Genomic DNA, 55,567 nt, shown 5'->3' on the forward strand with positions numbered 1-55,567 from the left:
GAAGGCGCCGTCGGTGATGAGGATGCGCTCGGCGGCGGCGCGGGTCAGTTTCTGGCGGGCGTTCATGCCGCTTGTTCCTGTGCTTGGAGGCTGGGCCGGAGGCCGAGCAGGTGGCAGATCGCGTAAGCAAGCTCGGCGCGGTTGAGCGTGTAGAAGTGGAAGTGGCGGACGCCGCCCGCATAAAGCTGGCCGCACAATTCGGCGGCGACGGTCGCCGCCACCAACTGGCGCGCGGCGGGCAGGTCGTCGAGCCCCTCGAACAGGCGTTCCATCCAGCACGGGATCGTCGCGCCGCACAAAGCCGCGAACTTGCGGGTCTGGGCGACGTTGGAGACGGGCAGGATGCCGGGCACGATCTCGGCGTCGATGCCCATCGCCGCGGCCTGATCGCGGAAGCGGAGGAAGCATTCGGGCGAGAAGAAGAATTGCGTGATCGCGCGGTCGGCGCCGGCGTCGAACTTGCGCCAGAGATTGTCGAGATCGGCCGCCCGGTTGCGCGAATCGGGATGGCATTCCGGGTAGGCTGCGACCGAGATCTCGAACGGGGCCACGTCCTTGAGGCCCTTCACCAGCTCTGCCGCGTTGGCATAGCCGCCGGGATGCGCCGCGAATGCCTTGCCTTGCTCGGGCGGATCGCCGCGCAGCGCCACGATGTGACGGACGCCCGCTTCCCAGTAAGCGCGGGCGACGGCGTCGATCTCCTCACGGCTCGCCTCGACGCAGGTCAGGTGAGCGGCGGCATCGAGGCTGGTCTCGCGGGTGATGCGCTCGACGGTGGCATGGGTCCGCTCGCGGGTCGATCCGCCGGCGCCATAGGTCACCGACACGAAGCGTGGCGCGAGCGGCTCCAGCGTCTTGATCGATTCCCAGAGGGTCTGCTCCATCTTCTCGGTCTTGGGTGGGAAGAATTCGAAGCTGACGTCGATGTCTCCGGCGACGTCCGCGAAGAGCGGCGTACCGGTGCGGTCGATTGCGGGGGCGATGGGGCTCATGCGACAACTTTCAGTCTGGATTCGGTACGGACGCCTTCCCAGAGGGTGACGGTGAGCTCGCCGCCCTCGAGATGATCGACGACGCGGCCCTTCAGTCCCGCCTGGTCCATCCACTTGATGATAACCTCGTCGGCAAAACCAAGCCGGGCATGGGCGTCGCGGACGCGCAGTTCCTCGACGTCGTGCGGCGCGAAGTCGACGATCAGCAGCCGACCGCCGGGAACGAGGAGGCGCGCCGCCTCGGCGATCACCGCCGCCGGCTGCTGCGCATAATGCAGCACCTGATGGATGATGACGGTGTCGGCGGAGGCGGAAGGAAGCTGCAGCGCGTACATGTCGCCCTGGCGAAGCTCGGCGGGGCCAAGGCCGGCTTCGGCGAGCTTGACCCGGGCCAGGCGCAGCATCTCCGGCGACCGATCGATGCCGAGGACGCTGACGGCTTCGCGGCCGAACAACGCCATCATGCGGCCGGTGCCGGTGCCGATATCGACGAGCCGGCCGACCGGCGTGCCGCTCAACGCGCGGGCGACGGCGGCTTCGACCTCGCTCTCGGCGACATGGAGCGAGCGCAGCTCATCCCACTCCGAGGCGTGCTGCGCGAAGAATTGCTCGGCCGCGGCGGCGCGGTCGGCGCGGACTGCATTGAGTCGGGCCAGATCCGCGATGAGCCACGGATCCTCGCCGTCGGAACGGGACCAGGAATCGAGCAGATCGAACAGGGGATCGACCCGCTCGGGCGCGCCGACGCTGAGGAACACCCAGCTTCCTTCCTTGCGCCGCTCGGCAAGGCCCGCGTCGATCAGGATTTTCACATGGCGCGAGACTCGCGGCTGGCTCTGCCCGAGCACCTGCGCCAGCTCGCCCACGGATAGCTCCATCGCGCGCAACAGATTTACGATCCGGAGCCGCGTGGGATCGGCGAGGGAACGGAAGATGTCTACGGTGGCTGCCATGATTTAAGGATATAAAGATATCTTTATATGAGGGTCAAGGCAGTTGTGCCTTGTCGGCCCTGACCGCCTGTGGCACGCCATTCCGCGTGGGGGGCAAGAAACGAAGGTGCCTTTATGCGACTGATATTGGCTCTGATCCTTGCCCTGCCCCTCGCTGCCTGCGCCACCACTGGGGATCGTGCCTCACTCGATCCGCGCGATCCCTATGAAGGGTTCAACCGCGGCGTCTGGAGCTTCAACCAGGCGGTCGACAAGGTTGCGGTGAAGCCGGCGGCGACGATCTACCGCACGGTGACGCCGGTCCCGGCGCGGCGCGGCATCAGCCGGGTCCTCTCGAACCTCGGCGAGCCCTTCTCGTTCATCAACAACCTGCTGCAGGGGAAGCCGAAGCGCGCGTTCAATTCGCTCGGCCGCTTCCTCGTCAATTCGACGATCGGCGTCGGCGGCCTCGCCGACCATGCCACCGATCTCGGCCTGCCGCAGACGCGCGAAGATTTCGGCCAGACCCTGGCCGTTGGCGGCGCCCGCAAGAGCCCGTACCTCGTTCTCCCCATCTTCGGGCCTTCCACGGTGCGCGACGCCGTCGGCACGGCCGTGGAGTGGGTCGGCGATCCGGCCCGGATCGTGATGGGCAGCGAGCTCAGCACCACCCAGGGCTACGTCGTCACAGGAACGCGGGTCGTGGATGCGCGCTCGCGGGCGATGGAGGACGGCACCGATTCGCTGCTGGAGACGAGCGCCGATTCTTATGCCGTAGCGCGCTCGGCCTACTTCCAGCGCCGCGAGGCGCAGATCAACGACGAGGATCCGTCCAAGGCGCAGGCGACCGAGAGCGAGGAGGAAATGCTAGAGAAGGCGCTCGGGGACGACGCGGTCAAACCGCAGCCGGACGAACCGGAGATAGACCCCGATTCGGCACCGCTGGAAGAAGAGCAGCCGCAGGCTCCGGAAATCGCTGCGCCGAGCGGAGACCTTTGACTACTGAAAGAGTAGACATACCCCCCAACCTTCTCTAAATCGATGCGCTGCTGGACAGCAGGGGGGGCAGCCTCCCAGTACCTCGCCCAGCGTATATTAGTTACCCCAATTGGGAGGAAAAGCCCGTGAAGAAAATTGCTCTGACCCTCGCTGCTGTTGCGACCCTCGGCCTCACCGCTTGCGGCGGTGCTGACACCGAAGCCGCCAACGAGACCAACACCGCCGTGACCGAGCTCGACGCGACCGCCAACGAAGCCGTCGTCGACGTCAACGCTGCCGCTGCTGACTCGATCAACGCCGCCGACGCCGCTCTCGACAACGCCGGTGCGGCCGTCGAGAACGCGACCGACGCCGTTGCCAACGCTGGCGAGGCCGTCGAAGCCAACGCTCAGTAAGCGTTCCTTCGCGGAAAAGTTTGGGGCCTGGCGCGCAAGCGCCGGGCCCCTTTCTTTTGTCCGCCGTCCGTTTAGTCTCGCGCGCTTCACTGTAGCCGGGAGGGATGAATGAGAGCTTTGGCAGGAATGGCGGCGCTGGCGCTGCTGGCCGCATGCGGCGGCGGCGACGACAATGCGCTGAGCGCCGACGAGAATGCAGCGTTGAACGAGGCGGCGGAGATGCTGGACGCCTCGCCCGACAGCCTGATCGCGGCCGATGACGGCCTGGGCAACGGCGAGATGCCGGCGGAGGAAGTCCCCGCGACCGGGGAGGTTCCGGCCACCGAGGAAGAAGCGATCGACGCGCAGCAATAAGATTCGGCCGACGGCATCGCCGCGGCAGCCAAAAGAAGAAGGGCCGGGGAGTCGCCTCCCCGGCCCTTTCTCTTTGGCGATGGCTGCCGGACTTAGAAGTCCATGCCGCCCATGCCACCCATGCCGCCGGGCATGCCGCCGCCGGCCGGCTTGTCCTCGGGGAGCTCCGACACCGCCGCTTCGGTGGTGATCAGGAGGCCCGCGACCGAAGCCGCATCCTGCAGCGCGGTGCGAACGACCTTGGTCGGATCGATCACGCCGGACTGGACCAGGTTCTCGTAGACCTCGGTCTGGGCGTTGAAGCCCATGGTCTCGTCGTCGCCTTCGATCAGCTTGCCCGAGATGACGGCGCCGTCATGGCCGGCATTCTCGGCAATCTGGCGCACCGGAGCCTGCAGCGCCCGACGGACGATGTCGATGCCGCGGGTCTGGTCGTCGTTCACGCCGGTGAGGCCGTGAAGCGCCTTGGTGGCATAGAGGAGAGCGGTGCCGCCGCCGGGAACGATGCCTTCCTCGACCGCCGCGCGGGTGGCGTGGAGAGCGTCGTCGACGCGATCCTTGCGCTCCTTGACCTCGACCTCGGACGAACCGCCGACCTTGATCACGGCGACGCCGCCGGCGAGCTTGGCGAGGCGCTCCTGGAGCTTCTCGCGGTCATAGTCGCTGGTCGTGTTCTCGATCTGCTGGCGGATGGCTTCCACGCGACCCTTGATCTGGTCGGCCTGGCCGGCACCGTCGACGATCGTCGTGTTGTCCTTGTCGATGCTGACGCGCTTGGCCTGGCCGAGCATGCCGATCGTCACGGTCTCGAGCTTGATGCCAAGATCCTCGGAGATCATCTCACCGCCGGTCAGGATGGCGATGTCCTCGAGCATCGCCTTGCGGCGATCGCCGAAGCCCGGCGCCTTCACGGCTGCGACCTTGAGGCCGCCGCGGAGTTTGTTGACGACGAGGGTGGCGAGAGCCTCGCCCTCGATGTCCTCGGCGATGATCAGCAACGGACGGCCCGACTGGACGACCGCTTCCAGGATCGGAAGCATCGCCTGCAGGTTCGAAAGCTTCTTCTCGTGGATCAGGATGTACGGATCGGCGAGCTCGACCGTCATCTTCTCCGGGTTGGTGATGAAGTAGGGCGAAAGGTAGCCGCGGTCGAACTGCATGCCCTCGACGACGTCGAGCTCAAACTCGAGACCCTTGGCCTCCTCGACGGTGATCACGCCTTCCTTGCCGACCTTGTCCATCGCCTCGGCGATCTTCTCGCCGACGACGGTGTCGCCGTTGGCCGAGATGATGCCGACCTGGGCGATCTCGTTCGAGCCGGAAACCGGCTTGGAGCGGGCCTTGAGGTCCTCGACGACCTTGGTGACGGCGATGTCGATGCCGCGCTTCAGGTCCATCGGGTTCATGCCGGCCGAAACCGACTTCATGCCCTCGCGGACGATCGCCTGGGCGAGCACGGTGGCGGTGGTGGTGCCGTCGCCGGCCAGGTCGTTGGTCTTCGACGCTACCTCGCGCAGCATCTGCGCGCCCATATTCTCGAACTTGTCCTTGAGCTCGATCTCCTTGGCGACGGTGACGCCGTCCTTGGTGATGCGGGGAGCGCCGAACGACTTGTCGATGACCACGTTGCGGCCCTTGGGGCCGAGGGTCACCTTGACTGCGTCGGCGAGGATGTCGACGCCGCGCAGGATGCGCTCGCGGGCCTCACGGCCGAAGCGTACGTCTTTCGCTGCCATGTTTGTCTTTCCTTTCAAATGTTCCCCGGCAGAAGCCGGGGTCCAGTGTGTCTATGAAGCTGGGTCCCGGCTTGCGCCGGGACGCAAAGGTCAGCCGACGATCCCGAGGATGTCGGATTCCTTCATGATGAGCAGGTCTTCGCCGTTGACGCGGACCTCGGTGCCCGACCACTTGCCGAACAGGATGCGGTCGCCGGCCTTGACGTCGAGCGGGGTCACCTTTCCGTCTTCCGACTTGGCGCCGGCGCCGGCGGCGACGACTTCGCCTTCCTGCGGCTTTTCCTTCGCGGTGTCGGGGATGATGATGCCGCCGGCCGTCTTCTCTTCGGCCTCTACACGGCGCACGAGCACCCGATCATGAAGCGGACGAAAATTCATGCGCGTTCCCTTTCTGTCATTCTTGCGTCAGCCCCCCGATTCAAGGAACTGCCCGCCTGGTGGAAGCTTGTTAGCACTCTAGCTTGGTGAGTGCCAATGGCGTCGATTTAGGCTTTGTGAGTGAGGCGTCAAGGGGCGCGAGCGGGCAAATATGCCAAGCGGGCCGAAGCGCAGGGCCAAGCCCGCATTTACAGGGGCTTGCCGCTCCGATAGCGCATCGGAGGACTGGAAGGGAAAGACTGGCAATGCGGTTTATCGGCAAGGTGTGGCGATTGCTGGTCGGAGTGAAGGACGCGCTCGTCCTGCTCTTCATGCTGCTCTTCTTCGGGGCCCTCTACGCGGCCCTGTCCGCCAATCCCTATGCCGGCAGCGCCAGCGAGGGCGCCTTGCTGCTCGCCCTTTCTGGAAGCATCGTCGAGCAGCCCGCTGAGTCGGAACCGTTCGAGCTGCTCGCGGGCGGCGGGCCGCTGGTGCGCGAATATCGGCTCCGGGACGTCGTCCACGCGCTCGAAACGGCCGCGACGGACGACCGCGTGAAGGCGGTGGCGCTCGATCTCGACATCTTCACGGGCGGCGGCCAGTCGGCCTTGTCGGACGTCGGCGCGGCGATGGACGTGGTACGCAAGGCTGGCAAGCCGGTCGTCGCCTACGCCACCGGCTATAGCGACGATTCCTACCTGCTGGCCGCGCACGCCAGCGAGGTGTGGCTCGATCCGCTCGGCGGAGTGCTGATCGCCGGGCCGGGCGGCGCGAACCTCTATTACAAGGGCCTGCTCGACAAGATCGGCGTCACCGCCAACGTCTACCGCGTCGGCACCTACAAGGCCGCGGTCGAGCCCTTCACCCGCAGCGACATGTCGCCCGAATCGCGCGAGGCGAGCCAGGCGCTGGCCGGCGCCCTGTGGGAGACGTGGCAGGACGAGGTGCAGCGCTCACGGCCCAAGGCGCAGCTCGCCGCTTACGTCGCCGCACCGGCGCAGCTTATGGCCGCCGCCGGCGGCGACATGGCCAAGGCGGCGCTCGCCGCCGGGCTGGTCGACCGGATCGGCGACCGCACCGCCTTCGGCAAGCGGATGGCCGAACTGGCCGGCGTCGATGAGGAGAAGGTGCCGGGCAGCTTCAAGACGATCGCCTATGACGCCTGGATCAACGCCAACCCGGCGGTCGACAATGCGGGCCAGATCGGAATCGTCACCGTGGCCGGCGAGATCGTCGACGGCGAGGCGGGCCTCGGCACCGCCGGCGGCGAGACGGTCGCCAAGGCGATCTACAAGGGCCTCGAGAAGCGCGACCTGCGCGCGCTCGTCGTACGGGTCGATTCGCCGGGCGGGTCGGTGCTCGCCTCCGAGCGCATCCGCCAGGCGGTGCTCGACGCCAAGTCGAAGGGGCTGCCGGTGGTGGTCTCGATGGGATCGGTCGCCGCCTCGGGCGGATACTGGATCGCCACGGCCGGCGACCGCATCTTCGCAGAGCCGGAGACGATCACCGGCTCGATCGGCGTGTTCGGCATCCTGCCGAGCTTCGAAGGCACGCTCGACAAGCTCGGGGTCGGCGCCGACGGCGTCAAGACGACGCCCTTGTCGGGCGAGCCCGACATGCTGCGCGGGCCGTCCCCGGAGGCCGACCAGCTCATCCAGCTCGGCGTCGAGGGCACCTACCGCCGCTTCGTCGGCCTCGTCGCGGCGGCGCGAAAAATGCCGCCGCAACGAGTCGATCGGATCGCCCAAGGCCGCGTCTGGGACGGCGGCACCGCGCGCCAGCTCGGTCTCGTCGACCAGTTCGGTTCGCTCGACGCCGCCATCGCCGAGGCGGCGCGCCGCGCCAAGCTCGACCCCGAGACGGCCAAGGCGGTGTGGCTCGAGAAGGAGCCGAGCTGGTTCGACGCGCTGTTCGCCAGCGCGGCAGGCAGCGGCACCGAGGAGCAGGCGCGCGACGTGTTCAGCCGCGTCGCTGCCAAGCCCGAGCGGATGCTGCTGCGCGGGCTGCACGACGCGCGGCGCATCCTGTCGGGTCCGGCCATCCAGGCGCGCTGCCTCGACTGCCCGTCCGGAACGACGCCGTTGCGCCGGCGCGATCGTCAGTCGCTCGGCGCCTGGCTCACCCAGTTGCTGCCGGGCTGAATCGCCTCAGCGCGGATAAGTGGGTAGGTGCCAGCCGTAGCGGATCGCGCCCGCGCGCAAGGTGAAGCCGGCCAGTGCTGCGATCGCACCGGCGATGGTCCCGGGCAGGCCGAGCAGGAGCAGCCCGACCATCATTGCGGCGGAGAGAGCAGCAGCAGTGACGTAGAGTTCGGGGCGCATCAGGATCGACGGCTCGCCGGTCAGGACGTCGCGCAGGATCCCACCAACGCAGCCGGTCATCACGCCCATCGCGATCGCCGGCAGGGGGGCGATGCCGAACGCCAGGCCCTTGGCCGCGCCGAACGTGCCGTAGGCGGCGAGCCCGAAAGCGTCGAGCCAGAGGAGGGCATTGCGCTCCCACCAGCGGCGCGGGGTCGACCAGACGATCAAGGCCGCGGCGATGCAGATGAGAAGAATGCTGTCGCGGCCGACCCAGAAAACCGGCGCCCCGATCAGCAGGTCGCGGATCGTGCCGCCGCCGACGCCCGTGATCACTGCGAAGAAGACGAAGGTCACCAGCGTCTGGCTCTTCTGGGCCGCGACCAGCGCGCCCGACAAAGCGAACACGGCGATGCCTGCCAGATCGAGATAGGCGAGCAGAGGAGCGACGGCAGGGTGGAGCGGATCCGGCGTCATCGATTCACTATCTTTTCCCTGGAGGGCGGCGCCGGATGGTCATCGGCAGCATGACGAGGGCCATCAGCACGGCCGCGAAGGAGAGGGCGCTGAAGGCGACCAGCAACGGCGTGTTGAAATCGTCGCGCGTCTTGAGGTTCAGGATGTGGAGGCCCCAGAGAAAATCGTAGACCCGCCATAAATCGGTCCGCCGGGCGATGATGTCGCCGGTCGCCGCATCGACGTAGAAACGGGTGCCGTCGTCGAAGCTGACCCGCCACGCCTCGACCGGCCGGCGCAGCTCGACCGGCGGCGCCTCGGCCGATGTCCGGTCGACGGCGGTGATGCGCGCGTCGCCGGTATAGCGTGCCTCCACCGCCTGCATCGCCTCGCGCGCGTTGAGCCCCGGCAGGAGGCGTCCGGTGGCGGGATCGGCGAGCCTCGTGCCCCCGTCGGCGTAGCGGATCACCCATTTGGGGCCGCTCCAGCGCGGCTCGAGCGCAAGCGAGGCGACGGGGCGGGGGCCGATTGCCGGCGCGACCGGCGGCGCCGACAGGGCCAGCGGCCGAGCTTTTGCGACCAGATCCTCGCCGCGCACTCTTTCGATCGGCTGCGCCGCCATGAACAGGCCGCTGCCTGTCCAGATCAGCAGCGGGATGATGAGAATCCACCCCAGCCAGATGTGGACACGCCTCAGCGATGCTCGGACCTTCACGACAACTGCCCCCTACCCGGCAAGTGGAACGCGCAGTTTGTCAGCCCTTCGGCCCGAAAAGGAAAGCCCTCAGTCGAAGCGTTCGAGGCAACGCTGCATCACCGCCATGGGCGGGCCGCCCTTCGCCGCGACGGCCAGGGCTTCGCGACGCGCCCGCTGCTGCGCCGCCAGGTCCGGTCCGGCGCGGGCGCGCAGGCCCGGCCCAAGCCGCTGGTTCAGGCTCCGCGCGAGGCGATGATAATCGCCGAGCTGGCTGCCATAGTCGCCATCCTGGCGGGCGAGGGCGGTGGTGAGGAAGTCGCCGAGTTCGTCGCAGGCGAGCTGGGCGGCAAAGGCGTCGGGGGGCAAGGCGACCATCGCGATCTGCGTCGCCGGAAACGCTTCGCGGCATTCGGGGACCAAGTCCTGCCATTGGCCCGAGGTGATCTCGCCCTCCAGTTCGGGCATGCGCTTCAGCACGGCGTTGGCCGCCTCCGCGTCGAACTCCTCGTCTGCGGCACCGGCGAGCAAGGCAAAATGGAGGATCTGGCCCTGCGCGGAGAAAGGCAGTGCGGCCTTGATGTCGCCGGTCGCGGCGCGCGCTTCGGCCGCTGAGACCACGCCGCAGGTGGCGGCGCGATCGACCGGCGCTTCGGGCAGCGTCAGCGCCTTGGGCCCGCAGGAAGCCAGCACCAGAAGGGCGCCGGCAAAAAGGGAAAGCCGCATCCTCGCCTCGTTGAGAAACCGTAACGGTCTCCCAACGGGCGATCGGTGCGGCTGTTCCGCCTAGATGTGGATCGGCTTGCCGGTGACCGCCATCGCCGCTTCCTTGAACGCCTCGGAGTGCGTCGGATGGGCGTGGCAGGTGTAGGCGATGTCTTCGGACGTCGCGCCGAATTCCATCGCCTGCGCGGCCTGGGCGATCATCGTGCCGGCGACCGAGGCGACCATCCACACGCCGAGCACGCGGTCGGTCTTGGCGTCGGCGATGACCTTCACGAAGCCGTCGGGCTCGCGGTTGGTCTTGGCGCGGCTGTTGGCCATCATCGGGAACTTGCCGACCTTCACGTCGGCGCGCGACTTGGCTTCTTCCTCGGTGAGGCCGACGCCGGCGATCTCGGGCATGGTGTAGACCACGCTCGGGATGACGTCGTGGTTCACGATTCCGGTCAGGCCGGCAATGTTCTCGGCCACGGCGATGCCTTCGTCCTCGGCCTTGTGGGCGAGCATCGGACCCGGGGCCACGTCGCCGATCGCCCAGATGCCCGGCACCTTGGTGCTGAAATCATGGTCGATTTCGACTTGGCCGCGCTGGTTGGTGGTAAGACCGGCCTTGTCGAGCGCGAGGCCTTCGGTGTTCGGGCGGCGGCCGATCGAGACGAGGACGGTGTCGGCCTCGATCGTCGTCGCCTCGCCGCCGGCCGCCGGCTCGACCGTCAGCACCACGCCTTCGCCCTTGCGCTCGGCCTTGGTGACCTTGGTGCCGGTCTTGATGTCGAAGCCCTGCTTCTTGAAGATCTTGGCGGCTTCCTTGCGGACCTCGCCGTCCATGCCGGGCAGGATCTGGTCGAGAAACTCGACGACGGTAACCTTGGCGCCCAGGCGCCGCCACACCGAACCCAATTCGAGGCCGATCACGCCGCCGCCGATCACGACCATGTGGCCGGGGACTTTCTTCAGCTCGAGCGCGCTGGTCGAATCGACGATTGCCTCATGATCGATCTCGACGCCGGGTAGCGGAGTGACGCTGGAGCCGGTGGCGATGACGATGTTCTTGGCGCGGACCTCGCGGTCGCCGACCTTGACGCTATTGGTGCCGGTAAAGGCGGCGCGGCCTTTCAGCCACTCGACCTTGTTCTTCTTGAACAGGAACTCGATGCCGCCGGTTAGGCCCTTGATCGCCTCGAGGCGGGTGCCGTGCATGGCGTCGAGGTCGAGCTCGACCGGGCCGGTCTTGACGCCCCATTTGGCGAGTGTGCCGTGGCTCGCTTCCTCGAACAGCTCGGACGCGTGGAGCAAGGCCTTGGACGGAATGCAACCGACGTTGAGACAGGTGCCGCCGAGCGTCTCGCGGCTCTCCGCGCACGCCGTCTTGAGGCCGAGCTGGGCGGCGCGGATCGCCGCGACATAGCCGCCGGGGCCGGCGCCGATCACCAGAACGTCAAAGTCGAATTCAGCCATTTTCACCTCGTTCCCCGGCGAAGGCCGGGGTCCAGCAAGACAGGAAGCCTGCGCCCCGGCTTTCGCCGGGGAACAGCCGTTTACAGATCGATCAGCAGGCGCGTCGGATCCTCGATCGCTTCCTTCATGCGGACGAGGAAGGTCACCGCCTCGCGGCCGTCGACCAGGCGGTGGTCGTAGGACAAAGCAAGATACATCATCGGGCGGGCGACGATCTGGCCGTCGAGGACGACCGGACGCTGCTCGATGCGGTGCATGCCGAGCACGGCCGACTGCGGCGGGTTGATGATCGGGGTGGACAGCAGGGAGCCGAACACCCCGCCGTTGGAGATGGTGAAGGTGCCACCCTGCATCTCGGCCATGGTCAGCGTGCCTTCCTTGGCGCGCTTGCCGAAATCGGCGATGGTCTTCTCGATCTCGGCGAAGCTCATGGCGTGGGCGTCGCGGATCACCGGAACGACCAGGCCGTTGGGCGCCGACACTGCGACCGAGACGTCGAGATAATCGCGATAGACGATCTCCTCGCCCTCGATCGACGCGTTGACCGCCGGAACGTCGCGGGCGGCGAGCGCGGCCGCCTTCACGAAGAAGCCCATGAAGCCGAGGCGGATCTGGTGCTTCTTCTCGAACAGGTCCTTATACTTGGCCCGCGCCTCCATCACCGCCGTCATGTCGACGTCGTTGAAGGTGGTCAGCATCGCCGCCGTGTTCTGCGCTTCCTTGAGGCGCCGTGCGACCGTCTGGCGGAGGCGGGTCATGCGGACGCGCTCCTCGCGGCGTTCGCCGGCGGCGGCCGGCGTCTTCGCCTGCGGAGCGGCAGGCGCTGCCGGTGCTGCCGCAGCGGGCGCCGACTGCGTCTTGGCGGCGGCGAGCACGTCGTCCTTGGTCAGGCGCCCATCCTTGCCGGTGCCCTTGATCTTCGACGGGTCGAGATGATGTTCGAGCACGACGCGGCGCACCGCCGGCGACAAGGTGAGGTCGCCGCCGTCGGCGTGGGGCGCGTTCGGATCGCTCTTCAGCGCCGGAGTCTCGCCTGGGCCGGCGGGGTTGACCGCGGTCTCGGCCGGCTCGGCGGCGGGCGCGGCGGCGCCTGCGCCGGCGTCGATGCGCGCGATCACCGCGCCCACATTGACGGTGTCGCCTTCGGCCACGACATGCTCGCCCATCGTGCCGGCGACCGGCGAGGGCACCTCCACGGCGACCTTGTCGGTCTCCAGGCTGGCGATCGGCTCGTCGAGCGCGACGGGATCGCCCGGCTGCTTCAGCCATTGGCCAAGAGTTGCCTCGGTGATCGATTCACCCAGCGTCGGTACGGTAACGTCGGTTGCCATTCTTTTCCCTCTTAACCCGCTTTGCGCTGTGCCAGCGCATCATCCGTGTGGCCGAGCGCGTCGGCGATCAGCGCCGTCTGCTCGGCGGCATGCCGCTTGGCCAGGCCGGTGGCCGGCGAAGCCGCCGCGGCGCGGCCGGCATAGCGTGCGCGCTGCGGCTTGATGCCGGCCTCGGCCAGGCATTGTTCGATGAACGGCTCGACGAAGAACCAGTAACCGTTGTTACGCGGCTCCTCCTGCGCCCAGACCACCTCTTCGAGGTTGGTCATGCGCTTCAGGCGCTCCACCAGCGGCTCCGACGGGAACGGATAGATCTGCTCCACGCGGACGATCGCGGTATTCTTGTCGCCGGCCTTGTCGCGCGCGTCGATCAGGTCGTAGGCGACCTTGCCGGTGCAGAGGACAAGGCGCTTCACCTCCGTGTCGGCCGGGGCCGACGGGTCGGAGAGGATGCGGCGGAAGTGGCTGTCGCCGCTGAAGTCGGCGAGGCTGGAGACCGCCATCTTGTGGCGCAGCAGCGACTTCGGCGTCATGATCACCAGCGGCTTGCGGAAATCGCGGTGCATCTGGCGGCGGAGAACGTGGAAATAGTTCGCCGGCGTCGTGATGTTGGCGACCTGCATATTGTCCTCGGCGCAAAGCTGGAGGAAGCGCTCTGGGCGCGCCGAGCTGTGCTCGGGCCCCTGGCCCTCATAGCCGTGCGGCAGCAGCATCACGAGGCCCGAGGCGCGCAGCCACTTGGCCTCGCCGGCGGCGATGAACTGGTCGATCATCGTCTGGGCGCCGTTGACGAAGTCGCCGAACTGGGCCTCCCACAGCACGAGCGTCTTCGGGTCGGCGATCGAATAGCCATATTCGAAGCCAAGCACGCCATATTCGCTGAGCGGGGAATCGCGCACCTCGAACCGGGCCGGGCCGATCTTGGTCAGCGGGATACATTTGTGGCCGTCCTTCTGGTCGACCCAGACGGCGTGGCGGTGGCTGAACGTGCCGCGGCCGCTGTCCTGGCCGGACAGGCGAACGTCGTAATCGTCGCGCAGAAGCGTGCCGAAGGCGAGGGCTTCGCCGGTCGCCCAGTCGAAATTCTCGCCGGTGGCGAACATCTCGCGCTTGGCGTCGAGAATGCGCAGCAGCGTCTTGTGCGGCTCGAGGTCGCCGGGGACTGTGGTCAGCGTCTCGCCGATTTCGCGGAGCACCTCTTCCGGCACGCTGGTCGCGACGTTGCGGCGGCCGGTCTCGGGCGTATCGGGCTTGCCGAGGCCGGTCCAGCGGCCTTCGAACCAGTCGGCCTTGTTGGGCAGATAGGTCTTTGCGGCGTCGAACTCGCCTTCGAGCATCTCGGTGAATTCGTTGACCCGCTGGTCGATCCAGGCCTGGTCCACGACGCCTTCCTCGATCAGGCGCTTGCCGTAGATCTCGGAGACGGGCGGATGCTTGCGGATCGCGGCATACATGAGCGGCTGCGTGAAGCTCGGCTCGTCGCCCTCATTGTGGCCGAAGCGGCGATAGCACCACATGTCGATCACGATGTCGCGGTTGAACTGCTGGCGATATTCGATCGCGAGCTTGCAGGCGAAGGTCACCGCCTCGGGATCGTCGCCGTTGACGTGCAGGATCGGCGCCTGGACCGACTTGGCAATGTCGGATGGGTAGGGCGACGAGCGCGCGAATTGCGGCGATGTGGTGAAGCCCACCTGGTTGTTGATCACGAAGTGCAGGGTGCCGCCGGTGCCGTAACCCGGCAGGCCGGAGAAGCCGAAGCATTCCGCGACGATGCCCTGGCCCGCAAAGGCGGCGTCGCCGTGCAGGAGTACCGGCAGGACCTGGTCGCCCTCGATGTCGCCCTTGTGGGTCTGGGTCGCCCGCACCTTGCCGAGCACGACCGGATTGACCGCCTCGAGGTGGCTGGGGTTGGGAACCAGCGACATGTGCACCTTGATGCCGTCGAACTCGCGGTCCGACGAGGTGCCGAGATGGTATTTGACGTCGCCCGAACCGCCGACATCCTCAGGGTTGGCCGAACCGCCGGCGAACTCGCTGAAAATCGCGCGATAGGGCTTGGCCATCACGTTGGCGAGGACGTTCAGGCGGCCGCGATGGGCCATGCCGAACACGATCTCGTTGACGCCCATCTGGCCGCCATATTTGATCACGCTCTCGAGCGCCGGGATCATCGACTCACCGCCGTCCAGGCCGAAGCGCTTGGTGCCGACATATTTCTTGGCGAGGAAGCGCTCCCACTGCTCGCCCTGGATCACCTTGGCGAGGATCGACTGCTTGCCCTCGGGGGTGAAGCTGATCGTGGCGTCCTTGCCCTCCATCCGCTCCTGCAGGAAGCGGCGTTCCTCCAGGTCGTTGATGTGCATGTAATCGAGGCCGACATTGCCGCAATAATTGGCGCGCAGCACGGCGACGATCTGGCGGACGGTCGCGAATTCGAAGCCGAGCGTGCCGCCGAGATAGACCGGGCGGTCGAGCGCATCGCTTGCGAAGCCGTGGAATTCGGGGGTGAGGTCGGCGGGCAGGTCGCGCTGGGCGAGGCCGAGCGGATCGAGATTGGCGGCGAGGTGGCCGCGCACCCGGTAGGTGCGGATCAGCATCATCGCGCGGATCGAATCGTCCGCCGCCTGCTTGATGTCGGCGTCGGACTTGCCGGCCGAAACCGCCGCGGTCTTGGCCTTGTCGCGCACCGCCTCGATGGCCATGCGAGTGGGATCGAGGCCGGCATTGAGCTCGTCGAGCTCGCTGATCGGCCAATTGTTGCGGGCCCAGCTAGGGCCCTGTTCCTGTTCGCTCTCGCCGAACATATCCACGGTCATACGCCTTCTTGTCGTCGCGCGATCCCACAAACGCGCCGTCCTAACTGTTCCCTCAGCCCTTCAAAACTTCGGCGAGGGTGGTCCCGAGCTCAGATGGGCTCGGCGACACGCGAATTCCAGCCGCTTCCATCGCAGCGATCTTATCCTCCGCGCCGCCCTTGCCGCCGGCGACGATCGCCCCGGCATGGCCCATGCGACGGCCCGGAGGCGCAGTGCGGCCGGCGATGAAGCCCACCATCGGCTTCTTGCGGCCGCGGCGGGCCTCGTCTTGGAGGAACTGGGCCGCTTCCTCCTCGGCCGATCCGCCGATCTCGCCGATCATGATGATCGATTGGGTCGCCTCGTCGGCGAGGAACAGCTCGAGCACGTCGATGAAGTTGGTGCCGTTGACCGGGTCGCCGCCGATGCCGACCGCAGTGGTCTGGCCGAGGCCCTGCTGGGTGGTCTGGAACACCGCCTCATAGGTGAGCGTGCCGGAACGGCTGACGACGCCGACCGAGCCCTTGGAGAAGATCGAGCCCGGCATGATGCCGATCTTGCACTCGTTGGGGGTCAACACGCCCGGGCAGTTCGGGCCGATCAGCCGCGACTTGGAGCCGGACAAAGCGCGCTTGACGCGGACCATGTCGAGCACCGGAATGCCTTCCGTGATCGCGACGATCAGCGGGACCTCGGCGTCGATCGCCTCGAGGATCGAATCGGCCGCGAAGGGCGGCGGAACGTAGATCACGCTCGCATCCGCGCCGGTCACGTCGACCGCCTCCTGGACGGTGTTGAAGACGGGCAGGCCGATATGGGTCTGGCCGCCCTTGCCCGGGGTCACGCCGCCGACCATCTTGGTGCCGTACGTAAGCGCCTGCTCGGTGTGGAAGGTGCCGGTTTCACCGGTCATCCCCTGGGTGATGACCTTGGTATTGGCGTTGACGAGAATGCTCATTCGTTTTCCTTTAGCACCCTGGCGAATGCCGGGCCCAGTTTCCGGAATGGTGTGAGGTCAGTGCTCAGGCGAGGCTGCCGTCGATCGCCTTGCAGGCGACCAGCAGCTCCTTCACCGCTTCGACCGACACCTGGAAGTTGGCCTTGGCCTCTTCGTTGAGCTCGATCTCGACGATGCGCTCGACGCCGCCGGCGCCGATCACGATCGGCACGCCGACATAGAGATCGTTGACGCCATACTGTCCGGTGAGGTTCGCGGCGGCCGGAAGGACGCGCTTCTTGTCCTTCAGGTAGCTCTCGGCCATCGCGATCGCGCTCGTCGCCGGCGCGTAATAAGCCGAGCCGGTCTTCAGCAGCTGGACGATCTCGCCGCCGCCGGAGCGGGTACGCTGGACGATCGCGTCGATCTTCTCCTGCGTCGACCAGCCCATCTTGATGAGGTCGGGGACGGGGATGCCCGCGACGGTCGAATATTCGATCACCGGGACCATCGTGTCGCCGTGGCCGCCGAGCACGAAGGCGGTGACGTCCTCGACCGAGACCTTGAACTCCTCGGCGAGGAAGTGGCGGAAGCGCGCGCTGTCGAGCACGCCGGCCATGCCGACGACTTTCTCGGCCGGGAGGCCGGAGAATTCGCGCAGCGCCCACACCATCGCGTCGAGCGGGTTGGTGATGCAGATCACGAACGCGTCGGGGGCATGCGCCTTGATGCCTTCGCCGACGGCCTTCATGACCTTGAGGTTGATGCCGAGCAGGTCGTCGCGGCTCATGCCCGGCTTGCGCGGCACGCCGGCGGTGACGATGCAGACGTCGGCGCCGGCAATGTCGGCATAATCGTTGGTGCCCTTGAGCTCGACGTCGAAGCCGTCGACCGGGCCGGCCTGGGCGAGATCGAGCGCCTTGCCCTGCGGAAAGCCCTCGGCGATGTCGAACAGGACGATGTCGCCCATTTCACGAACCGCCGCGAGGTGGGCGAGCGTTCCGCCGATCATGCCGGCACCGATAAGCGCGATTTTCTTGCGAGCCATGCGACTCCCCAGCCTTTCTTATTCAAGCGAGACCGGCTGCGGGCGCAGCCGAGGGATTTTGGGGCTCGCTTAGACCCTCGGGACGTAGGGGGCAACCGCCTCGCGGGACAATTTGTATCCCGTATTTTCCCTTGCAGCCATGCGCTGTGTCTATTCCGCGCCGTGGCCCGCGGCGAGATAGTCCTCGGACTGCATCTCGAGCAGGCGCGAGACGGTGCGCTCGAATTCGAACGTGCCCGTGCCCTGGGTGTAGAGTTCGGCCGGCTCGGCGTCAGCGGCGGCGAGCAGCTTCACCTTGTTCTCGTAGAGCGCGTCGATCAGGGTCACGAAGCGCGCCGCCTCGTTGCGCTTCTCCGGCCCCAGTTTCGGGATGCCGACGATCACCACGCTGTGATAGCGCCGGGCGATGGCGAGATAATCGGGCGCGCCGCGCGGCTCGCCGCACAGGCGCTTGAACGAGAAGACGGCAACGCCCTTCAACGCCTTGGGCACGTGCATGGTGCGCCCGCCCGGCACTGCGATGTCCTCGGACGGGACGTGGGCGCGGTCCTCGGGCGGGTAATCGGTGAGGCGGAAGAAGGCGTCGCGCAGCGCCACCGTGGCGACCGGGCCGTTGGGCACGTACCAGGTCGGCATCCCGCCCAGGCGGTCGAGCCGATAGTCGGTCGGGCCATTCAACGGCACCACGTCCAGCTCCCGCTCGATCAGGTCGATGAAGGGCAGGAACAGCTCGCGGTTGAGCCCGTCCTTGTAGAGGTCGCGCGGCGGGCGGTTCGATGTGGTGACGACGGTCACCCCCTGCTCGAGCAGCCGCGAAAAGAGCCGCGACAGGATCATCGCGTCGGCGCTGTTGTTGATCACCATCTCGTCGAAGGCGAGCAGGCGCGCCTCCGCGGCGATCGCCTCGGCCACCGGCGCGATCGGGTCGCCATTCTCGCGCTGGCGCTCGACCCGCAGCCGGTCATGCACTTCGAGCATGAATTCGTGGAAATGGACGCGGCGCTTGGGCTCGACCGCGATCGTCTCGAAAGCGAGGTCCATCAGCATCGATTTGCCGCGGCCGACACCGCCCCACATATAGACCCCGCGCGCCTTAGGCGGCGCCTTTCCGGTGAGCCGCGCCCACAGGCCCGGGCTGGCCGTTGCGGTAAGGTCATTCGCCAGCCGGTCGAGCACGGCAACCGCGCGCTGCTGGTCGGGATCGGGGCGCAATTCGCCCGCGGCCAGCAGTTCCCCATAGCGCTGCGAAACAGCGGTCACGCCTGGCCGACCTTGCGCAAAGTGCCCGAGAACGCGGCGACGGTGCGCCCCTCCTGCTCGATCATACCGCGGTAGAAGACCAAGCGGCCGCTTTCGCGCAGCAGCTCCACGCTCGCGTCGAGCGGCCGCCCGATCTCGCCGGCGGAGATGAACTGCACGGCGCAGTCGAGCGTCACGGCCCCGGTGTCGCTCATGCCCGCCATATGGCCGCCGGCGAACAGGGCCATGTCGATGAAGGTCAGGATGGCGCCGCCATGGACGGCGTCGCCGATATTGCCGTGGCGCTCTTCCGGAAACATGCGGCAGCGCGCCTTGCCCGGTCCTTCGGCGCGCACCAGCAACTTGCCGATCGTAGCGTTGAAGCGCGATTCGTCGGGCAGGGCCCACGTCCACCAGCCCGGATAATCCGGATCGGGCTGGTGGCGGATGAGCGGGTGCATGCCGGCCTTAGACGGCCCGTTCGACGAGCAGCTTCTTGGTCTCGGCGATGGCCTTGGCCGGGTTGAGGCCCTTCGGGCACACGTTCGCGCAGTTCATGATCGTGTGGCAGCGGTAGAGGCGGAACGGATCCTCGAGCTCGTCGAGGCGCTCGCCGGTCATTTCGTCGCGGCTGTCGGCGAGCCAGCGATAGGCCTGGAGCAGGATGGCCGGGCCGAGGAAGCGGTCAGAGTTCCACCAATAGCTCGGGCAGGAGGTCGAGCAGCAGGCGCACAGGATGCACTCGTAGAGGCCGTCCAATTTGGCGCGATCCTCGGGCGACTGCAGCCGCTCCTTGCCCGAAGGCTCCGGCGTCTTGGTCTTCAGCCACGGCTCGATCGAGGCATATTGCGCGTAGAAATGGGTGAAATCGGGGACCAGGTCCTTCACCACATCCATGTGCGGCAGCGGCGTGATCCGCACGTCGCCCTTGATGTCCTCGATCGCGGTGGTGCAGGCGAGACCGTTGCGACCGTCCATGTTCATCGAGCACGAGCCGCAAATGCCCTCGCGGCACGAACGGCGGAAGGTCAGAGACGAATCCTGCTCGCTCTTCATCTTGATGAGCGCGTCGAGCACCATCGGCCCGCACGTGTCGAGATCCACCTCGAACGTGTCGTAGCGCGGATTTTCGCCCGTATCGGGGTCGTAGCGATAGACCTTGAACTTCTTGATCCGGGTTGCGCCGGGAGCGGCCTTATGCTCCCGGCCCTTGCCCTTGATCTTGCTGTTCTTCGGCAGGCTGAACTCGGCCATGATCTTTGGATCCTTAGTAAACCCGCGCCTTGGGCTTGATGTAGTCGATCTCGTCGGTGAGCGTATATTCGTGCACCGGACGGTAATCGATGGAGACGGTGCCGCGGTCGAACCAGGCGACCGTGTGCTTCATCCAGTTGGGGTCGTCACGCTGCGGGTAATCCTCGTGCATGTGCGCGCCGCGGCTTTCCTTGCGGTTGGCGGCGGAGTGCATGGTGACGACGGCCTGCGGCAGCATGTTGTCGAGCTCGAGCGTCTCGACCAGGTCAGTGTTCCAGATCAGCGAGCGGTCGGTGACGCTGACGTCGGCCAGGCGCTGGTAGATGGCGTCGATCTTGGCCTTGCCTTCCTCCAGCGTCGCTTCGGTGCGGAAGACGGCGCAGTCGGCCTGCATGGTCTTCTGCATCGCGGCGCGGATCTCGGCGGTCGTGCTGCCGCCCTTGGCGTGGCGGAAACGGTCGAGCCGGCCGATCGCGAGCTCTTCCGAGCCCTTGGGCAGCGGGCGCTGCGCGGCGCCCGGCTTGATGATGTCGCCGAGACGGTGACCGGCGGCGCGGCCGAACACGACCAGATCGATCAGGCTGTTGGAGCCGAGCCGGTTGGCGCCGTGGACCGAGACGCAGGCGGCCTCGCCGACCGCAAACAGGCCGGGAACGACGCTGTCGGGGTTGCCGTCCTTCAGCGTCACGACCTCGCCGTGGAAGTTGGTCGGAATGCCGCCCATATTGTAATGGACGGTCGGCACCACCGGTAGCGGCTGGCGGGTCAGGTCGACGCCGGCGAAGACCTTGCCGGTCTCGGTAATGCCTGGCAGCCGCTCGGCCAGCACCTCGGGCGCGATATGGTCGAGGTGCAGGTAGATATGGTCCTTGTCCTTGCCGACGCCGCGGCCCTCGCGGATCTCCATCGCCATCGAACGCGAGACGACGTCGCGGCTGGCCAGGTCCTTCGCCGACGGGGCATAGCGCTCCATGAAGCGCTCGCCCTCGGAGTTGGTGAGGTAGCCGCCCTCGCCGCGCGCGCCCTCGGTGATGAGCACGCCGGCGCCGTAGATGCCGGTCGGATGGAACTGGACGAATTCCATGTCCTGGAGCGGCAGGCCCGCGCGCAGCACCATGGCGTTGCCGTCGCCGGTGCAGGTGTGCGCCGACGTCGCCGAGAAATAGGTGCGGCCATAGCCGCCGGTGGCGAGGACGACGGCCTGGCTGCGGAAGCGGTGGAGGGTGCCGTCTTCCATGCACAGCGCGATCACGCCGCGGCACTCGCCGCCTTCCATGATCAGGTCGAGCGCGAAATATTCGATGAAGAAGTCGGATTCGTACTTCAGGCTCTGCTGGTAGAGCGCGTGCAGCATGGCGTGGCCGGTGCGGTCGGCGGCGGCGCAGGTGCGCTGCGCCGGCGGGCCCTCGCCCATATTCTGCATCATTCCGCCGAACGGGCGCTGGTAGATCTTGCCCTCGGTGGTGCGGCTGAAGGGGACGCCGGCATGTTCGAGCTCGTAGACGGCGGCCGGAGCCTCGCGGCACAGATATTCGATCGCGTCCTGGTCGCCGAGCCAGTCGGAGCCCTTGACCGTGTCGTACATGTGCCAGGTCCAGTGATCCGGGCCCATGTTGCCGAGGCTGGCGGCGATGCCGCCCTGCGCCGCGACGGTGTGGCTGCGGGTCGGGAAAACCTTGGTGATGCAGGCCGTCTTCAGGCCCTTTTCGGCCGCGCCCATCGTGGCGCGCAGGCCGGCGCCGCCGGCGCCGACGACGACGACGTCATAGACATGGTCGATGATCTTGTAGGCGGCGTTGGTCGAACTGCTTGGCATCAGGCTGCCCCTCCGCCGAAGGCGATCTTGAGAACGGAATAAAAAGCGAGCGCGCCGAGCGCGATCACGAAGAAATTGAGCAGGGTGATCGTGAAGAGCTTGAGGCCGCCCTCGTGGACATAATCCTCGATGAACACCTGCAGGCCGAGCTTCAAATGCCAGAAGGTCGACACGATCAGCAGCAGCATCGGCACGGCGACGATCGGCGATTCCAGCCACTCGACGACGGCCTTATGGTCCAGCGTCGGCAGGCGGAAGATCGAGACGAGGAACCAGACGAACAGGACCAGGGTGGAAATCGAGGTCAGCCGCTCGAGCCACCAATGATGCGCGCCCGATTTCGCGGAGCCGAGCCCGCGGACGCGCCCGATCGGCGTTTCCATCCTCATCACTTCACTCCCAGAATGGCGAACCAGGTGAGCGCCGTCAGCAGCACGGAGGCGACGAGCGTCATGTTGGCCCAGAATTTGTTGGTCGAAAGCTCGTAGCCGGCGCCAAGGTCGAGCACGAAATGGCGCAGGCCCGAGGCGGTATGCTGCCAGAAGGCCCAGGTGAGGCCGATGCCGACGATCACGCCGTACCAATTGTCGGCATGGTCGACGAAGGTCGCATAGGCTTCCGGTCCGCTCGCCGCGGCCGCAAGCCACCAGACGAAGGCGATCGCGCCGACGGTGGCGAGGCCGGTGCCGGTGACGCGGTGCAGGATCGACACGAGCATGTGAGGGCCCCAGCGCCAGATCGTGAGATGCGGCGAGAGCGGGCGCGAGGCGTTACGGTGCATGGAGCGACTTTCTCTGTCTTTTCGGGCCCTGTGGATGCGCAGCCGCTTTTAGAACGCGCGCCGGACTTTGCAACGCCAAGCGACGCTGCGGGAATCCGCAATGGCTGCAGCGATAACTAACGCGATTTTAACGCGCGCTGCCTAGCAACCGACAGGAAGAGCACGATTCCGATGGAAGGTATATTGCGTGACGACGGACAAGAGCGAACGGGTGGCGATCGAAGACCGTATCGGGCTGTTCGATCCGGATGGTGTCCTCGCGGACTGCGGGCGCGAGATCTGGACCGTGATCGAGGCGGAATGCGAGGGGATCGCCCGCGCCTTCGCCCGCCAGTATGTCCAGTCGGCCAGCCCCGGCCAGGCGATTGATCCGGCGCGCGAGCGGGAATTGGTGGCGACGGCCGTGCCTTATATGGCGCTGAAATTCCCCGATCTGCACAGCCAGAAGTGGGTCGATTATGCCGGCAACCTCGCCACGGCCGCGTCCGCCTTCGGTCCGCTCACCGCGGTCATCGCCGGCATTTCGGCGGCGGCGACCTCGATCCAGGACGCGCTGACCCGGCATTTTGCGGACGACCATGAGAATCTGGCGCGCCTCAGTCGCGCGCTGACCCAGGCGACCCTGCTCGAGGCCGATATCTTCTCGGCCCATTATGACCGTATCCGCGCCAAGGCAGAGCGCGAGCGTCGCAGCGCACGCGGCGCCGAGTTCAACGACGAGATGCTCGGCGTGGTCGAGCGCACCGCCAGCGACAGCCGCAAGCTCCGCTCCCAGGCGTCCGACGCGTCGAGCGCCGCTCGCGGCATGCTCGGCAAGACTTCGGAAGTGGCCGCCGCCGCCGAACAGTCCGCCATCGCGATGCGCGAGGCCGCGCAGACCGCCGCCGGCCTGATTCGCGCGATCGAAGACGCCCGCACCGAAGTCGAGGTCGCCGCCGGGGTGGCGACTCGTGCCGGCAGCCAGGCCTCCGATGCGGTCCATGTCAGCCAGGCTTTGTCGGGCCATGTCGAGGCGATCGAATCGATCCTCGGCCTCATTCGCGACATTGCCGGCCAGACCAACCTGCTCGCATTGAACGCCACGATCGAGGCGGCTCGTGCGGGCGATGCCGGCCGCGGTTTCGCGGTCGTCGCCCAGGAAGTGAAATCGCTCGCCTCGCAGACCGCGCGCGCGACCGACGACATCACCGCCAAGATCACCGCCATCCAGCAGGCGACCCGCCAGACCGTCGAGGCCAACGGCTCGATCCGCGAGACGGTCGAGGAGGTCCAGACCTCCGCCGACCGCATCCGCCGCGCGATGGAGACCCAGGCGCAGACGGTGACGATGATCACCGCCGCAGTCGACGAGACCGCGCTGGCCGCCGATTCCATGTCCTCCACGATCGCCGCGATCCGCGCCGATACCGAGACCGTGGTGAGCGAGATCGACGCGGTCGAGCGCAATTTCGGCCAGGTCGACGAGCAGATGGCGCAGTTCAAGTCGACCACCGACCGCTTCGTGAAGAGCTACGCGGCCTAATCATTCGTTTACGCGCCCATGCTAGCGCCATTCCGAGTCGTTGAACTTGGGGTGGCGCGCATGGCCGACTTCCACGTGCATGAGGACGGGTCCCGGTTGCAGAAACTGACCGAACAGCAGGTCGCGAACCGGCTTGCCATCTACAATGCCGACGGCGCCTTCGAGCGCGATCTGCGCGCGTTGTGGGAGGAAGCGGGGGACATTCTCGACGCCGCGATCCGCGCCGTGCAGGACGAGGCCGCTGCCGACCATTTCCGCGAGCGCTGCACGAGCCCGGTCGATGCTGAGTGGATCCACGCGGTCGCAGCTTATGGGCTCGAGCTCTACATCCGCAATTTCTCCGTCCCGCTCGCGATCGCGAAGCGCGCGGAGCTGACCACCGCCATGGCCGAGGCGCTCGATGCCCATTACGCGGAGGACCGCGCCCGGCTCTGGAAGCATGTCGGTACGCTCGAGCGCCTGGTCTCTTTCGGCAACGACATCATCCTCGCCCAGGTCGGGCTGCTCGAGGCCAACGAAGCCGCCGAAGCGCGCGGCCGGCAGAGCGAGCATTTCCAACAGACCGTATCCGACCTCGTCTCCGCGACCGCGCGCGAATCCGATGCGCTGCGCGACCGCACCGTCTCCACCTCGACCGCCGCCCGCGGCATGCTCGGCAAGACCTCCGAAGTGGCCTCCTCGGCGGAGCAGTCTGCCGTCGCGATGCGCGAGGCGGCCCACACCGCCGCCGGCCTGATCCGCGCGATCGAGGACGCCCGCACCGAGGTCGAGGCCGCCGCCGCCGTCGCCACCCGCGCCGGCAGCCAAGCATCCGAGGCTGTCCATGTCAGCCAGGCCTTGTCGACCCATGTCGAGGCGATCGAATCGATCCTCGGCCTCATTCGCGACATTGCCGGCCAGACGAACCTGCTCGCATTGAACGCGACGATCGAGGCGGCCCGCGCCGGCGATGCCGGCCGCGGCTTCGCGGTCGTCGCGCAGGAAGTGAAATCGCTCGCATCGCAGACATCGCGCGCCACCGACGACATCACCGCCAAGATCATGGCGATCCAACAGGCCACTCGGCAGACGGTCGACGCCAACGGCTCGATCCGCGAGACGGTCGAGGAGGTGCAGGCCTCCGCCGACCGCATCAGCAAGGCGATGGAAACGCAAGCGCAGACGGTGACGATGATCACGGCCGCGGTCGACGAGACCGCGCTTGCCGCCGACTCGATGTCCTCGGTGATTGCGGCGATCCGCGCCGACACCGATCAAGTGGTGAGCGAGATCGGCGAAGTCGAAAATGGCTTCGTCCGGGTCAGCGAGCATCTCACCCGCTTCCGCACCACCACCGCCGAGTTCGTCACCACCATCGCCGTCTGAGGCCTTCCCACGCGGGCCGCGCTTCCCTAATCGGGCGGCCATGGCACTCAACATTCTCGTCACCGGCTCGAGCCGGGGCATCGGCAAGGCGATCGTCGACGCGCTGGGCGCGCACCGGGTGATCGGCCATTCCAGCAGCAATGGCGACGCCGCGCGCATCGCCTCCGACCTGTCGCAGCCCGGCGCCGCGGCGGCCCTGTGGACGGAGGCCCTCGATCGCTTCGGCGGGCGGATCGACGTGCTCGTCAACAATGCCGGCGTCTTCGAAGCGTCGCCGATCGATCAGGCGCACGACGACTGGCTCGGCGGCTGGGAGCGGACGATGCGGATCAACCTCACCGCCTCGGCCGAGCTCTGCCGCCTCGCCGTGCTCCATTTCCGCGAGCGCGGCGAGGGCGGCCGCATCGTCAACGTCGCCAGCCGCGCCGCTTACCGCGGCGATAGCCCGAACCACTGGCATTATGCCGCGTCCAAAGCGGGCATGATCGGCATGACCAAGACGATCGCCCGCGGCTATGCCGGCGAAGGGATCCTCGCTTTCGCCGTCTGCCCCGGCTTCACCATGACCGGCATGGCCGACGATTATCTCGCCAGCCGCGGTGGCGACAAATTGCTCGCCGATATCCCGCTCGGCCGCGTCGCCGCGCCGGAAGAAGTGGCCGAGACGGTGCGCTGGCTGGCGGCCGACGCCCCGCCGTCGGCGACCGGGGCGGTGATCGACGTCAACGGCGCCTCCTATGTCCGATAGCTGGAAGGTCACTCTGCCCTGCACCAAGGCGGAGGCCGAGGCGGTCGCGGAGGACGTCCCGCAGCTCGCTTTGCTGGACGAGCCGCCGGTGCTGATGACCAGCGAGCCCGATCCGGCGCGCCCGGAGCAATGGCGGCTCGACGCCTATTTCGAGCACGAGCCCGACGCCGCGATGCTGGCCATGCTGCGCGAGTTCGCGCCGAGCGCCGCCGGGGTCGAGCCGATGGTGACGAGGGTCGCCGAGGAGGATTGGGTCACGCTCAGCCAGCAGGGGCTGGAGCCGATCCGCGCCGGCCGCTTCTACGTTCACACCCCGGCCTATCGCGACAGCGTGCCGGCGGGGGCGGTGGCGCTGGAGATCGACGCCGGCCGCGCCTTCGGCACCGGCCAGCACGAGACCACCACCGGCTGCCTGATGGCGCTAGACCGGCTGAAGGAGACCGGCGCTTCCTTCTCCAACCTGCTCGATCTTGGTACCGGCACCGGCCTGCTCGCCTTCGCGGCGATGCGGCTCTGGCCGTTGGCCAAGGCGGCGGCGTCGGACATCGATCCGATCTCGATCGAGGTCACCGAGGAGAATGCGGTGATCAACGCGATGAAGCTCGGCCGCGCCCGCGGCCAGCTCGAACTGATGGTGGCGACGGGCATGGAGCATCCCCGGCTGCAGGCGCGCGCGCCCTACGACCTGATCATCGCCAACATTCTCGCCGGCCCGCTAATCGATCTCGCGCCGTCGGTATCCAAGGCGCTCGCGCCGGGCGGGCGGCTGATCCTCGCCGGCCTACTCGACCACCAGGCCGACAAGGTCGCCGCTGCCTACCGCCGCCAGGGCCTGATGCTCGGCTCGCGCATCGTCCGCGGCGACTGGCCCACCCTGGTGATGCGCAAGCGCCGGGCCTTAGGCTGGCAGTAGAACCGTCATCCCGGCGCAGGCCGGGATCTCAGGAAGAAAAGGTGCGAACCGACCCGGAGGCCCCGGCCTCCGCCGGGGCGACGATCAGGCCGAAGCCCCGCCGAAGATCGCGTTCCACGCCGCCTCGTCGATCACTTCGATCCCCAGTTCGGCTGCCTTCTTGAGCTTGGAGCCCGCGCCCGGGCCGGCGATGACGAGGTCGGTCTTGGCCGACACCGACCCGGCCACCTTCGCGCCCAGCGCCTCAGCCTGCGCCTTGGCCTCGTCGCGCGACAGCGTCTCGAGGCTGCCGGTGAAGACCAGGGTCTTGCCGCTGACCGAGGATTCGCGCGTCTCGTGGATCACGTCCTGCGGCGCGACTCCCGCGGCGAGGATGGCGTCCACCACTTCCCGGTTGTGCGGCTCCTCGAAGAAATCGAGCAGGGCGTTGGCGACCTCCGGCCCGACGCCCGGCGTCTCGATCGCCGCGACCACCGCCTTGTTGCGCCTCAGCAGGTACTTGCGCTCAGGCTCGGCCGGCGTCGGCTGGATCGCGGCGCGTGCGGCCACTGCCGCCTCGATCACGGCGCGGAAATTGTCCCACGAGCGATAGCGACGGGCGAGGTCGCGCGCGGTCACCTCGCCGATGTGGCGGATGCCGAGCGCGAACAGGAACCGGTCGAGCGGCGGGTTTCGCCGCGCGTCGATGGCCTTGATGAGATTGTTGGCGGAGGTTTCCGCCCAGCGTTCGCGGCCGAGCAGGGTCTCGCGGGTCAGCAGGAAGATGTCGGCCGGCGACTGGATGATGCCGTCGGCAAAGAAGCTCTCGATATGGGTGAGGCCCAGCCCCTCGATGTCGAGCGCGTGGCGGCTGGCGAAATGCCTGAGCCGCTCGACCCGCTGGGCCGGGCAGATCAGGCCGCCGGTGCAGCGTATGTCGACCTCGCCTTCCTCGCGCACCGCTTCCGATCCGCATTCGGGGCAATGGTCCGGGAAGACGTAAGGCGGGCGGTCGTCGCTGCGCGTCAGGCTTTCGAGCACCTGCGGGATCACGTCGCCGGCGCGCTGGATCACGACGCGATCGCCGATCCGCACCCCAAGACGCGCGATCTCGTCGGCATTGTGCAAAGTCGCGTTGGTGACGGTGACGCCGCCGACATTGACCGGCTCCAGCCGCGCAACCGGGGTCAGCTTGCCGGTGCGGCCGACCTGGATGTCGATCGCCTTCAAGGTCGTCTCGGCCCGCTCGGCCGGGAATTTGTGCGCGATCGCCCAGCGCGGGGCCTTGGCGACGTGGCCGAGCCGGCGCTGCCAGTCCAGGCGATCGACCTTGTAGACGACGCCGTCGATGTCGAACGGCAGGTCGGCGCGCCTGGCCTCGATGCTCCGGTAATGGGCGAGCGAGGTCTCGAGATCGGTGAAACGCTGGAAATCGTCGGAGACCGGCAGGCCCCAGGCCGCGATGGCCTGCATCACCGCGCACTGGGTCTCGCCCGGCAGCGCCGAGGCTTCGCCCCAGCCATGAGCGAGGAAGCGCAGCGGCCGCGCCGCCGTCACCTTCCAATCCTTCTGGCGCAGCGAGCCGGCGGCGGCGTTGCGCGGATTGGCGAACTGACGCGCTTTCTCGGGGTCGTCTGCCTCGGCGAGGAGCCGCGTGTTGAGCGCAGCGAAATCGGCCTTGGCCATATAGACCTCGCCGCGCACCTCGAACACGTCGGGCGCGTCGCCGTGCAGGCGCTGCGGGATGTCCTTGATCGTCGCCGCATTGGCGGTCACGTCCTCGCCGGTCGCGCCGTCGCCGCGCGTCGCCGCCTGGACGAGCACGCCCTTCTCGTAGCGCAGCGAGCAGGACAGGCCGTCGATCTTGGGCTCGGCGGTCAGCGCCACCTCCGCGTCGGCGGGCAGGGCAAGGAAGCGCCGCACCCGGCCGATGAAGTCCGTCACCTCCGCGTCGGCAAAGGCGTTGTCGAGGCTGAGCATCGGCAGTGCGTGGGCCACTTTCGCAAGGTGCCCGGCGGGCGCCGCGCCGACCTGGCGCGACGGGCTGTCGGTGCGCACTAGATGCGGGAAGGCTGCCTCCAGCGCGGCGTTGCGCCGCACCAGCGCATCATAGTCCGCGTCGGAAATCTCCGGCGCGTCGTCGGTATGGTAGAGCCGGTTGTGGCGGGCGATTTCTTTGGCGAGCCGGCCGAGTTCGGCGGCCGCTTCGATGTCGGTAAGATGTTCGGGCGCGGTCATCGTCGCGAGCGATAACCCGCTAGGCCGCCTCCAGCAATCGGGTCGCCTGGGCGCGGGCCTCGTCGGTGACTTGGGCGCCCGAGAGCATGCGCGCGATTTCCTCGCGGCGGCGCGCTTCGTCGAGCGCCTGTACGCTGGTGCGCGTGACCAGCCCCTGGTGGCTCTTCTCGATCAGCAAATGCTGGTTGCCGCGCGCCGCCACCTGCGGGCTGTGGGTCACGACCAGCAATTGCGCGCGCCCGGCGAGCCGGTGCAGCCGCTCGCCGATCGCGCTCGCCACCGCGCCGCCGACGCCGCGGTCGATCTCGTCGAACACCATCGTCGTCGCGCCGCCGCGCTCGGCCAGCGCGACCTTCAACGCCAGGATGAAGCGCGACAATTCGCCGCCGCTGGCGATCTTGATCAAAGGCGCGAACGGCGATCCGGGATTGGTCGAGATTTCGAACTCGACCCGGTCGCGGCCGCGCGCGCCCCATTGCGCCTCGTCGAGCGGCTCGATCACCGTCTTGAACTTCGCGGCGTCCAGCTTGAGCGGCGCCAGCTCCTGCGCCACCGCCGTGTCGAGCCGGGCGGCGGCCTCTTCGCGCGCCGCGGTCAGCGTTTCGGCCGCCGCCAGATAGGCGGCGCGGCTATCCTGCACCGCGCGCTCCAGCGCGGCGAGGCTTTCGTCGCCGGTCTCGATCGCCTCCAGCTTCGCGGCCAACTCCCCGGCCAGCGCCGCCAAAGCGTCCGGCTCCACGCGGTGCTTGCGGGCGACCGCTCGGATCTCGAATAGCCGTGTCTCAGCCTCCTCGAGCCGGGCCGGATCATAGGCCATAGCCTCGGCCGCTTCGGCGAGCCGGTCCTCGGCCTCGGACGCCTCGACCACTGCGCGGTCGATGGCGGCCAGCGCTTCGCCCAGCTTGTCGTCCTCGTCGGCGAACCGGTCGAGGCGGCGGGCGGCCTGGCGGAGGAGGGCGAGCGCCCCCTCCGATCCCTCGACCAACTGGGCCACCGCTCCGATATCCTCGGCCAGCCGCGCGCCTTTCTGCATGTTGGCGCGCAGCCCGGCCAGTTCCTCGTCCTCGCCCGGCTGCGGCGCCAGCGCGGTCAGCTCGGCGACGGCATGTTCCAGATATTCGCGGTCGCGCGCGGCGACGTCGATCATGTCGCGGGTCGCGGCGAGCTTCGCCTCGGCGCCGCGCCAGACCTGGAACGTGGTCTCGCAGGTGCGCGTGTCGATGCGACCGTAAGCGTCGAGCAGGGCGCGGTGGCCGCGCGCGTTCAGCAGCCCGCGGTCGTCATGCTGGCCGTGTATCTCGACCAGCAGGGCGCCGAGATCGCGGAGCAAAGCGACCGAGGCCGACTGGTCGTTGACGAAGGCGCGGCTGCCGCCGTCCGACTTTACGATGCGGCGAATGACGATCGGCTCGCCGGCCTCGCCATCCAGCCCGTTCTCGGCGAGCAGCGCACGCGCGGCGTGGCTTTCCGGCACCTCGAAGCTGACGCTGACCACGGCCTGGGCCTGCCCGCTACGTACGAGGCCGCTATCGGCGCGGGCGCCGAGCGCGAGGCCGAGGGAATCGAGCAGAATCGACTTGCCGGCGCCGGTCTCGCCGGTGAGCACGCCGAGACCCGGACCGAATTCGAGGTCCAGCGTCTCGATCAGCACGACGTCGCGGATCGAAAGGGCGGTCAGCATGACGGCCCCGCCACGTCAGGCGGCAGGGGCGTGCTTCTGGACCAGCTCGTAGGCGCGCTCATACCATTTGGTGCCCGGATAATTGGCTCCGAGCACGGCGGCGGCCTTCTTCGCTTCCGCCGGAATGCCGAGCGCCAGATAGGATTCGGTGAGGCGCATCAGCGCCTCGGGCGTGTGCGTCGTCGTCTGATATTCGTCGATGACGGTGCGGAAGCGGACCACCGAGGCGAGCCATTGCTGGCGGCGCTGGTAGAAGCGGCCGATCTCCATCTCCTTGCCGGCGAGATGGTCGCGGACAAGGTCGATCTTCAGGCGTGCGTCGGCGGCGAAGCGAGTCTCGGGATAACGGCGGACGAGTTCGCCGAGCGCGTCGAGCGCCTGCTTGGAGATGCTCTGGTCGCGGTTCACGTCCTCGATCTGCTCGTAATGATTGAGCGCGATCAGATAGAGGGCGTAGGGCGCGTCCTTGTTGCCGGGATGGATCGCCAGGAAGCGGCGGGCCGATTCGATCGACTTGGTGTGGTCCTTGGCGAGATAATAGCTGAACGCGCTCATCAGCTGCGCGCGGCGTGCCCAGATCGAATAGGGATGTTGGCGCTCGACCTCGTCGAACAGTGCCGCCGCGATGACGTACTGGCCGCGGTCGAGCCGGTATTTGGCCGCATTGTAGAGCGTGTTGACGTCGCGCGCGACGTAGGAAGTGTCGGCGCGCGTGCGCTTGTTGCCGCTGGCGCATCCCGCCAAAGGAGTGATCGCGGCAAGAATGGCGAGACCGATAAGCGGACGGGGGATGTTGCGCAGCATGTTCGGCTTCTTAGCGAAGGCTTGGGCGGAGGCCAAGCAGGATAGGAGGCAAAGAGCCCAGCGGCGATGAATGACGGTTTAATGCCCTGAAAAGGGCCGCGCTGCTAAGGATAAGACGATGCTGCGCGTGCTAACCCTTGCTACTCTGTTCCCGAACGCGGCCCAGCCGACGCTCGGCGTGTTCGTCGAGCGCCAGACGCTGGGCCTCGCCGCTTTGCCCGATGTCGAGGTGCGGGTGGTCTCGCCGGTCGGGCTGCCCCCCTGGCCGCTGTCGCGTCACCCGCATTACGCTCCGCGCTCCACGCTTGCGGGGCGCGAGGATTGGAAAGGTCTGCCGGTCTGGCGTCCCGCCTATCGCGTCTGGGGCCCGCTCGGCCAGGCGGGCAATGCACGGCGCATGGCGGCGGCTTTGCTTCCAAGCCTGCGGCGGATGCGCGTGGAATTTCCGTTCGACATCATCGACGCCGAATTCTTCTGGCCCGACGGCCCTGCGGCCATGCATCTGGCGCGCGCGCTTGGGCTCCCCTTCTCGATCAAGGCGCGCGGGGCCGATATTCACCATTGGGGCCGCCGTCCCCGCATAAGCGGCCAGATCGTGGAGGCCGCAGCCGCCGCCAGCGGCCTGCTGGCAGTGAGCGACGCGCTGGCCAACGACATGGCCGCGTTGGGCATGCGGCGCGACAGGATCCGGACCCACCGCACCGGCGTCGATCTCGATCGCTTCGTGCCGGTCGACCGGCAGGCGGCAAAGGCGAAGCTCGGCGTGAGCGGTCCCCTGTTGGCGACGGCCGGGGCTTTGATCCCGCGCAAGGGCCAGGCGATGGTGCTGGAGGCGCTGAGCGCCATCCCCGGTGCCACCCTGTTCCTGATCGGGGACGGGCCCGACCGTCGTGCGCTCGAGCGCCAGGTCCGCGCCGCCGGGATCGGCGCCCGGGCGCGGTTCCTCGGCAATCGGCCGCATGCCGACCTGCCGGGTCTGCTCGCGGCCGCCGATGCGCTCGTGCTGCCCTCGTCGTCGGAGGGTCTGGCCAATGTGTGGGTGGAGGCGCTTGCCTGCGGCACGCCGATCGTGATCAGCGATGTCGGCGGCGCCCGCGAGGTGGTGGATCGGCCCGAAGCCGGGCGGCTCGTCCCGCGCGATCCGGCCGCGATCGCCGCCGCCGTCCGTGCCCTGATCGCCGCGCCGCCGTCGCAATCGGCCGCGCGTGCGGCGGCCGAACGCTTCAGCTGGGACAGGAATGCGCGCGAACTGCGCGATCACCTGGCGGATATGGTCGAAAGGAACGGCGCCGTCAGAGCGGCATGAGCGCGGCGGCGATCCAGCGTTCCTCGCTGCGCAGCATGCCCCAGGCGCGGGCGGCGGCGCGGCTGTCCATCGCCTCGACGCCGATGTCGCGTTCCTCGAGCGCCCGGATCAGCGCGCGCGGCGGGAAGGCCATTTTCGGGCCGGTGCCGATGATCACGAATTCCGGCTGAGGATCGAGGCCCAGCAGAGGCGCGAGATGGTCGAGGCTGAGCTCGGCCAGCGGCGGTGCGTCCCAACCATCGGCGCGCAGCGGGGTGAGCAGCAGCGCCATGTAGATGCCGCCGTCGACTTTGAAGCCGCCGCCGCTGAAGCCCTGGACAACCGGGCCGTTCGCCGATGCGTCCCGGTCCCAGCGCGACGCCATGTCAGTAGCCTTCGCTCGGCACCTGCTCCGCGCCGCCGGGTGCCGCCTTGGGCACGAAGCTGCTCGATTCCACCTTCAGCCAGATCAGGAAGGGAGTGGCGATATAGATGGTCGAATAGGTGCCGACGACGACGCTGAACAAAAGGGCGATCGTGAAGCTCTGGATCACGTCGGGGCCGAGCAAAGTCAGCGAGCCGAGCGCGAGCAGCATGGCGAGGTTGGTAGCGATGGTGCGCGCGAGCGTCTCGTTCATCGACATGTTGAGCAGCGACGTGATGTCCATTTTGCGGAACTTGCGCAGATTCTCGCGAATCCGGTCATAAATCACGATCGTGTCGTTGAGCGAATAGCCGATCAGCGTCAGCAGGGCGGCGATCACGTTGAGATCGAACTCCATCTGCGTCAGCGCGAACAGACCCAGCGTCAGCGTGACGTCGTGGAACAGCGAGAACAGGCCGCCGACGCCGAACTGCCATTCGAACCGGATCCAGATGTAGATCGCGATCCCGATCATCGACAGCAGCAAGGCGAGACCGCCCGAGCGGACAAGCTCGCCCGAAACCTTGCCCGACACCGTTTCGACGGCGTCGATGCGCGCCCCAGGATATTGCTTGACCAGCGCGTCGCGGACGCGCGAGGCGGCGGCGTTGGCGCCTTCCTCGCCGCCCTCGGGCAGCGGCAGCCGGATCGAGACTTCGCGCGGCGAGCCGAATTCCTGGATGCTCGGATCGCCGACGCCGATCGCGGCGACGTCGTTGCGCAGGTCGTCGATCGATACCGGTTGGGCAAAGGTGACGCGGATCATTTGGCCGCCGGCGAAGTCGACGCCGAAATTGAGGCCCTTGACCGCGACCAAAGTGATTGAGGCGACCATCATCAGGATCGAGAAGGCGATGGCCCACCCGCGCCAGCGCAGGAAGTCGATATTGGTGTTGTCCGGGACGAACTTGAGCAGCATGGGCTTTTCCTAGATCCGCAGCTCGGTCGGACGCTTACGCAGCCACAGCGACACGAACATGCGCGTCACGGTGACCGCGGTGAAGACCGAGGTGGCGATACCGATCATCATCACGACCGCGAAGCCGCGGACCGGGCCGGTGCCGAAGTAGAAGAGCAGCATGCCGGCGATGACGTTGGTGATGTTGGCGTCGAAAATGGCGGTGCGGGCCTCATTATAGCCGTGCTCGATCGCCTGGATGATCGTCCGTCCGCGCCGATATTCCTCGCGGATGCGCTCGTTGATGATCACGTTGGCGTCGACCGCAGCGCCGATCGTCAGCACGAAGCCGGCGATGCCGGGCAGCGTCAGCGTCGCGTTGAAGATCGCCATGATGCCGAGGATGATCACGACGTTCAGGACCAGCGCGATGTTGGCGTAGAAGCCGAAGCGGCCATAGGTCACGAACATGAAGATCAGGACCAGCACGGTGCCGACGATGCCCGCGATGATGCCCTCGCGGATCGAATCGTAGCCGAGGTCGGGGCCGACGGTACGCTCCTCGACCACCTTGAGCTCGACCGGCAGTTTGCCCGAGCGGAGCTGGACGGCAAGGTCGTTGGCGCTCTGAACGGTGAAGTTGCCCGAAATTTGCGCCTGGCCGCCGAGGATCGGCTCGTTGATGTTGGGCGCCGAGACGACAACGTCGTCGAGGATGATGGCGAACGGCTTGCCGACATTCTCCTGCGTCACCTTCGCGAAGCGGCGGCCGCCGGCGCCGTCGAAGCGGATGCTGACGACGGGCTCGTTGGTGGTCGGATCGAATTGCTGGGTGGCGTCGATCAACTGGTCGCCGGTCACCATCGCGCGGCGCTGCACGGCAATGCGGCCGGTGGGGCTGTCCGGATAGGGAAGGACCTGGCTGCCGACGGGCGCGCGGCCCTGCGCGACCAGCGCCGGATCTGCGTTGAGGTCGACCAATTTGAAATCGAGCCGCGCGGTCTTGCCGAGCAGTTGCTTCAGCCCTTCCGGGTCCTGCAGGCCCGGCACCTGGACGAGGATGCGCTCGCGGCCCTGGCGGACCACGGTCACTTCGCGCGTGCCATCCGGATCGACGCGGTTGTAGACGACTTCACGGGCGACATTCATCGCATTGTCGAGCGCCGCGGAAAGCCCCGACTCGGTCGGCTGCATGACGATGCGGTTGGTATCGAGGACGTTGACGTTCCAGTCGCGCTGGCCGCCGAGGCCGACCGGCTGGGTCAGGTTGCGGACGATCTCCATCGCCGCGTCGACCTTCGACGGGTCGCGCACCATGAAGCTCACGCGGCCGCCGCTGCTCGACACTTCGCCGATCTCGATGCGCGGGCTCGCCCGGCGCATCTCGGTGCGGATCGTCTCTTCCATCACCTCGAGCCGCTGCTTGGCGACGTCGCTGGTGTCGGCTTCGAGCAGCAGATGGCTGCCGCCGGCCAGATCGAGGCCGAGATTGACCTGCTCGCGCGGGAGGAACCCGGGGAATTTGGCGACGACCGACGGCGGCAACATGCTCGGGATCGCGAAAGCGATGCCGATCAGGAGCAGGAGGGTGGTCCCCCAGACTTTCCAACGCGGGAAATCCAGCATCAGTCGTTCGCGGGCTTGGTGCCGTGCGGGCGGACGTCGCTCAAGGTCGACTTCAGCGCGCGCACGCGGACGTTCGGGGCGATCTCCACTTCCACTTCGGTCTCGTCGACCTTGGTCACCTTGCCGACGAGGCCGCCGCCGGTGACCACGATGTCGTTCTTCTTGACCGCGGTGATCAGCGCCTGGTGCTGCTTCATGCGGCGCTGCTGCGGGCGGATCAGCAGGAAGTAGAAGATCACGAAGATCAGGATCAGCGGGGCGACCGACACGAAGAAGCCGGCGGCTCCTGCAGGTGCAGCGCCGGCTGCGGCATGGGCGGGAGATGCGAACATGGAAATCTTACCTGATAATGGGTGGCCGGGCGGCCATACCGGAAGCCGGCGCGACTATCATGGGGACCCCCCGTTACGCAAGCAAGGGTCCGGCCGGAGGTCCGGACGCTGATGGCCGGGCGGCGTCAGCGTGGCTGCAGGATCATCACGGTCGACGTGCCGTGGGCGAGCAGCTTGCGGTCCGCGGAATAGACATAGGCCTCGGCGGTGGCGATCTGCCGACCCATCGAGACGACCCGCCCTTCGGTGCGGACCGTGCCGGCATCGGCGAGGATCGGGCGGGTCATGTTCACCTTGGTCTCGACGGTCGTGTAGCCGAGCCCGGCCGGGAGCCGGCTATGGACCGAGCAGCCGGTCGCGCTGTCGATCAGCGCCAGCGCCCAGCCGCCGTGGACGCTGCCGAGCGGATTGAGCAGATGCGGTCCGGGCTCGCCCTCGAACACGACCGTGCCGTCGCCGACCTCGGTCAGGCGGAAGCCCAGGGTCTGCGACATGGGCGGGCCCGGCAGTCTGCCGGCCAGCATGGCGCGCAGCATCTCGATGCCGGACAGGCCGGCAACCTCTTCGCGGCTCGCCACGCCATAATGCGGCTCTGTCATATCCGACGCCCCTTTGGTTTCTTTTTGAAACTAGGTGGCGATTCCGTTCGGATCAAGCCGGCTGCCGCTTGCCATTCGGGCGGCTCGCGCCTAAGTGGCCGGCTTCGGCATCGCTGCGGCGGTGCCTCGGTCGGGGCGTAGCGCAGCCTGGTAGCGCATCACACTGGGGGTGTGGGGGTCGGAGGTTCGAATCCTCTCGCCCCGACCATTTTCTCACTTCATTCCTGCCCGCGGGGCGGCCCATGACGATCGGCTAGGCGGTCCGCGCCTCGGCCGCGAGCACGCTCGTATAGAGCTTGCCGACGCCGATCAGGGCGATGCCGAGGCCGAGGAAGGAGAGGATGCGCAGCACGCCCTCGAGCGCCGCCGCGTCGACCAGGAACACCTTGAGCACCGTCGCGGTCAGCAGCAGCAGGCCGGCGAGGCGCAGCGGCTTGTCGGCCATGCGCACGCCCGCGCCGAGCAGCCCGACCGAGAGCAGAAGCCCGGCCAGCGAATAACCATAGCGCTCGCCGACCGGCATATCGATCGCGGTCAGCGTCGCGCCGTGGAAGGCCTGGCGCACCAGCAGCATCACCCCCGCGATCAGCGCGCCCAGGAACAGGATGAGCCACAAAACCTGCCAGCGGCCGCCGCGCCGCCGCGCAAGATGCAGCCAAAAGGCGCTGCCGATGAAGGCGGGAAGGATCAGGTTGAGGAGCGGCAGCGGCCCGATCCATTGCGGCGTCAGCACCGGATTGTGGAGGATGAGGTCGAACCAGATGAGGCGCGCCGCGGCGACGAGGGTCAGCGCCATGCCCCAGGCCGGCAGCCGCTCCGCCAGCCGGGCGTCGCGCAGCGTGCCGCTGGCGAGCAGCCAGCCGGCGAGGAACAGCGTCTGGGTCAGCACCATCCTCTCGGCGAAGCCGCGCGCGTCGAAATCGGCCCGGTCCTCGATCGCGAAGACCTGCTTGAACAGGATGTAGCCCGCGGCGGCGAGCAGGGCCGCGCCGGTTGTGGGCAGCGCGCGGGCATGAAGCGGCGCCAGAGGCGGCAGGACGCGCCATACGGCCAGCAGCAGCGCGCCCGTCAGCGCGAGCGATTGCAGCGCCGCGGCCGGCGTCGGCAGCGCCGTCACGAAAGCGGGTTCGGCGATCAGCGAGCCGCCGATCGTGGCCCAGAGCTCGGGCACCAGTAGCACGGAAGCCGTGGCCGCAGCCGCGGACACGGCGAGCGCGACCATCGCCAGGCCGACGTCGCGCAAACGCCGCGCCGCGCCGGCGGCCGCGAGCGCGACCAGCGCCCAACCCGCCGGCATCAGGTCATTGGGGAGGAGATCATAAGCCGCGGCCATCAGCAGCAAGGCCGACGTCGCTCCGGCGATCAGCAGCGGCAGGTCCGGCTGGCCTTCGGCGCGGGCTTCGCCGCGGTGGCGCCAGGCAAGCACGGCCGGGCCGACGGCCAGCAGGAGCATCAGCGCGCCCCAGACGGGCCCGGCGAGGAGTCGCCCCTCGCCGGCACGCAGGATCAGCGCGGGGGCGGCGAGCGCGGCGCAGGCCACGGCGGTCCAGGGCAGGCGGGATCCGTCGCGCGCCGCCAGCGGCCAGGCGAAGCCGGTGAAGAGCAGAGCGGTCGCCGCCGCGGCCCAGGGAAGGATCGGGTTGCTGTCGAACAGGCTTTTGGCGGCGAGCAGCACCAAAGCCAGCAACAAGGCGAGCGGCGGCAGCAGCCGATATTCCTCGCGCCGCGTGGCGAGGACCAGGCTCGCCAGCGCGAGCGTGCCGAACAGAGCCCAGGCGGCGACGCCGAGATCGGTCCGCGCCACCAGCACCGCGAGCTGGAGCAGGCCGATCGCCGCCGGCTGCAGGAGATGGAGATGGCGCCCTTCACCGGGCCGCGCGAGCGAGGCGGCGATGCCCATGGCGACGATGAACACGCCCGCGGCCAGCGCATCGGGCGCGCGCGACATCAGCAAGGCCGCCGACCAGAGGAAGCTCAGCACGACCGCGCCGGCAGCGAGCCAGGTCCAGCCGCGGCGCTGCGCCAGCGCGAACAGGGCCGCGTTGAGCAGCGCCAGGTAAGCGAGCAGGGGCACCGCGCTGGCGTTCGGATCGCCGACCAGCAGCGGAGTCAGGAAGCCGCCGGTGAGGCCCATCACCGCCGTCGGCGCGCCGTGGCGCAGCGCCAGCACCAGCGCCGCCGCCGTGATCAGTGCCATCAGCGCGGAAGCGACGCCGACCGGCATCAGCCCGTATAATGTCAGCGATCCGTAAGTCGCGGCATAGAGGACGAAGATGCCGGCGCCGACTAGGGTCTGGGCGACGCGGGGATCGGCGGTGAAGCCAGGCCGGCTGCGCGCGATTTCGCCGCCGGCGATGAGCAGCAGGCCGAATGCCCCCGCCATCGCCATCCGCACCGGCGGGGTCACCAGGCCGATCTCGATCGAATAGCGCACCAGGAACACACCCGCGACCGCTAGCGCGATGCCGCCGACCCAGATCAGCAGCCGCCCGCCGACGAAGCGCTCGAACAATATCGCAAAGGTCTCGCGGACCGGCAAAGCCGGTTCCTCGGCGGGCGGCTCGGTCCACTCCTCGGCTCGGGCAGGCGGCTCGGTGGCCGGTTCGGGAGCTGCCCTTTGGACGGTGTAGGCGCGGACTGCCTGGGTCGGCTCGGCGGGCGGATGCAGGGCATGGCCGAGCGCGTCAAGCTGCTCTTCGAGACGCGCCAGCCGGAGGCTCGTCTTCCGGTGGGCGGCGAACAGGGCGACCAGCCCGACCAGAAGGAGCAGCTCGATCATCGCCGAGGGACTAGCCGCTCGTGCCGGCCCTGTCACGGTTGCGCGATTGTTGCAGAGCGTCGCGCGCCATCCCACATAGCCCCCACAAAGAGAGCGGGAGCGGACATGGAAAGCTGGCACGGGACAACGATCCTGGGTGTGCGTAAGAACGGGAATGTGGTCGTCGCCGGCGACGGCCAAGTGTCGCTGGGCCAGACGGTGATCAAGCCCAATGCCCGCAAGGTCCGCCGCCTCCACGACGGTTCGGTGATCGGCGGATTCGCCGGCGCCACCGCCGACGCCTTCACTCTGTTCGAGCGGCTGGAGCGCAAGCTCGAGCAGCATCATGGGGCATTGATGCGCGCCGCGGTCGAGCTCGCCAAGGACTGGCGGACCGACAAATATCTGCGCAACCTCGAGGCGATGATGATCGTCGCCGACAAGGACGTGACCCTGATCCTCACCGGCAATGGCGACGTGCTCGAGCCCGCCGACGGCATCGCCGCGATCGGATCGGGCGGCAATTTCGCGCTGTCGGCCGCGACCGCCATCTTCGAATATGAGGAGGACGCGGAGACGATCGCGCGCAAAGCGATGAAGATCGCCGCCGATGTCTGCGTCTACACCAACGGGAATCTCACCATCGAAAAGATCGAGGGCGCGGCCTGACAGACCAGTTCCCCGGCGGAAGCCGGGGCCCAGTAATTGAGGCCGGATTGGGTTCCGGCTTTCGCCGGAACGCAAGGTAGACATGAACGACAATCTCACCCCGAAGGCGGTCGTCGCCGCTTTGGACTCCCACATCGTCGGCCAGGACGAGGCCAAGAAGGCGGTCGCGGTCGCCCTGCGCAACCGGTGGCGCCGCCAGCGCCTGTCCGAGGATCTGCGCGAGGAGGTCACGCCCAAGAACATCCTGATGATCGGGCCGACCGGCTGCGGCAAGACCGAGATTTCGCGCCGGCTGGCCAAGCTCGCCAACGCGCCTTTCGTGAAGGTCGAGGCGACCAAGTTTACCGAGGTCGGCTATGTCGGCCGCGACGTCGAGCAGATCGCCCGCGACCTCGTCGAGGAAGCCGTTCGGCTCGAGAAGGAGCGCCGCCGAGGCGCGGTGCGCGAAGCCGCCAGCGAAGCGGCGATGGAGCGGCTGCTCGATGCTTTGGTCGGCAAGGAAGCGAGCCAGGCGACCCGCGAGAGCTTCCGCCAGCGCCTCGCCGACAACCATCTCAACGACAAGGAGGTGGAGATCGAGCTGGTCGAGACGGCGAGCCCGACGATGGAGATACCCGGCCTCGGCGGCCAGGTCGGCATGATCAACCTCAGCGATATGATGAGCAAGGCGTTCGGCCAGCAGCCCAAGAAGAAGCGCCGGCTGCGCGTCGCCGACGCGTGGGATAAATTGGTCGAGGAGGAATCGGATAAGAGGCTCGATGCCGACGACGTCAACCGCACCGCTTTGCGCGACGCGGAGGCGAACGGCATCGTCTTCCTCGACGAGATCGACAAAATCGCGGTCAGCGACGTGCGCGGCGGCTCGGTCAGCCGCGAGGGCGTGCAGCGCGATTTGCTGCCGCTGATCGAGGGAACCACCGTCGCCACCAAATATGGTCCGCTCAAGACCGACCATATATTGTTCATCGCTTCGGGCGCGTTCCACATCGCCAAGCCGAGCGATCTCCTCCCCGAGCTCCAGGGCCGCCTGCCGATCCGCGTCGAACTGAAGGCGCTGACCGAGGAGGATTTCGTCCGCATCCTGCAGGACACGCGCGCCAGCCTCACCGAGCAATATCGCGCGCTGATCGCCACCGAAGGGGTCGAGGTCAACTTCACCGACGACGGCATCCGCGCGATCGCCCGCATCGCCGCCGAGGTGAACGGCCAGATCGAGAATATCGGCGCGCGGCGGCTGCAGACGGTCATGGAGAAGCTGCTCGAAGACGTCAGCTTCGAGGCCGAGGATCGCAAGGGCGAGACTGTCACGGTGGATGCGGCCTATGTCGAGAAGCAGCTGGCCGCCGTCGCCCGCAACACCGACCTCAGCAAATATGTTCTCTAAACCAAGGATCTAATTGGCCGAGGGAGTCGCACGTTTCGTCGACTCGCTTGCACCCGATTCTCCTTCCGCGGGTTGTCGCTATCCCAACGAAGGAGATCGAGAATGTTGCTGAAGACCGCCCTCTTGGCCGCCGCGGCCGCGTTGCCGCTAGCCGGCGCGGGGGCTCAGGTCGCCGTCGACGTCAATGCCGGCGTCAACGCCAACCTCCCGGTCCAGTCGACCGTCGACGCCGCCACCGATGCGGTCCGCGACGCTGCGAACACAGCGGCGGATGCGGCCAACCAGTCAGTCGGTGCGACTGCCAAGGCCGAGGCCGGGGACGCGAAGCTCGTCGCGGTGACCCAGGCCGACATCAAGGCGGGCGATACCGTGCGCGACACGGCCGGCGGGGTCGTCGGCAAGATCGAATCGGTCGATGCGAGCGGCGCCGTGATCGCCACTGGCAAGAGCCGCGTGCAAATCCCGGTCACCAGCTTCGGCAAGAACCAGCAGGGCCTGGTCATCGCCATGACCCGCGCCGAGCTCGACGCGGCGGCATCGGCCAAGACGCCGTCCTGACCGCAGCCGAGACGGGCCGCGCCGGTTTTCCCCTGCCGGCGCGGCCCTTTCGATTCCTGCGCTGACGGATCCGCGCGAAATGGTGTAAGGGGACGGCGAACTGACCGGGGTCGCCGATGACGATGACCAGTCCAGCCGCTGCCAACCCGTCGGGGCTGCCGGCCCGGCCATGGCCCTATCGCTTCATCAAGAAAATGCGCGGCCGGCTCGACCGGGTCATCGCCCGCTCCTCCCTGGTTCCCAACGATCCCGTCCTCGACAGCACCGATTTCCCCTGGACGGCGACGCTAGAGGCGAATTGGGAGGCGATCCGCGACGAGGCGGCGACCTTGCTGCCGCGGATCGAGGAGGTGCCGCCGCTGCGTTCGGTCTCCCCAGATCATCGCCGCATCGCCACCACCGACCTGTGGAAATCCTTCTTTCTCTACGGCTACGGCTATCGCCTCGACGACAATTGCGCGCGCTGCCCCCGCACGGCCGATCTGGCCTCGCGCATTCCCGGCCTCAACAGCGCCTTCTTCTCGATCCTGCTGCCCGGCATGCACATCAAGGCGCATCGCGGCCCGACTAAGGGACTGCTCACCTGTCATCTCGGGCTGATGATCCCGGACGGCTGCCGGATGCACCTCGCCGATTCGACGATCCACTGGCGCGAAGGCGAATGCATCGTCTGGGACGACACCTACCGCCACGAGGTCTGGCATGAGGGCGCCACGCCGCGCGTCATCCTGCTTGTGCAGGTCGAACGCCCGCTGCGCGCACCGGGAAAGCAGGTCGCCGACCTGTTTCTCGCCGGCATCCGCCGCTCGCCGTTCGTGCAGGAAGGCAAGCGCAACATGGCTGCCTGGGAGCGGGCGATGAAGGTCGGCGAGCGCGAAGCCTGAGCGCCGGGGTCTCGACGGCGCCGGGAACGCTCCGGCGGAGCCGGGGTTGACCCAGCCATGACCGAGACGAAACCGCCCTCCCGCCTGCGCCGCTTCCTCCACTCCGCTGCCGTGGAACTCGAGCGCGACGTTGACCGGTTCGAGCGCGTGCTCGCGCGCGGCGAAGGCCACGATCGCAAGGTGCGGATGCTCGCTTATGCCGGCTACCGCAACGACCGCATGGTGCGGCTGAAGGGCCGGATCGTGCGCTACGAGAAGCCGCTCGACGCGGGCGAGGGGACGCTCACCCGGCTGCGGGCGATGATGGAGATCTACAACAGCAACGAGCTGCCGGGCGTCGCGGTGCGCTGCGAAGGCTATGGCCACATGATCGAGACCGTCACCGACGAGGAAGGCTATTTCACGTTCGAGCTGCCGATCGAGCTGCCGCTTCCGGAGGCGACCGGCTGGGAGCGGGTGACGCTCTCCACCCCCGGCCGCGAGGCGCAGCGCGACCGCATTCCGGTGCCGGTGATGGCGCCCGGCACCGGCAATCACTGGGGCATCATCTCCGACATCGACGACACGGTCGTCGAGACCGGCGCCACCAATTTCCTCAAGAACTGGCGGCGCGTTCTGGTCGAGCAGCCGCAGGACCGGCTCGCGGTGCCCGGCGCCTCGACCCTCTACAAGATGATCGCGCGCGATCATGTCGCGCCGGTGCGGCCCTTCTTCTACGTCTCGTCGAGCCCGTGGAACCTCTATGGCTTCATCACCGAGTTCATGGAGCTGAACGGAATCCCGCACGGGCCGATGTTCCTCAAGGATTACGGCATCGACGAGAGCAAATTGTTCAAGACCGGGCACGACACGCACAAGCTGCAGGCGATCGAGACCGTGCTCGCTTTCTATCCCGGGCTTCGTTTCCTGCTTATCGGCGACAACGGCCAGCAGGACGTCGAGATCTACGCGAAGGCGGTCGAGGACTACCCCGAGCGGATCGCCGCGGTCTTCATCCGCGATGTCTCCGGCACGTGCCGCAGCGGCGCCAAGGGCGCGCTCCTCGCCGGCATAGAGGCCAGGGGCATCCCCACTTTCTGCGGCGCCGGCTTCGACGATGCGGTGAAGGTCGTCGAGACGCTCGACCTCGACCGGCCGCTCGAGGCGGCGAAGGCGATCGTGCAGAAGGCTTGATCTCGTGTCCGCCGGGGCTAGGCTCCGTCGCCCCTGCACCGGAGATCGCGATGAAGCTCTTCCTCTTTGCCCTGCTCGCCGCCGCCGCTCTTCCTGCCGCCGCCGATGCGCGGCTCAGCGCGGCCGAGAAGAAGATGGTGGAGGTCGTCGAGCAGGAGCGCGCGCGCACCCTGGGTCTGCTCGAGACACTGGTGAACCAGAATAGCGGGTCGATGAACCTGCCGGGGGTCGAGGCGGTCGGCAGGATGGTGCGCGCCGAACTCGAGCCGCTCGGCTTCGAGGTGCGCTGGGTGCCGATGGAACATACCGGCCGCGCCGGCCACATCGTCGCCACCCACAAGGGCAATGGCCGCGGCAAGAAGATGCTGCTGATCGGCCATCTCGACACCGTGTTCGAACCCGATTCGCCGTTCCAGCGCTTCGAGCTGAAGGGCGACCGCGCCGAAGGTCCGGGCATCGGCGACGACAAGGGCGGTATGGTCGTTATGATCGCGGCGTTGCGCGCGATGAAGGCGGCCGGCACGTTGAAGGATGCCGATATCGAGATCGTGCTCACCGGCGACGAGGAACGTCCGGGTGCGCCGATCGAGGCGGCGCGGGCCGATCTGATCGCGGCCGGCAAGCGCGCCGATGTCGCGCTCGACTTCGAGGGGCTGAGCCAGGAGGGCGGCGTCGATATCGGCTCGATCGCACGGCGCAGCTCGACTTCGTGGGAGCTCAAGACGACCGCGAAGAGCGGCCATTCGAGCGGCATCTTCGCCAAGGGCGTGGGCGACGGCGCGATCTACGAGCTCGCGCGCATCATCGCAGCCTTCCGCCAGGAGCTGCCCGAGCCCAACCTCACGTTCAACGTCGGCCTGATCGCCGGCGGCGCCACTGCCGCGACCGATGAGCAGGGCGTGCGCGCCACCGCGACCGGCAAGACCAACATCATCCCCGCCATCGCCATCGCCCGCGGCGACCTGCGCACCCTGTCTGACGCGCAGACCGAGCGCGTCCGCGCCAGGATGCAGGCCATCGTCGCGCGCAGTCCGCTCGCAGGCACGCAGGCCGAACTCACCTTCAAGAAGGACGGTTACCCGCCGATGGCGCCGACCGAGGGCAATCGCGCGCTGCTCGTCCGGCTCAACCTCGTCAATCGCGACATGGGCCTCCCGCAAATGGGCGAGCTCGATCCGGCCAAGCGCGGCGCCGGCGACATCAGCTTCGTCGCCAACGACGTCGATGGCCTGATCGGCCTCGGCACCGCAGGCACCCGCTCGCACGCGCCGGGCGAGGACATTGAGATCGCCAGCCTCGACCGCCAGGCCAAAAGAGCGGCCATCCTGATGTCGCGGCTGGCGCGGGAGAAGGCGCCGCCGAACCGCAACTGAACCCCTTGTCAGTAGCCCGAAAGCGCGGCATCCCAGCGACATAAGGAGCGGCGAGCAACGCCGCTCCGCTTTTAGGGGGGATCCATGTCGCGTCTAACCGCCAAGCTCCTGTGCGCCACCGCCGCGCTCACCGTCCACGCCGCGCCGGCTTCGGCGCAGAGCATCGACCGTATCGTCGCGTTCGGCGACAGCTATGCCGACACCGGCAATCTCTGGGAGTTCGGCGTGCCGCGCCCCGCCCCCTACCCCAATGGGCGCTTCAGCAACGGTACCAACTTCATCGACACGATGGCGCAGGCGTTGAACGTTCCAGTCGATAATTTCGCGATCGGCGGCGCCTATACCGGCACCGGCAATATCAATCCGGTCGGCCCGCTCGGCTTCCAGCTCCAATATCAGTCGTTCCTCTCCGGGGGCGGCCCCGCCGCCTTCCCGCGCGTCGACGGCAGGTTCGACGCCGGCGACCTGCTCGCCATCTCGATCGGCGGCAACGATGCCCGCGCCTACCGGCTGGGCGGTGGCACGGTGGCCGGAGCGCCTGCCGCGGCCGCGATCCGCGTCGGCGAGGCGACGGCGGGCCTCAATGCGCTGGTCGATGCCGGCGCCCGCAACATCACCTTCCTGGCGGGCGACGTCGGCCGTCTGCCCGAGGCGGTGGGCCAGCCAAGCGCGGCCGCCGGCTCGGCCTTCTCGACCGCTTTCAACAACGGGATGCAGACCACGCTCGCCGGCTTCGCCAACCAGGGCGTGATCGTGAACTATCTCAATCTCAACACGGTCGGCGATGTCGTCCAGGCCAATCCCGCGGCGTTCGGGCTGCAGAGCGCCGGCGCCTGCCCGCTCGCCTGCGTCACCACCAATCCCGAATTGCTCGATCGCTATTTCTTCTATGTCGATCAGCTGCACCTCACGTCCAAGGGCTTCGAAATCGTCGGCCGCTATGCGGTTAGGCAGCTCGAAGCGCCGCTCCATTTCCAGGCGCAGACCGACGTCGGCCTGGAAACCGCGCGCGCCTTCGGCTCGACGCTGCTCGGCCGTCTCGATCTTTCCGATGCGCGCCACGGCGGCAATGGCGAGGGCGGCCTCAATTTCTACGTCACCGGCAATTTCGCCGGGCGTGATTACGGCCGCAGCGCGACCAACCTGTCCTACGATCTCGATGTCGTCGGAATCACCGCCGGCGCCGAATATGATGCGGCGCCGGGCGCCGTGATCGGCGCAGCCGTCAATTATTCGCGCGCCAAGGCGGATTTCGTGACGACCGATGGCCAAGCCGAGGCGCGGGCGTGGCAGGCGGGCGTCTACGCCGGCTGGGCCGCCGCGGCCGGCGCCTTCATGGAAGGTTATGCCGGCTATGGCTGGCTTGATTTCGAGAATGAGCGCGCCGCCGTGATCGACCGGCTCGAGGGAGAGAGCGACGGTCACGCGATCACTGCCGGGGCCAAGGCGGGCTATCTGTTCGGGGTCGGCAACTGGCGCGTCGGCCCGGTCCTCGGCGTCCAGTACGCCGAGGCGGAACGCGACGGCTATACCGAGACCGGCGACCCGGTGCTGACGCTCGCCGTGTCCGACCAGGACGTGAAGGCGCTGGCCGGCAGCGCCGGCGTGGAGGCGCGCGGCGAAGTGGATATGGGCGGTCTCGCCGTCCGCCCCTATGTTGCCTTGACCGCCGAGAAGGACTTCGAAGGCGATAGCCGCACCATCCGTTATGCCGGCACCGCGGCGCCGACGATCGTCAACGGCTTCGTGCTGCCCAGCCGGTCCAAGGACACCTATGCCCGCCTGACCGGCGGCGCGAGCTTCTCGCTGGGCGAGCGGATCGCGCTGCAAGTCAACGCCAGCTCCTCGTTCGAGCAGGAAGGCGGCAATGATTTCTCCGGCTTCGTCGGGGTGAAGCTCGGCTTCTGATCGTGCGGGCGGCGAGAGGCTCACGATTTCTCGCCGCCCCGCCGACCGCGGTGCCGCTGCCAACCCCTTGGCAATCGTCCCGGCCGAGAGATAATGTGGCCGCATGACATACAGACCGATGGGAATCGCCGCACTTTTCGTCCTTGCGCTGGCCGGCTGCGGCGACAAGCCCGCCGACGCGCCGGCCGAGACGCGGAAGATGACGGCGAGTTCGCCGTTCGTGGATCAATTGAAGGGGCTCAGCGAACTCAACCGCGGGCTGGCACTGCGCCGAGCGATCCAGGATTCGGGCTCGGCCTGCAAGAAGGTCGAGCAATCGGGCTATCAGGAGGATTACAAGAATCTCTCCATGTGGACCGCGCGCTGCTCGGACACGAAGGACTGGGCGATATTCATCGCGCCCAATGGCGACGTGCAGGTTCGCAAGTGCGCAGACACGGCGCAGCTCCAATTGCCGGCCTGCCGGATCGAAGAGCAGGCGAGCTAGGCCGACTCCAGCTCCGTGTACCGGTAGGCGTCGCGGATATGGGCGTTGAAATGGCGTCCCTTGCTGAACGCGGAGCGGAAGCGCTCATATTCCTGCGGCGGCACGTCGTGATAGAGATAGCGGCGACCGGTGGTGAACTCGATCGCGAGCTTGCGCTCCCCGGCATCGTAGAGATGCGTGCGGATGACCGTCGACGGCATAGGACCAAAACGAACAGGGCGCCGATTGGAGCCGCAGGGGAGACGCGGCCGGTGGCCGGGCGCTCCCCCGCAGCCTCGTCCTACCAGCGATAGCCGCCGCGCCAGTTGCGGTAGCGGTGGTCCCGCTTCCAGCCGCGCCAGTCGCGCCGATAGTCGCGTCGATCCTCTCGCCAATCGCGGCGATAGTCACGGCGGGCCTCGCGCACGTCGCGGCGGTAGTCGCGCCTGGCTTCGCGGATGTCACGACGGCTGTCGGCACGGCGCAGATCGCGCCGATAGTCGCGCCGCGCTTCGCGGACGTCCTGGCGATATTCGCGCCAGTTCTGCCGCGGACCGTCGGCCAGCGCTGGTGCCGCCGGCAACGCGATCGCGGCAAGTGTGGCCGCGAGAACGAAGATACGCATGATTCTCTCCTACTGCGCCCGTCTGATGCGGGCCTTCGGAAAACGGGCGGCGGAAGAGGCCGGTTGCATGAACCGAAAACTACCGCTCGTTCATCTGCGGTCTAGGTGCGTTCCCTCCGGGGCCACCTTGCGCTAGACTGGCGGCAAGCGTGGCAGACCGGAGGCGGTCATGATGCTGGTCGGAATCGGTGCGTTACTGGTCATCGTCGGGGTCGTGATGACGGCCATTTCGACGCTTCGCCGCGGCCGGCTGAGCGAGCCTCGCGCCATCGCCCCCGATTCCCCACGCGACACGCTGGAGCCGAGCGGCCGCGGCCGCCGCCTCAGCGTGAAGGGCGATCTGCCCTGGCTTGCCCTGATGGGCCTCGGCGCCGTCCTGCTGCTCGTCGGCGCAGCGGCCTGATCTACGCCTAACGAAGCAGGTCCGCGGGCAGGCTCGGCTCGGAGATCAGCCGTTCCATGGCCGCCCAGCGCGCCGCCGGATCCGCGCCGGCGCGTTCGACAAAGGCCTGCACCATATCCTGGCCGAGCCCGTAATTGATCACGTAGGACCGGTATTGCGTGGTGAAGTCGATCGACTGCTCGGCGCGCGCCTTGGACACGAGCTGATATTTCTGGGTGAGCGCGACCGCTTGCGCCCGGTCGATCCGCCCTTCCAGGAAGTCGCGCGCGATCGTGAAGCGGGCGCCGGCAAGATCGCGCATGGCGTGCAGCAGAGCGAGATAGTCGCCCGCTTTCGCGGTTGGGATTCCGGCGAGCGGATAGAGCGCCGCAGTCTCGAAAGCGAGACGCTCCGGCCCTGGAAAGGCGAGATCGATGCCGTAATTGGCCGAGCCCTCGGCGATTAAGGATTGCGGCGAATAGAGCGGATAGACGCTGAACTCGATCCAGCCGCGGCCCTTGGTCAGCCGCTCCTCGAGCAGCATGTTGAGCGCATGGTGGCCCGGATAGCCTTCGTGGCAGCCGAGATCGACCGCGCGGCTGATCCGGATCGGCAGGTCGGTGTTGACCTGGATCAGGCTGTGATAGCCGCCCTTGTAATAATTGTAGCCGGACCAGCTCTTGCCGGTGACGAATTCGAGGTCGAAGCTTTCGCCGGCCGGCATCGCGATATGCTGCGTCGTGCGCCGCTTGCACTCGGCGATTGCCGCGTCGAACACCGGCTTCAGCCGCTCCTTGGGGATCGTGAAGGCGTCCTGGAAGGCATCGACGCGGTCAGCGAGCGGCCTCGATCCCGGGACCAGCGTTTCGATCCGCTTCAGCACCGGGTCGTAATCGGAAAGCGGCTTCAGCTCCGGCCGGACGCCGAACAGCCCTTCCGCTTCCTCGGCGAAGCTCAGCTTCTCGCCCTGAAGCATGCGCAACCGTGTCGTCGCGGCGCGCAGTTGTGCGAGCAGGAAGACGCGGCGGCGCTGCTCGATCGGCTCGAGCGCGGACGGGTCGATCGCATTGGTGCGGTCGGCCAGCCTGGCCGCTTCCCGGCTGAGATGGGCAAGCGAGCGCGGCGCGGCCTTGGCGGCGTCGGCCCATTCCTGGGGCCCGTAATAAGCATCGACATAGCCGGGCTCGCGCTCGCCAATCTCAAGCGTCATCTGGACATAGTCCTTGGCGATTTCGTCGAGGCTGTCGTCCTGGACCCGATCGGAGACGCAGCCGGCGAGGAGCAGCAATGCAAGGCACGCTTTGAAGATCTTCATGGCCGCTGTTCCTCAAGCGAAACGACGTCTCCGTCAATGTCCATCTCGATCGCCTGCTCGGCCTCCGCCTCCCCGTGGCGCCGATGCTGGGGCGCGAGGCGCAGCAGCGCATAGCCGGCGAGCGCGGAGAGCAAGGAGCCGAGCAGCACGCCGATCTTCGCCTCCTCGATCCGCGCCGGCGCGTCGGGGAAGGCGAGGGCGCCGATGAACAGGCTCATCGTGAAGCCGATCCCGCACAGCGAGGACACGCCGTAGATTTGCAGCCAGGTCGCGCCGCGCAGACGCGTCGCAAGCCCCAGTCGCACCGACAGCCACACCGCCAGGAAGATGCCGGCCTGTTTCCCGATGAAAAGGCCGGCGGCGATGCCGAGCGGCAGCGGGGCGAGTATCTGCGCGAGGCCCATGCCCTCCAGCGACACGCCGGCATTGGCGAAGCCGAACAACGGCACGATGAAGAAGGCGACGAGCGGCGCGATCGCATGCTCGAGCCGGTGCAGGGGCGACCGGGCATCGTCCGGGGCTCCCGGGCTCTTGATGATCGGGATTGTGGCCGCAGCGAGCACGCCGGCGACCGTCGCGTGGACGCCCGAGAGCAGCACGGCATACCACAGCGCCGCGGCGAGCAGCGCGTAAACGGTAAGCGAGCGGACGCCGCCCCGGTTGAGCGCGAACATCAGGACGAGGATGCCGGCGGCCGCGGCCAGGGCGACCAGGTCAATCGCAGCTGTATAGGCGACGGCGATGATCGCGACCGCGCCCATGTCGTCGACGATCGCCACCGTGGTCAGAAACAGTTTGAGCGAGGTCGGCGCGCGCCGGCCGAGCAGGGCCAGCACGCCGATCGCGAAGGCGATGTCGGTCGCTGCCGGGATCGCCCAGCCGCGCGACAGGCCGGGGCTGCCGGCGGTGACGGCAAGGTAGATCAAGGCGGGAAAGGCCATCCCGGAGGCCGCGGCAATGAAGGGCAGACGGCGCTGCTCCCAGGTAGCGAGCCGCCCGTCGACGAACTCGCGCTTGATCTCCAGCCCGACGAGCAGGAAGAAAATCGCCATCAGCCCGTCGTTGATCCAGAGATGCGGCGTCATCGGCCCGATCTTGTCGGTCAGCGCAGGGCTGATCGGGGCGTGCAGGAGATGATGATAGGCCTCCGCCATCGGCGAATTGGCGACGAACATGGCGAAGGCCGCGGCGACCATCAGCAGGATTCCGCCCGCCGCTTCGCTGTCGAGGAAGTTGCGCAGAGCGGATCGGGTGGGGGCTTGGGACAAGGGCATGAGCCTGCCTAACCGCTGGCCCGCCCCATCGAAAGCCGGAACGACGAGTCGCGCCTTGGCCCCGATATGGTGGCGGTCCATATCGGATGAAATTCTTCCTCCGAATTCGAGTCATAGTCCGCGGCCGTGGATTGGCTCTTCGCCTGCATGGGGGCTGGCGCGCGCGAGATCGGTCTGTTCGCCGCGCTCGGATTCATCCTGCTCGGCGGCGGCGACCTCATGGTCGACGCGCTGTGGATCGTGCGCGTGTTCCGAGAGCGCGTGCGCCGGACTTGCGACGATCCGGCCGTCCTTGAAGCGCCTTATTCCCCTGGGCTGCTCGCCGTTTTCATTCCTGCCTGGGATGAATCCGTCGTCATCCGCGCCATGTTGCAGAATGCGCTCGCGACGTTCCGGGACGCCGAATATCGCATCTATGTCGGCTGCTATCCCAACGATCCGGCGACTGTTCGCGAGGCGCGATCCATAGCCGACCCACGCGTGCGGATCGTCATCGGTCCTGTCGACGGTCCCACGACAAAAGCTGATTGCCTCAACCGGTTGTGGGAAGCGATGCTGGCCGACGAGGCAGCGGAAAATCGACAGGCCAAGGCCGTCGTATTGCACGATGCCGAGGATGTCGTGCACCCGGCCGAGCTGGCCGTGTTCGATCGCCTGAGCGAGCGGTTCGACCTGGTCCAGCTGCCGGTGGTGCCGCTGATCGACCCCAATTCGCGCTGGATCGCCGGCCATTATGCCGACGAATTCGCCGAGGCGCACGGCAAGGAACTGGTGGTGCGCGCCGCACTCGGGGTCGGCCTGCCCTCGGCCGGCGTCGGCTGCGCCTTTGCGCGCGAAGCGCTGGCCCGCGCCGCTTTGCAGTCGAGCGGGCTGCCCTTCGACGCCGACAGCCTCACCGAGGATTATGAACTCGGCCTGCGGCTGCGCGCGACCGGCGGCCGCTCGGTGTTCGTGCGGCTGGTGCGTGGCGGGACCTTGGTTGCAACGGAGGAATATTTCCCAGGCACGATCGGCGCGGCGGTGGCGCAGAAGGCGCGCTGGATGACCGGTATCGCGCTGTCCGGCTGGGATCGGCTCGGGTGGAGCGGCGGCCTCGCGGAGCGCTGGATGCGGCTGCGCGACCGCCAGTCGGTGCTCGCCGCGATCTTCCTGCTCGCCGCCTATGTCACTTTGCTTTCGTGGAGCCTGGCCGTGCTCGGCCACGTCTTCCTGGGCATCGCGCCCGCCCCGGTGCCGGCCTTTCTGGCGGTGCTGCTGCAAATCAATTTCTGCATGTTCCTGTGGCGGATCGTGATGCGGTTCACCTTCGTCACGCGCGCTTATGGCTGGCGCGAAGGGCTGCGCTCGATCCCGCGGGTGATCACGGGCAACATCATCGCGATGATGGCGGCGCGCGCGGCAGTGGTCCGCTATCTGCGCATCCGCCGGACCGGCACGGCCGTGTGGGGCAAGACGGCCCACGCCTTTCCCGTCATCCTCCCGGCCGAATGACGCCGCCGGCGCCGCTGCGCTTCCTGGCGCTCGTGCTGGTCGGCTGGATCGGCCTGCGCGTTGCCGCGCTGGCGCCCTGGTCCGAGAAGGCGGCGGCCGATGCGCCGCAGCCAGGCGCGTCCCAGGCGATTGCGCCGGTATCGAATCCGGTGCGCGCTGCAGCCTCGGTCGCGTCGGCTCTCGTCGCTGCGCCGTTGGTACAGCCAAGGGTGTTGCGGCCATCCGTGGACCGGCCGGGGCCCGCGGGGTCGTCCTTTGCGCCCACGCCCGCAACCGATCAGCCGGAGGCCACGCCCGGCCCACTGCTTCGGCCGACTGCGCTGGCGGCCCACGCGCCTCCCGCCGTCTGGCCGCTAGCCCCGCCTCCCACGTCAGCCAGCGACCGCTGGTCGGCCTCGGCCTGGCTGTTCGCTCGGCGGGGCGGAGACGGCACGTTGGCGACGGCGGGGACGCTCGGCGGCAGCCAGGCCGGCTTGCGGGTCGGCTACCGGCTCAACCGCGATACGGCGCGGCCGCTTTCGCTCAGCGGCCGCCTCTATGCTCCGCTGGAAACGGACGGCGCCGAGGCCGCGGTCGGCCTCGAATGGAAGCCGCTCGCCGATGTCCCGGTCCGCATTCTGGCCGAGCGCCGGCAGAGACTGAGCGGGGACGGCCGCTCCGCATTCGCGATTCTCGCTTATGGCGGCGTCAGCGAGGCGCGCATTGCCGGCCCGTTGCGGCTCGATGCCTATGCGCAGGCGGGAATGGTTGGGCTGCATTCGAAAGATCTGTTCGCCGACGGCGCCGCTACAGTGTCGCTCCCGCTGGGCGCGCGCGCGCAGGTGGGCATCGGTCTGTGGGGCGCGGCGCAGCCTGGTGTCTCGCGTCTCGATGCCGGGCCGCAGGTCAGCGTGCGCCTGCCCGTCACCGCCGCCAATCTGCGCCTGTCGGCCGGCTATCGGGTGCGGGTGGCGGGCGATGCGCTGCCTGCCTCCGGGCCCGCGCTCACCCTGGCCGCGGATTTTTGAGTTTTCGCGGGCCGGGCCGCCTTCCGTAGCCCGCCTTTAGCGGCTAGCGTCGCGCCGACCCATGGATATCTATTTGCCCGTCGCCGGCCTGTCCGTAAACGCGCTGATGATCATCGGCCTCGGCGGCGTCGTCGGCCTGCTGACCGGCATGCTCGGCGTCGGCGGTGGTTTCCTCACCACGCCGATCCTGATCTTCTACGGCATCCCGCCCGCGGTCGCGGTCGCGTCGGCGACGACGCAGATCACCGGCACCAGCGTGTCGGGCGTGATGGCCCATCGCCGCCGCAAGGGCGTCGATTACCGGATGGGCGGCGTGCTCGTGGTCGGCGGCATATTCGGCGCGGGCGCCGGCGGCGCGCTCTTCCGCCTGCTTCAGGACAGCGGCCAGATCGATACGGTCATCGCCATGCTCTATGTCCTGCTGCTCGGCGGCATCGGCATATTGATGGCCCGGGAATCGGCCGAGGCCCTGGAGATCATCAAGCCCAAGCCCGACAAGAAGCCCGCGCGTCGCCATCATCCGCTGATCGCGGTGCTGCCGCTGCGCTGGCGCTTCTATCATTCCGGCCTCTACATCTCGCCGCTGGCGCCGCTCCTGCTCGGTTTCTTCTCGGGCATGATGACGGTGCTGCTCGGCGTCGGCGGCGGCTTCATCGTCGTGCCGGCGATGATCTACCTGCTCGGCATGTCGACCATGATGGTGGTCGGAACGTCGCTGTTCCAGATCCTGTTCGTCACCGCCGCGACGACCTTGATCCACGCCACCACGACCAAGTCGGTCGATATCGTGCTGGCGGCTCTGCTGCTGCTCGGCAGCGTGATCGGCGCCCAGTTTGGCGCCCGTTTCGCTCAGACGGTAAAGCCGGAGCTGCTGCGCATGGGCCTCGCGATCGTCGTCATCGCGGTGGCGCTGCGCATGGCGCTACAGCTCGGCTGGCGACCGGCCGAAATCTATACGGTGCAGTTGCTGTGACCTGGGTCCGGATACTGGCGCTGCTCCTGTTCTGGCCGCTGACGATCGGCGCCACCGAGCCCAAGCTCGTGCCCGACGTGTCGCATCGCGACATCGAGATACGCTACAGTTTCACCGGCGCCGAACTGCTGCTGTTCGGCGCGATCGTCTATCCCGACGGCCGCATACCGAAGACGCCGGACATCGCGGTCGTGATCAAGGGCCCGATGGTGCCGATCATCGTCCGCGAAAAGCAGAAGGTGGCGGGCATCTGGATGAACGTCGAGAGCGAGCGCTTCCGCTCCGCCCCCTCTTTCTACGCCGTCGCCTCTTC

Annotated in this window: 54 protein-coding genes and 1 tRNA gene (2 of these 55 only partly in view); 23 read left to right on the top strand and 32 right to left on the bottom strand. The window is 67.8% G+C overall.

Translation table 11 applies throughout. From position 1 onward, the window contains the following. The 3 genes in view from SH591_RS10175 to SH591_RS10185 are tightly spaced (each overlapping or abutting the next) and all read right to left on the bottom strand, a layout consistent with a single transcriptional unit that may run on beyond the window. Positions 1–66, bottom strand: the beginning of a protein-coding gene (locus SH591_RS10175; protein WP_324749029.1) for a homocysteine S-methyltransferase family protein. It extends 981 nt beyond the left edge of the window; only the first 66 of its 1,047 coding nucleotides appear in the window; its start codon is at positions 64–66; its stop codon lies beyond the left edge, outside the window. Beyond that, a complete protein-coding gene (gene metF, locus SH591_RS10180; protein WP_324749030.1) occupies positions 63–992 on the bottom strand; it encodes a methylenetetrahydrofolate reductase in 930 nt (309 codons plus the stop codon). The genes SH591_RS10175 and metF overlap by 4 nt, the downstream gene beginning before the upstream one ends. Then, the gene (locus tag SH591_RS10185) at positions 989–1,945 is read right to left on the bottom strand and encodes an ArsR/SmtB family transcription factor (RefSeq protein ID WP_324749031.1); all 957 of its coding nucleotides are present in this window, start codon (positions 1,943–1,945) and stop codon (positions 989–991) included. The genes metF and SH591_RS10185 overlap by 4 nt, the downstream gene beginning before the upstream one ends. 114 nt (positions 1,946–2,059) lie before the next feature. Here SH591_RS10185 and SH591_RS10190 point away from each other — a divergent pair, with 114 nt between their 5' ends. The 3 genes from SH591_RS10190 to SH591_RS10200 all read left to right on the top strand — a co-directional run bounded on the left by SH591_RS10190 (position 2,060) and on the right by SH591_RS10200 (position 3,672). Then, the gene (locus SH591_RS10190) at positions 2,060–2,923 is read left to right on the top strand and encodes an MlaA family lipoprotein (RefSeq protein WP_324749032.1); all 864 of its coding nucleotides are present in this window, start codon (positions 2,060–2,062) and stop codon (positions 2,921–2,923) included. 125 nt (positions 2,924–3,048) lie between these two features. After that, positions 3,049–3,318 carry a hypothetical protein gene (locus tag SH591_RS10195; protein WP_322831400.1) on the top strand — a complete coding sequence of 90 codons (270 nt, stop codon included), beginning with the start codon at positions 3,049–3,051 and terminating at the stop codon, positions 3,316–3,318. A 108-nt stretch (positions 3,319–3,426) separates the two neighbouring features. Then, entirely contained in the window at positions 3,427–3,672 is a 246-nt protein-coding gene (locus SH591_RS10200) for a hypothetical protein (protein WP_324749033.1), read from the top strand. A gap of 92 nt (positions 3,673–3,764) precedes the next feature. On the opposite strand, the gene groL is transcribed toward SH591_RS10200, so the two are convergent. Together groL and groES are read right to left on the bottom strand one after the other, a co-directional pair. Further along, a complete protein-coding gene (gene groL / locus SH591_RS10205; RefSeq protein WP_322831402.1) occupies positions 3,765–5,408 on the bottom strand; it encodes a chaperonin GroEL in 1,644 nt (547 codons plus the stop codon). 90 nt (positions 5,409–5,498) lie between these two features. Then, on the bottom strand, positions 5,499–5,786 hold the full coding sequence (gene groES, locus SH591_RS10210; protein ID WP_322831403.1) for a co-chaperone GroES: 288 nt from the start codon (positions 5,784–5,786) through the stop codon (positions 5,499–5,501). Between the two features lie 245 nt (positions 5,787–6,031). On the opposite strand from groES, the gene sppA reads away from it, so the two are divergent. After that, positions 6,032–7,906, top strand: a complete 1,875-nt coding sequence (sppA, locus tag SH591_RS10215) for a signal peptide peptidase SppA (RefSeq protein WP_324749034.1) — start codon at positions 6,032–6,034, stop codon at positions 7,904–7,906. 6 nt (positions 7,907–7,912) lie between these two features. On the opposite strand, the gene SH591_RS10220 is transcribed toward sppA, so the two are convergent. The 14 genes from SH591_RS10220 to sdhC form a co-directional block, all read right to left on the bottom strand. After that, positions 7,913–8,542, bottom strand: coding sequence for a trimeric intracellular cation channel family protein (locus SH591_RS10220; RefSeq protein WP_324749035.1), 630 nt, complete (start codon positions 8,540–8,542; stop codon positions 7,913–7,915). A 7-nt stretch (positions 8,543–8,549) separates the two neighbouring features. Then, positions 8,550–9,236: a PepSY domain-containing protein gene (locus SH591_RS10225; RefSeq protein ID WP_324749036.1), complete on the bottom strand. Its 687-nt coding sequence runs from the start codon at positions 9,234–9,236 to the stop codon at positions 8,550–8,552. A gap of 69 nt (positions 9,237–9,305) precedes the next feature. Continuing rightward, entirely contained in the window at positions 9,306–9,941 is a 636-nt protein-coding gene (locus SH591_RS10230) for a hypothetical protein (RefSeq protein WP_324749037.1), read from the bottom strand. 60 nt (positions 9,942–10,001) lie between these two features. After that, complete coding sequence (lpdA, locus tag SH591_RS10235; RefSeq protein ID WP_324749038.1) at positions 10,002–11,396, bottom strand: dihydrolipoyl dehydrogenase; 1,395 nt, start codon at positions 11,394–11,396, stop codon at positions 10,002–10,004. Between the two features lie 80 nt (positions 11,397–11,476). Next, positions 11,477–12,727 (bottom strand): 2-oxoglutarate dehydrogenase complex dihydrolipoyllysine-residue succinyltransferase, encoded by a 1,251-nt coding sequence (gene odhB, locus SH591_RS10240; protein ID WP_324749039.1) that lies wholly within the window; start codon positions 12,725–12,727, stop codon positions 11,477–11,479. 11 nt (positions 12,728–12,738) lie between these two features. Further along, positions 12,739–15,546 carry a 2-oxoglutarate dehydrogenase E1 component gene (locus SH591_RS10245; protein ID WP_324749040.1) on the bottom strand — a complete coding sequence of 936 codons (2,808 nt, stop codon included), beginning with the start codon at positions 15,544–15,546 and terminating at the stop codon, positions 12,739–12,741. 52 nt (positions 15,547–15,598) lie between these two features. Next, positions 15,599–16,483 carry a succinate--CoA ligase subunit alpha gene (gene sucD, locus SH591_RS10250; RefSeq protein WP_324749042.1) on the bottom strand — a complete coding sequence of 295 codons (885 nt, stop codon included), beginning with the start codon at positions 16,481–16,483 and terminating at the stop codon, positions 15,599–15,601. A 64-nt stretch (positions 16,484–16,547) separates the two neighbouring features. Next, positions 16,548–17,510: a malate dehydrogenase gene (gene mdh, locus SH591_RS10255; RefSeq protein ID WP_322831412.1), complete on the bottom strand. Its 963-nt coding sequence runs from the start codon at positions 17,508–17,510 to the stop codon at positions 16,548–16,550. Between the two features lie 150 nt (positions 17,511–17,660). Next, a complete protein-coding gene (zapE, locus tag SH591_RS10260) occupies positions 17,661–18,770 on the bottom strand; it encodes a cell division protein ZapE (protein WP_324749044.1) in 1,110 nt (369 codons plus the stop codon). Further along, on the bottom strand, positions 18,767–19,210 hold the full coding sequence (locus tag SH591_RS10265; RefSeq protein ID WP_324749045.1) for a PaaI family thioesterase: 444 nt from the start codon (positions 19,208–19,210) through the stop codon (positions 18,767–18,769). The genes zapE and SH591_RS10265 overlap by 4 nt, the downstream gene beginning before the upstream one ends. Before the next feature lie 7 nt (positions 19,211–19,217). Beyond that, positions 19,218–20,003: a succinate dehydrogenase iron-sulfur subunit gene (locus SH591_RS10270; protein WP_322831415.1), complete on the bottom strand. Its 786-nt coding sequence runs from the start codon at positions 20,001–20,003 to the stop codon at positions 19,218–19,220. 13 nt (positions 20,004–20,016) lie between these two features. Further along, on the bottom strand, positions 20,017–21,819 hold the full coding sequence (gene sdhA, locus SH591_RS10275) for a succinate dehydrogenase flavoprotein subunit (protein ID WP_324749046.1): 1,803 nt from the start codon (positions 21,817–21,819) through the stop codon (positions 20,017–20,019). Next, positions 21,819–22,208, bottom strand: a complete 390-nt coding sequence (gene sdhD / locus SH591_RS10280; protein ID WP_324749047.1) for a succinate dehydrogenase, hydrophobic membrane anchor protein — start codon at positions 22,206–22,208, stop codon at positions 21,819–21,821. Before sdhD ends, sdhA begins: the two co-directional genes overlap by 1 nt. Further along, on the bottom strand, positions 22,208–22,600 hold the full coding sequence (sdhC, locus tag SH591_RS10285; RefSeq protein WP_322831418.1) for a succinate dehydrogenase, cytochrome b556 subunit: 393 nt from the start codon (positions 22,598–22,600) through the stop codon (positions 22,208–22,210). Before sdhC ends, sdhD begins: the two co-directional genes overlap by 1 nt. 187 nt (positions 22,601–22,787) lie before the next feature. Here sdhC and SH591_RS10290 point away from each other — a divergent pair, with 187 nt between their 5' ends. Genes SH591_RS10290 through SH591_RS10305 form a run of 4 tightly spaced genes read left to right on the top strand, consistent with a single transcriptional unit; the run spans position 22,788 to position 27,148 of the window. Further along, a complete protein-coding gene (locus SH591_RS10290) occupies positions 22,788–24,122 on the top strand; it encodes a methyl-accepting chemotaxis protein (protein ID WP_322831419.1) in 1,335 nt (444 codons plus the stop codon). 60 nt (positions 24,123–24,182) lie between these two features. Next, entirely contained in the window at positions 24,183–25,487 is a 1,305-nt protein-coding gene (locus SH591_RS10295) for a methyl-accepting chemotaxis protein (protein WP_324749048.1), read from the top strand. A 40-nt stretch (positions 25,488–25,527) separates the two neighbouring features. Beyond that, positions 25,528–26,235: an SDR family NAD(P)-dependent oxidoreductase gene (locus SH591_RS10300; RefSeq protein ID WP_324749049.1), complete on the top strand. Its 708-nt coding sequence runs from the start codon at positions 25,528–25,530 to the stop codon at positions 26,233–26,235. Beyond that, the gene (locus SH591_RS10305; RefSeq protein ID WP_324749050.1) at positions 26,225–27,148 is read left to right on the top strand and encodes a 50S ribosomal protein L11 methyltransferase; all 924 of its coding nucleotides are present in this window, start codon (positions 26,225–26,227) and stop codon (positions 27,146–27,148) included. The genes SH591_RS10300 and SH591_RS10305 overlap by 11 nt, the downstream gene beginning before the upstream one ends. Positions 27,149–27,232: 84 nt before the next feature. On the opposite strand, the gene ligA is transcribed toward SH591_RS10305, so the two are convergent. Genes ligA through SH591_RS10320 form a run of 3 tightly spaced genes read right to left on the bottom strand, consistent with a single transcriptional unit; the run spans position 27,233 to position 31,850 of the window. Continuing rightward, the gene (ligA, locus tag SH591_RS10310; RefSeq protein WP_324749051.1) at positions 27,233–29,365 is read right to left on the bottom strand and encodes an NAD-dependent DNA ligase LigA; all 2,133 of its coding nucleotides are present in this window, start codon (positions 29,363–29,365) and stop codon (positions 27,233–27,235) included. Between the two features lie 19 nt (positions 29,366–29,384). Further along, complete coding sequence (recN, locus tag SH591_RS10315; RefSeq protein WP_324749052.1) at positions 29,385–31,046, bottom strand: DNA repair protein RecN; 1,662 nt, start codon at positions 31,044–31,046, stop codon at positions 29,385–29,387. A gap of 15 nt (positions 31,047–31,061) precedes the next feature. Beyond that, a complete protein-coding gene (locus SH591_RS10320; protein WP_322831425.1) occupies positions 31,062–31,850 on the bottom strand; it encodes an outer membrane protein assembly factor BamD in 789 nt (262 codons plus the stop codon). A 118-nt stretch (positions 31,851–31,968) separates the two neighbouring features. On the opposite strand from SH591_RS10320, the gene SH591_RS10325 reads away from it, so the two are divergent. Further along, entirely contained in the window at positions 31,969–33,156 is a 1,188-nt protein-coding gene (locus tag SH591_RS10325) for a glycosyltransferase (RefSeq protein WP_324749053.1), read from the top strand. Here the strand turns inward: SH591_RS10325 and SH591_RS10330 are convergent. The 5 genes from SH591_RS10330 to SH591_RS10350 all read right to left on the bottom strand — a co-directional run bounded on the left by SH591_RS10330 (position 33,143) and on the right by SH591_RS10350 (position 37,014). Continuing rightward, entirely contained in the window at positions 33,143–33,520 is a 378-nt protein-coding gene (locus SH591_RS10330; RefSeq protein ID WP_324749054.1) for an Mth938-like domain-containing protein, read from the bottom strand. The two genes, SH591_RS10325 and SH591_RS10330, sit on opposite strands and share 14 nt — an antisense overlap. A gap of 1 nt (position 33,521) precedes the next feature. Beyond that, the gene (secF, locus tag SH591_RS10335; protein ID WP_322831428.1) at positions 33,522–34,478 is read right to left on the bottom strand and encodes a protein translocase subunit SecF; all 957 of its coding nucleotides are present in this window, start codon (positions 34,476–34,478) and stop codon (positions 33,522–33,524) included. 9 nt (positions 34,479–34,487) lie between these two features. After that, complete coding sequence (gene secD / locus SH591_RS10340) at positions 34,488–36,083, bottom strand: protein translocase subunit SecD (RefSeq protein ID WP_322831429.1); 1,596 nt, start codon at positions 36,081–36,083, stop codon at positions 34,488–34,490. After that, the gene (gene yajC / locus SH591_RS10345; protein WP_322831430.1) at positions 36,083–36,415 is read right to left on the bottom strand and encodes a preprotein translocase subunit YajC; all 333 of its coding nucleotides are present in this window, start codon (positions 36,413–36,415) and stop codon (positions 36,083–36,085) included. Before yajC ends, secD begins: the two co-directional genes overlap by 1 nt. 125 nt (positions 36,416–36,540) lie before the next feature. Continuing rightward, positions 36,541–37,014, bottom strand: coding sequence for a PaaI family thioesterase (locus tag SH591_RS10350; protein WP_324749055.1), 474 nt, complete (start codon positions 37,012–37,014; stop codon positions 36,541–36,543). Between the two features lie 131 nt (positions 37,015–37,145). Between SH591_RS10350 and SH591_RS10355 the strand changes: the two genes are divergently transcribed. After that, positions 37,146–37,222: transfer RNA gene (locus SH591_RS10355), tRNA-Pro, on the top strand. A gap of 45 nt (positions 37,223–37,267) precedes the next feature. Here SH591_RS10355 and SH591_RS10360 read toward each other — a convergent pair. Further along, on the bottom strand, positions 37,268–39,793 hold the full coding sequence (locus SH591_RS10360) for a DUF2339 domain-containing protein (RefSeq protein ID WP_324749056.1): 2,526 nt from the start codon (positions 39,791–39,793) through the stop codon (positions 37,268–37,270). A 105-nt stretch (positions 39,794–39,898) separates the two neighbouring features. On the opposite strand from SH591_RS10360, the gene hslV reads away from it, so the two are divergent. The 8 genes from hslV to SH591_RS10400 all read left to right on the top strand — a co-directional run bounded on the left by hslV (position 39,899) and on the right by SH591_RS10400 (position 48,208). Next, a complete protein-coding gene (gene hslV / locus SH591_RS10365) occupies positions 39,899–40,441 on the top strand; it encodes an ATP-dependent protease subunit HslV (RefSeq protein ID WP_322831433.1) in 543 nt (180 codons plus the stop codon). Between the two features lie 82 nt (positions 40,442–40,523). Continuing rightward, on the top strand, positions 40,524–41,825 hold the full coding sequence (gene hslU / locus SH591_RS10370; RefSeq protein WP_324749057.1) for an ATP-dependent protease ATPase subunit HslU: 1,302 nt from the start codon (positions 40,524–40,526) through the stop codon (positions 41,823–41,825). Positions 41,826–41,927: 102 nt separating this feature from the next. After that, complete coding sequence (locus tag SH591_RS10375) at positions 41,928–42,383, top strand: hypothetical protein (protein ID WP_322831435.1); 456 nt, start codon at positions 41,928–41,930, stop codon at positions 42,381–42,383. 116 nt (positions 42,384–42,499) lie between these two features. After that, the gene (locus tag SH591_RS10380) at positions 42,500–43,267 is read left to right on the top strand and encodes an aspartyl/asparaginyl beta-hydroxylase domain-containing protein (RefSeq protein ID WP_324749058.1); all 768 of its coding nucleotides are present in this window, start codon (positions 42,500–42,502) and stop codon (positions 43,265–43,267) included. Positions 43,268–43,324: 57 nt separating this feature from the next. Next, positions 43,325–44,440 carry an App1 family protein gene (locus SH591_RS10385; protein ID WP_324749059.1) on the top strand — a complete coding sequence of 372 codons (1,116 nt, stop codon included), beginning with the start codon at positions 43,325–43,327 and terminating at the stop codon, positions 44,438–44,440. Between the two features lie 50 nt (positions 44,441–44,490). Beyond that, positions 44,491–45,813: a M20/M25/M40 family metallo-hydrolase gene (locus SH591_RS10390; protein ID WP_324749060.1), complete on the top strand. Its 1,323-nt coding sequence runs from the start codon at positions 44,491–44,493 to the stop codon at positions 45,811–45,813. Positions 45,814–45,897: 84 nt separating this feature from the next. Continuing rightward, the gene (locus SH591_RS10395) at positions 45,898–47,721 is read left to right on the top strand and encodes an autotransporter domain-containing protein (RefSeq protein WP_324749061.1); all 1,824 of its coding nucleotides are present in this window, start codon (positions 45,898–45,900) and stop codon (positions 47,719–47,721) included. A gap of 103 nt (positions 47,722–47,824) precedes the next feature. After that, entirely contained in the window at positions 47,825–48,208 is a 384-nt protein-coding gene (locus tag SH591_RS10400) for a hypothetical protein (protein WP_324749062.1), read from the top strand. Here SH591_RS10400 and SH591_RS10405 read toward each other — a convergent pair. Together SH591_RS10405 and SH591_RS10410 are read right to left on the bottom strand one after the other, a co-directional pair. Further along, positions 48,205–48,408: a KTSC domain-containing protein gene (locus SH591_RS10405; RefSeq protein ID WP_324749064.1), complete on the bottom strand. Its 204-nt coding sequence runs from the start codon at positions 48,406–48,408 to the stop codon at positions 48,205–48,207. The two genes, SH591_RS10400 and SH591_RS10405, sit on opposite strands and share 4 nt — an antisense overlap. A gap of 80 nt (positions 48,409–48,488) precedes the next feature. Then, a complete protein-coding gene (locus SH591_RS10410) occupies positions 48,489–48,812 on the bottom strand; it encodes a hypothetical protein (RefSeq protein WP_324749065.1) in 324 nt (107 codons plus the stop codon). A gap of 169 nt (positions 48,813–48,981) precedes the next feature. Here SH591_RS10410 and SH591_RS10415 point away from each other — a divergent pair, with 169 nt between their 5' ends. After that, positions 48,982–49,215 (top strand): hypothetical protein, encoded by a 234-nt coding sequence (locus SH591_RS10415; protein WP_322831443.1) that lies wholly within the window; start codon positions 48,982–48,984, stop codon positions 49,213–49,215. Between the two features lie 7 nt (positions 49,216–49,222). Here SH591_RS10415 and SH591_RS10420 read toward each other — a convergent pair whose 3' ends face one another. Further along, complete coding sequence (locus SH591_RS10420; protein WP_324749066.1) at positions 49,223–50,509, bottom strand: hypothetical protein; 1,287 nt, start codon at positions 50,507–50,509, stop codon at positions 49,223–49,225. Then, positions 50,506–51,777: a Na+/H+ antiporter NhaA gene (gene nhaA / locus SH591_RS10425; RefSeq protein WP_416385180.1), complete on the bottom strand. Its 1,272-nt coding sequence runs from the start codon at positions 51,775–51,777 to the stop codon at positions 50,506–50,508. Before nhaA ends, SH591_RS10420 begins: the two co-directional genes overlap by 4 nt. A 132-nt stretch (positions 51,778–51,909) precedes the next feature. On the opposite strand from nhaA, the gene SH591_RS10430 reads away from it, so the two are divergent. The 4 genes from SH591_RS10430 to SH591_RS10445 all read left to right on the top strand — a co-directional run. Then, positions 51,910–53,274, top strand: a complete 1,365-nt coding sequence (locus SH591_RS10430) for a glycosyl transferase family protein (RefSeq protein ID WP_324749068.1) — start codon at positions 51,910–51,912, stop codon at positions 53,272–53,274. After that, the gene (locus SH591_RS10435) at positions 53,271–54,281 is read left to right on the top strand and encodes a hypothetical protein (RefSeq protein WP_324749069.1); all 1,011 of its coding nucleotides are present in this window, start codon (positions 53,271–53,273) and stop codon (positions 54,279–54,281) included. The genes SH591_RS10430 and SH591_RS10435 overlap by 4 nt, the downstream gene beginning before the upstream one ends. Before the next feature lie 61 nt (positions 54,282–54,342). Continuing rightward, complete coding sequence (locus SH591_RS10440; protein ID WP_322831448.1) at positions 54,343–55,254, top strand: sulfite exporter TauE/SafE family protein; 912 nt, start codon at positions 54,343–54,345, stop codon at positions 55,252–55,254. Next, positions 55,251–55,567 carry the start of a TIGR02186 family protein gene (locus tag SH591_RS10445; RefSeq protein ID WP_324749070.1) on the top strand. Its footprint extends 442 nt past the window's final position, so the window shows 317 of its 759 coding nt (coding positions 1–317); it begins with the start codon at positions 55,251–55,253; the stop codon falls past the right edge of the window. The genes SH591_RS10440 and SH591_RS10445 overlap by 4 nt, the downstream gene beginning before the upstream one ends.

The sequence above is a fragment of the Sphingomonas sp. LY54 genome (assembly GCF_035594035.1).
Classification (GTDB): domain Bacteria; phylum Pseudomonadota; class Alphaproteobacteria; order Sphingomonadales; family Sphingomonadaceae; genus Allosphingosinicella.

Coding starts and splice junctions, on each gene's coding strand:
- metF (WP_324749030.1), bottom strand. CDS start 992: ATGAGCCCCATCGCCCCCGCAATCGACCGCACCGGTACGCCGCTCTTC.
- SH591_RS10185 (WP_324749031.1), bottom strand. CDS start 1,945: ATGGCAGCCACCGTAGACATCTTCCGTTCCCTCGCCGATCCCACGCGG.
- SH591_RS10190 (WP_324749032.1), top strand. CDS start 2,060: ATGCGACTGATATTGGCTCTGATCCTTGCCCTGCCCCTCGCTGCCTGC.
- SH591_RS10200 (WP_324749033.1), top strand. CDS start 3,427: ATGAGAGCTTTGGCAGGAATGGCGGCGCTGGCGCTGCTGGCCGCATGC.
- groL (WP_322831402.1), bottom strand. CDS start 5,408: ATGGCAGCGAAAGACGTACGCTTCGGCCGTGAGGCCCGCGAGCGCATC.
- groES (WP_322831403.1), bottom strand. CDS start 5,786: ATGAATTTTCGTCCGCTTCATGATCGGGTGCTCGTGCGCCGTGTAGAG.
- sppA (WP_324749034.1), top strand. CDS start 6,032: ATGCGGTTTATCGGCAAGGTGTGGCGATTGCTGGTCGGAGTGAAGGAC.
- SH591_RS10220 (WP_324749035.1), bottom strand. CDS start 8,542: ATGACGCCGGATCCGCTCCACCCTGCCGTCGCTCCTCTGCTCGCCTAT.
- SH591_RS10230 (WP_324749037.1), bottom strand. CDS start 9,941: ATGCGGCTTTCCCTTTTTGCCGGCGCCCTTCTGGTGCTGGCTTCCTGC.
- lpdA (WP_324749038.1), bottom strand. CDS start 11,396: ATGGCTGAATTCGACTTTGACGTTCTGGTGATCGGCGCCGGCCCCGGC.
- odhB (WP_324749039.1), bottom strand. CDS start 12,727: ATGGCAACCGACGTTACCGTACCGACGCTGGGTGAATCGATCACCGAG.
- SH591_RS10245 (WP_324749040.1), bottom strand. CDS start 15,546: ATGACCGTGGATATGTTCGGCGAGAGCGAACAGGAACAGGGCCCTAGC.
- sucD (WP_324749042.1), bottom strand. CDS start 16,483: ATGAGCATTCTCGTCAACGCCAATACCAAGGTCATCACCCAGGGGATG.
- mdh (WP_322831412.1), bottom strand. CDS start 17,510: ATGGCTCGCAAGAAAATCGCGCTTATCGGTGCCGGCATGATCGGCGGA.
- SH591_RS10265 (WP_324749045.1), bottom strand. CDS start 19,210: ATGCACCCGCTCATCCGCCACCAGCCCGATCCGGATTATCCGGGCTGG.
- SH591_RS10270 (WP_322831415.1), bottom strand. CDS start 20,003: ATGGCCGAGTTCAGCCTGCCGAAGAACAGCAAGATCAAGGGCAAGGGC.
- sdhA (WP_324749046.1), bottom strand. CDS start 21,819: ATGCCAAGCAGTTCGACCAACGCCGCCTACAAGATCATCGACCATGTC.
- sdhD (WP_324749047.1), bottom strand. CDS start 22,208: ATGAGGATGGAAACGCCGATCGGGCGCGTCCGCGGGCTCGGCTCCGCG.
- sdhC (WP_322831418.1), bottom strand. CDS start 22,600: ATGCACCGTAACGCCTCGCGCCCGCTCTCGCCGCATCTCACGATCTGG.
- SH591_RS10295 (WP_324749048.1), top strand. CDS start 24,183: ATGGCCGACTTCCACGTGCATGAGGACGGGTCCCGGTTGCAGAAACTG.
- SH591_RS10300 (WP_324749049.1), top strand. CDS start 25,528: ATGGCACTCAACATTCTCGTCACCGGCTCGAGCCGGGGCATCGGCAAG.
- SH591_RS10305 (WP_324749050.1), top strand. CDS start 26,225: ATGTCCGATAGCTGGAAGGTCACTCTGCCCTGCACCAAGGCGGAGGCC.
- ligA (WP_324749051.1), bottom strand. CDS start 29,365: ATGACCGCGCCCGAACATCTTACCGACATCGAAGCGGCCGCCGAACTC.
- recN (WP_324749052.1), bottom strand. CDS start 31,046: ATGCTGACCGCCCTTTCGATCCGCGACGTCGTGCTGATCGAGACGCTG.
- SH591_RS10320 (WP_322831425.1), bottom strand. CDS start 31,850: ATGCTGCGCAACATCCCCCGTCCGCTTATCGGTCTCGCCATTCTTGCC.
- SH591_RS10325 (WP_324749053.1), top strand. CDS start 31,969: ATGCTGCGCGTGCTAACCCTTGCTACTCTGTTCCCGAACGCGGCCCAG.
- SH591_RS10330 (WP_324749054.1), bottom strand. CDS start 33,520: ATGGCGTCGCGCTGGGACCGGGACGCATCGGCGAACGGCCCGGTTGTC.
- secF (WP_322831428.1), bottom strand. CDS start 34,478: ATGCTGCTCAAGTTCGTCCCGGACAACACCAATATCGACTTCCTGCGC.
- secD (WP_322831429.1), bottom strand. CDS start 36,083: ATGCTGGATTTCCCGCGTTGGAAAGTCTGGGGGACCACCCTCCTGCTC.
- yajC (WP_322831430.1), bottom strand. CDS start 36,415: ATGTTCGCATCTCCCGCCCATGCCGCAGCCGGCGCTGCACCTGCAGGA.
- SH591_RS10350 (WP_324749055.1), bottom strand. CDS start 37,014: ATGACAGAGCCGCATTATGGCGTGGCGAGCCGCGAAGAGGTTGCCGGC.
- SH591_RS10360 (WP_324749056.1), bottom strand. CDS start 39,793: ATGATCGAGCTGCTCCTTCTGGTCGGGCTGGTCGCCCTGTTCGCCGCC.
- hslV (WP_322831433.1), top strand. CDS start 39,899: ATGGAAAGCTGGCACGGGACAACGATCCTGGGTGTGCGTAAGAACGGG.
- hslU (WP_324749057.1), top strand. CDS start 40,524: ATGAACGACAATCTCACCCCGAAGGCGGTCGTCGCCGCTTTGGACTCC.
- SH591_RS10375 (WP_322831435.1), top strand. CDS start 41,928: ATGTTGCTGAAGACCGCCCTCTTGGCCGCCGCGGCCGCGTTGCCGCTA.
- SH591_RS10380 (WP_324749058.1), top strand. CDS start 42,500: ATGACGATGACCAGTCCAGCCGCTGCCAACCCGTCGGGGCTGCCGGCC.
- SH591_RS10385 (WP_324749059.1), top strand. CDS start 43,325: ATGACCGAGACGAAACCGCCCTCCCGCCTGCGCCGCTTCCTCCACTCC.
- SH591_RS10390 (WP_324749060.1), top strand. CDS start 44,491: ATGAAGCTCTTCCTCTTTGCCCTGCTCGCCGCCGCCGCTCTTCCTGCC.
- SH591_RS10395 (WP_324749061.1), top strand. CDS start 45,898: ATGTCGCGTCTAACCGCCAAGCTCCTGTGCGCCACCGCCGCGCTCACC.
- SH591_RS10400 (WP_324749062.1), top strand. CDS start 47,825: ATGACATACAGACCGATGGGAATCGCCGCACTTTTCGTCCTTGCGCTG.
- SH591_RS10405 (WP_324749064.1), bottom strand. CDS start 48,408: ATGCCGTCGACGGTCATCCGCACGCATCTCTACGATGCCGGGGAGCGC.
- SH591_RS10410 (WP_324749065.1), bottom strand. CDS start 48,812: ATGCGTATCTTCGTTCTCGCGGCCACACTTGCCGCGATCGCGTTGCCG.
- SH591_RS10415 (WP_322831443.1), top strand. CDS start 48,982: ATGATGCTGGTCGGAATCGGTGCGTTACTGGTCATCGTCGGGGTCGTG.
- SH591_RS10420 (WP_324749066.1), bottom strand. CDS start 50,509: ATGAAGATCTTCAAAGCGTGCCTTGCATTGCTGCTCCTCGCCGGCTGC.
- SH591_RS10435 (WP_324749069.1), top strand. CDS start 53,271: ATGACGCCGCCGGCGCCGCTGCGCTTCCTGGCGCTCGTGCTGGTCGGC.
- SH591_RS10440 (WP_322831448.1), top strand. CDS start 54,343: ATGGATATCTATTTGCCCGTCGCCGGCCTGTCCGTAAACGCGCTGATG.